Origin of the sequence: Amycolatopsis halotolerans (assembly GCF_042647905.1) — a bacterium.
In the GTDB taxonomy this organism is placed as follows: Bacteria; Actinomycetota; Actinomycetes; order Mycobacteriales; family Pseudonocardiaceae; genus Amycolatopsis; species Amycolatopsis halotolerans.
The window spans coordinates 1-42,823 of the sequence record NZ_JBHRWI010000075.1 but is presented as its reverse complement, the minus strand read 5'-3'; the positions used below and the strand labels follow the sequence as shown (position 1 = coordinate 42,823).

Sequence of the window (42,823 nt, the reverse complement as noted above, 5' to 3'; positions counted from 1 at the left end):
ACGACCCGAACGCCTCGTCGATCGCCGCCGCCAGCTCCCCGGTCGGCTTGTCCCCGCCTTCGGGCGACAGGATCTTCCACCACACCACGTGGTTGGCGTGCCCGGCCAGGTTGAACGCCAGCGTCGTTTCCAGGCCCACGATGCCGCCGAAATCGCCCGCCTCGCGCGCGGCGGCGAGCTTGTCCAGCGTGTCGTTCGCGCCCTTGACGTAGGTCGCGTGGTGCTTGCTGTGGTGCAGCTCGTTGATCTCGCCCGAAATGTAGGGCGCGAGAGCGCCGTAGTCGTAATCGAGTTCGGGCAGCTCGTACCGGGCCATGGGCCCTCCTTCTGGTCGACGCGCGGTTTTGCTTGGCGGCTTCCCTTGCGGGAGCCTTCTGAAACCGAGCCTCGTACTTCAAGCTAGGTGGAGGTCAACCGGCTGTGACCCGGGTCATGCCGAGGGGTCGCGGTACTGCGCGAGGTCGGCGGCCAGTTCGTCGAACACCGCCACGTTGTGCTCGAACGCGACCACGGATTCGTCGATCACCCGGGCGCGGTCGTCTTCGCTCCACGGTGCCTCGTCGAGCTTCGCGCGGTAGCGGTCGCGGAACGCGGGGGCGCTGCCGATCTCGTCGAAGCGGTAGAAGAGCGTGCCCGCCTCGGCGAGGTCGAACTTCTTCTCCAGCAGCCGCCGGATGATCTGGCCGCCCGCGATGTCGCCGAGGTAGCGCGTGTAGTGGTGCGCTACGAAGCCACCGGACCAGCGCGACGCCTCGGCGATCCGCGCGGTGTAGGCCTCGGTGGCGGCGAGCGGGGCGATCTCGGCGCGCCAGCCGGGGCCGATCAGACGGGCGAGGTCGCGTTCCAGCGCGGGGAGCCGGCGCAGCTCCTCGAACACGAACTCGCCGCCGATCGGGTCGTCGGCCATCGCGTCGCCAGCGCGTTCGATGGCCTGGTAGATGAAGTAGTACTGGGTGGCGAGTGCCGCGTAGCCCGCCAGCGTCAGCTCGCCGCCGAGCAGCGCGTTCATGTACGTGGAGTGGTTGGCCTTGTCGTGCACTGTCCTCGTGGACGCGCGCAGCTGTCCGGAGAACGGGCTGGCTTCGAGGTCCGCGGTCACCGTCATCAAAGGCCTCCGACGTTCTTTATGACAAGCTGTCAGAAAGAACTGTAGGCCACGATCCGCACTTAGGCTACCCTAAAATCAACCGTTTTCCCTCGAACCGACCGCCCGCCGGACGAAGCGCACGGCGGCCTCAATGGCGTCTTCCAGCTGGTCAGCGGGCACATCGATGACCTGGCGGCTGCCGAGCGCGGCGGTGATCATCGGGACCACCACCGCGAGGTCCTGCGCGGGCCAGCTGCCCGCGTCGACTCCCGCGAGCAGCACCGAGCGCAGCTGTTCGATGATCGGATCGGCGTGCGCGCTGATCCGCTGATACGCCGCGGGTGCGAGCGCGGACTCCAGCGCGGTGCCCGGCGGGAGATGGTGTTCGGCCAGCACGCGCAGCTGCAGCCGGACGAACGTGGCCAGCTGGGCGACCGGGTCGGCTTCGGCGTCCACCGCCGCGCGCAGCCGTTCGACGTACCGCGCGGCCTCGTCCTCCACGAAAGCGACGAGCAGGCTTTCCTTGTCCGGGAAGTGGTTGTACATCGCGGTGCGGCCGAGCCCGGCCTCCGCGGCGACACCGGCGAGCGTGATCGCGTCGAAGCCGCGCTCGTACAGCTGCGCGCGGACGACGTCGAACACCCGTGACCGCACTTCGCGGCGGTGCGCTTCGAGCGAACCGCCCAGCACCTTCGGCACTCGCGCCACCCCTTCCCGTGCGAAACACTTTAAGGGACGGCGCAAAACGGCTTAGTCGTCGAGCGTCCAGGTGTGCACCGGCTCGCCTTCCGCGGAGAGTTCGAGGTACCGCCGCAGCATCCAGTTGAGCGCGGTTTCGCGGTCGGCCCCGCGTTCGTGCGCGCGCAGCACGTAGTCCCGCTGCCAGGTCGCGCCGCTGCGGCGGGCGAGGCATCGGCGTTCGATGATGCCGAGGTAGCGCACCCGGGCCTCGTCGGACACGTCCGAACGGCGCAGTCCTTCGTGCGCCAGCGGCAGGAGCACGCGCAACGCCAGTTCGTCCGGCGGGATCCAGCCGATGCCGGGCCAGTACAGCTGCGCGTCGAAGCCCTTGCGCGCGCCTTCGTACAGGTTTTCTTCCGCTGCCTGGAACGACATCTGTGACCAGACCGGCCGTTCTTGCTCGGCCAATGCGCGTTGCGCGCCGTAGAAAAACGCCGCGTTGGCCACGATGTCGGCGATCGTCGGACCGGCGGGCAGCACGCGGTTTTCGATGCGCAGGTGGGGCGAGCCGTCGACGACGTCGTACACCGGCCGGTTCCACCGCCAAATTGTTCCGTTGTGCAGCCGGAGTTCGGAAAGTTTCGGCGCCTGCCCGGATTCCAGTGCCTCGATCGGGTCCTCGAGATCAGTCTCCGGCAGTAGACCTGGAAAATAGCGGACGTTTTCCTCGAACAGGTCGAAGATCGACGTGATCCACCGTTCGCCGAACCACACGCGCGGCCGGACGCCCTGGTTTTTCAGCTCTTCCGGCCGGGTGTCGGTGGCCTGCTGGAACAACGGGATCCGGGTTTCGTGCCACAGCGCCTTGCCCAGCAGGAAGGGCGAGTTCGCGGCGAGCGCGATCTGCACGCCGGCGAGGCATTGCGCGGCATTCCAGTGCGCCGCGAATTCCTCCGGGGCCACCTGCAGATGTAATTGGACCGAAGTACAAGCGGCCTCCGGGAGAATGGACTCCGCGAAGTGCCGCAGCCGTTCCGGCTGGGCTCCGGGCAGCGCCGGGCCGTCCATCGCGAGCGCGATCCGCTCGCCGCGCGCGGCGAAGATCTCGTCATTCAGCGACGAATAGCGCGTTTTGTGGGAAAGCCACTTTTGGTCGAAGTGTTCCGGACGCAGTGTCGGAAGAACGCCGATCATGGCCACCGTCGAGCCGGTGTGCGCCGCGCTTTCCCCGGCTTTCGCGAGGTAGGCGTGCAGGTCTTCTTCCAGTCGCAGCGCGGAATCCCCGGCGAGCGGGCGCGGCGGCACGTTGAGTTCCAGGTTGTGCTGGCCGAGTTCGGTGGTGAACGCGTCGTCTCCGAGCGCCTCCAACACGACCGAGTTGGTCATCGACGGACGCAGCTGCCCGTCCACCAGGTTCAGCTCGACTTCGAGGCCGATGTTCTTGCGGGGAAAGGAAAAGCTGCCGTCGGTGAGCATCCGCGCCAGGGTGTCCAGGCAGCGCTGGACCTTCCGGCGGTACCGTCCGCGGTCGAGCCGGCCGGGGTGTGCCGAGAGATCCGTACCCATTGTTCGACGCGCTCCTTGGCTGCTGTCCGCAGTGGTCTGGGCGGCTAGTACGCCAGGCAGACCACCGTCGCACAGCGGGTGGCGATGGGCTAGCGGCCAAACTGGTGCTCTCCGTCACCGGAAGTTGACCCTGCGCGTAACTACGCCGTTTGCCCTAAAGCGCCTCGCGCGTTCGGACCAATGGGCATGGGTTCGGGCGGGTGCGAGACTGTCCGCTGTGGCTCAACTGATCTTCACCGAGGACCGCGCGCATCCGGGCCTCGACGACTTCCGCGACCTGTCCACAGCGGACCGTCGCCCGGACCGCCCCGGCGGGCGCGGGCTGGTGATCGCCGAAGGAACCGTCGTGGTCGGACGGCTGCTTGCTTCGCGCTATCCGGTGCGAGCGCTGCTCGGCGTGGAGAGACGGCTGCGGGAACTGGAAAACGAACTCGCGGCCGTCGACGTGCCCGCGTATGTGACGTCGGCGGAGACGATGGCCGACGTGGTCGGGTTCCATCTCAATCGCGGCGTGCTCGCGGTCGCGGACCGCCCGGAACCGCCGACGGTCTCCCAAATCGTGGACAGCGCACAGGTTTTGGCGGTGCTCGAAGGCGTCGGCGACCACGAAAACCTCGGCGCGCTGTTCCGCAACGCGGCCGCGCTCGGCGTCGGCGGGATATTGCTGGGTCCAGGTTGTTCGGATCCCCTTTACCGGCGCAGTGTGCGCGTTTCGATGGGCCACGTGCTGCGCGTCCCGTTCGCGACTTTCGACAGTTGGCCCGGCGGGCTGGATGTGCTGCGGGCACGGGGTTTCACGGTGGCCGCGCTCACGCCGCGCGCGGATTCCGTGCCGTTGCGCGGATTGCGGGAGAAGGTGCCGGGCCCGGTCGCGCTGCTGCTCGGCGCGGAGGGGCCGGGGCTGACCGCCGAGGCGATCGAGGCCGCGGACGTCGCGGTTCGCGTGGAGATGGTGTCCGGCGTCGACTCGCTGAATGTCGCCACGGCCGCGGCGATCGCGTTCCACGAAGTCTCGGCGGGGGCCGCCCCACTAGAGTGACCCCCGGCACGTTTCTTGCGGGGAGGGGCACATGGAGCTGCGGATCCGCGGCGAGCAGGCGGTGCTGGCCGGGCCGGGCGGCGAACACGCGCGCGAGGTCGACCCGCGCCGGCTCGCGATCGGCGCCGACCTGGCGCAGGACCTGCACGAGTGGGCGCGCGTCGCGTCGGCGGTGACGCGTTCCGAGGCGGACGCCGATGTCGCCGGTGCGGTCGTGTCACAGCGCGGCCGTCAGCTTGCCGCGCGCTTGGCCGCGGTGATGGGCACCGAGGTGCGTTTTGTCGACCCGGTGACCGGGGCGGAGACGGTGGTCGAGCCGCCGCCGCGCCCGGATCAGCCCGCGCGGGCCGCGACGCCGGAAGAGCCGACGCCTTGGTTCACCGGGCTTACGGTGTCGGCGTTCGCGGCTGCTGTGGTGATCGTGGCGATGCTCGCGTTGGCTGGGACGCTCGCGCGGGAGACGAGCACGTGGCTCGCGTTGATCGCGTCGCTGGTGGTTACCGGCGGGGTCGCGCCGTCGTTGTGGCTGGGTCGGAAGGTGCCGATCCTGCGCTGGGCGGTGTACGGCGCGGGCGGCGGGCTGGTGCTGGCGTGGATCGGCGTGCTGGCCACGGTGTTCTGACTCGCGGATACTGAGCCGATGGCTCCGCTCGACAAGCTGCGCGCCCTCTGCCTCGCCCTGCCCGAAGCTACCGAACGGCTCAGCCACGGCGAACCGACGTGGTTCGTTCGCGGGCGCAAGACGTTCGTGATGTTCGCCGACCAGCACCACGACGACCGGCTCGCGTTCTGGTGCCCGGCGCCGCCCGGGGTGCAGGAGGAATTGGTGCGGACCGAGCCCGAGCGGTTTTTCCGGCCGCCCTACGTCGGAGTGCACGGGTGGCTCGGCGTGCGGCTCGACGTGGACGTCGACTGGGTCGAGGTGGATCAGATCGTGCGCGAGGCTTATCGGCACGTGGCCCCGAAGAAACTGGCCGCCCTGCTGGACGGCTGACCGGACCGAGCGCTTCTGAGCAGCGCCGCATCCGCCGGGACCGCACCTTCGCTGCTGAGAAAACCCCAATGTGGCATTGGGTGCGTCAGATGCAACCAATGCCACATTGGGTGCGTGGGACGCACCCAATGCCACATTGGGGCGCTTGAAGCGGTCCAGTCGGTCAGCCGCGCTGGGTGCGGACTCCGAGCAGCACGTCCTCCCAGGACGGCACGATCGGATGGTTCTTCTTCGCCTTCGTGCGCGGCTGCTCGGCTTCGTCGCCGTCGGACTCGCCCGGGACGCGCGGGATCTCGCGGGTCTCGTCGTCGCCCTCTTCCGGACCCTCGATGGCGCGCGGCTCCTCGACGGCGTCGAGCGTCGGCTGCACCACCGAATCGCGAGCGGGAGCCAGCGCGCGCACGGTGCGCGGGGCCACGTACGAGTTCGGGTTCAGCAGGACTTCGGCGTTCTCGTCGAGCGCGTGCACCGTTCCGCCGTGCGCGCCGGGCGAGAACGACCAGTGCGCGCGGTTGTCGGAGCGGCCGGCTTTCCAGCGCAGCACGACGACCCACTTGCCGTCGTCGCCGCGCCAGGCGTCCCAGGTTGCCTGGTTGTAGTCGTGACCGCGGACGCCGAAGGCGTAGGCGATGACCTCGCCGAGTGTCTGGACGTCGGGCCCGTCCTCGCGGACCGGGTGCGCCGACTGCGCGAGCTCCGCCGTGCGGGACCGCTCGAGCAGCACCGGGTAGGCGAATCGCTCCACCCGCTGCGTCGAGACGCCCGCGCTGCTCGCGACCTGCTCGACGGACTCGCCCGCGCGGATTCGCGCCTGGATCTCGCGTGGCCGCATCTGGCTCTCCAACTCGATCTCGATCTGGCCCAGCCGGGCTATGTCCCCCCTCGCCGCCGCACGCAGTCTCTCGTCGGCCGGGAGCAGGAAGCGGGTACGGCTCGCCGGGTCCTCCAGCACGAGGGACTTCCCGTCCTCGTGCAGCCCGACCACCCGCAACGCCCGCATTTCTCGCCTCCCCGGTGTTCACCTTTGTGGGTGCCCACGTTAGAACGGCGCGTCGGCTTGACGTGCGAGGCGCGCCGACGCCTCACCCATCCGAACTCAATCCGACGACACTTTCCCGGCCATTTTCGCGGCCGCGGTTATCCGGCAGAGCCGTGACACGCCGACCACGGTGTGTCACGAACGAGTGGTCGTCAACGCGAACCGCCCCGCGAGCCGGACGGCAGGCGGGGCGGTTTGGGCGTTTTTCGTTCAGCCCAGGCGTTCCACGACGTATTCGATGCTCTGGGTGAGCTTCGTGACATCGTCCGGGTCGATCGCCGGGAACAGGCCGACGCGCAGCTGGTTGCGGCCCAGCTTCCGGTACGGCTCGGTGTCGACGATCCCGTTGGCGCGCAACGCCTTCGCGACCGCGGCGGCGTCCACCTCGTCGGCGAAGTCGACCGTGCCGACGACCTGCGAGCGCAGGTCCGGGTTCGTCACGAACGGCGTGGTGTACGAGGTTTTCTCGGCCCATTCGTACAGCCGGGTCGAGGATTCCTTGGTGCGCGAGGTGGTCCAGTCGAGGCCGCCCTGGCCGTTCATCCACTCGATCTGCTCGGCGAGCAGGAAAAGGGTGGAGACGGCGGGGGTGTTGTAGGTCTGGTCCTTGCGCGAGTTGTCGAGCGCCGTGGTGAGCGACAGGAATTCGGGGATCCAGCGGTCGCCGCCGCCGATCTCGCCGATCCGCTCGATCGCGGCGGGCGAGGCGAGCGCGATCCACAGCCCGCCGTCGGACGCGAACGACTTCTGCGGCGCGAAGTAGTAGACGTCGAAGTCCTCGGCCTTGACCGGAAGGCCGCCGGCGCCGGACGTCGCGTCGATCGCGACCAGGGCGCCGTCGCTGCCCTCGGGACGCCGCACCGGCACCGCGACACCGGTGGAGGTTTCGTTGTGCGCCCAGCCGACGAGGTCCGCGCCCTGCTGATAAGCGATTTCCGGCGCGCTTCCCGGGTCGGCCTTCACCACGATCGACTCGCCGAGGAACGGGGCCTTGTTCGTGACGGTCGCGAACTTCGAGGAGAACTCGCCGTAGGTGAAGTGCTGGGCGCGCTCGCGCACGAGGCCGAACGCGGCGGCGTCCCAGAACGCGGTCGTCCCGCCGTTGCCGAGGATGACCTCGTAGCCGTCCGGGAGCGAGAACAGCTCGGACAGCCCGGCGCGCACCCGGCCGACGAGCGACTTGACCGGCTTCTGCCGGTGCGAGGTGCCGAGGTAGGTGGAACCGGACCGGGCGAGGGCGGCGAGCTGCTCTTCGCGGACCTTCGAGGGTCCGCAGCCGAAGCGGCCGTCGGCCGGCTTGAGGTCTGCTGGGATCGTCAACTCAGCGTCGGTCATGAGCTTAGTCTCTCAGGTCGGGACAACGCAGGTAACGGCGGTTGGCGGGTGTCCGACATGTGGAATCGTGACGGAAACGCACGGTTGCCGGCCGCGCTGGGGGTGGGTTGCGCTCTTCGCCTTGACGGCGTTGGTGCACCCGTGGGACTCGACTGCGCTGATCGGCCTCCCCGGCCGGGCTGGCCGCTGGTTTTCGTGCCGTGGCGACGGGAGCGGTTCGCCCGGCGGGTGGCCGCTGTTCGCTCTTTCCGCGACCTTCGCAGGGTTCGTCGTCGCCGGGTTTTTCATCGAACCGCCGGACGCGAGCGAGTTCGGCTCAGCCGTTTTCGCGGTCGTGCCCGCCGCCGCGCTTCTCGCCGCGCCGTTGTGGTGGTGGCCGCGGGGCAGGGTGCGGCCGAAGGGACCAATGCGCGGGGTCCGCGCGAAACTGGACGGGGATACCGCTCAGTGGGACTTCGGCCTGGACGCCGAGGAGACCGGCGTCCAGGCCGAAGCGGGGTGACTCAGCGCCAGCCGCCCTCGTCCAGACCGCCCGGGATCGGCGCGGCTGGGTCGTACGGTGTGCGGCTGAAGATGAACGTCGCGAGGTTCAGGTGGTTCGCCGTCCCGTCCGCGGTGCGGCCGACGGTGAGCGTTTCGCCCGCGTAGTAGCCGTCCAGGCCGATCCAGGTGTCCGGGCCCTCGGGGCGGAAGCGCGACGCTCGTCCGGCTCCGACGGCCGGGTTCAGCGAGATCAGGCCGTCGCCCTGCACGCGCAGGAAGTACGGCGACGGGCCCCAGTGCCACAGGCCGGTCAGCGCGAGCAGCTCCGGGTCCACAGTGGACGGAAGCCACTCGTCGGGCAGTGCGGGTTCGAGGTCGTCGGCGGTGGTGAGCAGGTCCAGGCAGAGTTGCGTGATGCCGACGCCGCCGGTGGAGTTCGCGAGGCACAGCGCGCCGGTGCCGCTGCGCGGGTCGACCAGGGTCGCGGCGAGGAAGCCGGGCATCGAGCCGGTGTGCCCGGCCAGGTGCCTGCCCTGGTAGCGCACGACCATCAGGCCGAGGCCGAACCCGGTCGACCACACCTCGGTGTCGTCGACGGTGTTCATCGTCCGCATTTCGTCGACCGTGTCGGCGGACAGCACGTCGCCGGTGTGGCCGCCGAGGAACGACGTCCAGCGGCCGAGGTCGGTGATCGTGGACCAGAGCTGGCCCGCCGGGGCCATCGCGCCCGCGTCCGGCCACTTCTCGGGCATCAGCACGTCGGCGAACGGGTGCACGGCGAATCCCTCGGCGTGCGCGCCGTCGGGGTGCGGGGTCGTGCGGTTCATGCCCAGCGGGGCAAGGATTTCGTCGCGCACGACGTCGTACCAGGGCCGCTCGCGGTGCCGGGCGACCAGCTCGCCGAGGACGCCGTAGCCGACGTTCGAGTAGTGGAACTTGGCGCCGGGACGCAGCTTCGTCGCGCCCTTTTCCAGGCTCGCGACGAGCGCCGCCCAGTCCGCGCCGGGCGCGCGCTCCCACCACTGGCCGGGCGATTCCGAGGTAAGGCCGGAGGTGTGCGACAGCAGCTGCGCGATGGTGACCGAGCCGAACGCGGTGCCCGGCAGGTGCCGTTCCAGCGGGTCGGTGAGGTCGAGCTTGCCTTCGTCGCGCAGCCGCATGACCGCGGTCGCGATCATCGTCTTGGTGATCGACCCCAGCCGGTACTGCGTGTCGTCGTCCGGGCGTTGGTCGCCGACGCGGCCGCGGGCTCCGGACCAGACGACCTCGCCGCCCCGCACGACAGCGGCGAGCAGGGACGGGGCGCGGCTGACGGACTGCTCCTGCGCGAGCCGTCGGTACAGGGCGAGTTCGGTGGAGTCGAGCATGGGCGTCATTCTGCCCGGACGGCTCAGCCGAGCAGTTGCCGGTCCAGCGCCGTCGTCACCGCCGCCGTGCGGTCGGAAACGCCGAGCTTCGAGAACACCCGCAGCAGGTGCGTTTTCACCGTCGCCTCGCCGATGTGCAGCTCACGGCCGATTTCGGCGTTGGTGCGGCCCTTCGCGACCAGTCGCAGCACCTCCACCTCGCGCGCGGACAGCGGCGAGGCCGGCGTCGGGTTCCGCATCCGGTGCACGAGCTTGCCCGCGACCGACGGCGCCAGCACGGTCTCACCGCGATGCGCGGCCCGGATCGCGCCGGCCAATTCGGTGCGCGACGCGTCCTTCAGCAAATATCCCGACGCGCCGGCCTCGACCGCGCGCAGGATGTCCGCGTCGGTCTCGTAAGTGGTGAGAACGACGATCCGGCGGGCAGGTGTCTCTTTGAGGATCGCGTGGATCGCGCCGACGCCGTCGAGGCCCGGCATGCGCAGGTCCATCAGGACGACGTCGGGCTGTTTCACGCGGTCGAGCGCCACCGCTTCGTCGCCGGAACCGGCTTCGCCGACCACCGTCAGGTCGTCCTCGGCTTCGAGCATGCCGCGCAGTCCTTCGCGCACCACGGGATGGTCGTCGACGAGCATGATCGTGATCACGCGGGCACCTCCAGTTCCAGTTCGGTGCCGCCGTTCGCGCCGGTCCGCACTTCCAGCGTGCCGCCCACCTGCTCGGCCCGCGAACGCATGCCGCGCAACCCGAATCCGGTTCCGTCGGCGTCCGGGGCGAAGCCGCACCCGTTGTCGGCTACCCGCAACCGTATCGCTCCGTCCACAGCGGACAGCCGCACGCGGACGAGCGTCGCGCCTGAGTGCTTGCGCACGTTCGACAGCGCCTCTTGCGCCGCGCGCAGCAGCACCACTTCGACCGCGGTCGGCAGCGTCGGCAGATCGTCCACTTCGTACTCAACGGGGACGCCGATCTCCTCGGCGAGCCGATCTGCCTGCCGCTGCACTGCTTCCGACAATGAGCCAGTGGCCAAATCGGACGGTGCGAGCGCGGCGACCATCGCACGGGCTTCGGCGAGATTTTCGCGGGCGGTACGGCCCGCGAGCGCGAGATGTTTGCGCACTGTGGACAGATCAGTGTCCAGTTCGGACTCGATCGCCTGGGTCAGCGTGATGATGCTGGTGAACCCCTGGGCGAGGGTGTCGTGGATTTCGCGCGCCAGCCGTTCGCGTTCGGCGGCGGTGCCCGCTTCCCGCGACAGCCGGGCGACCTCGGCCTGGCTCGATTCCAGTTCGCGGATCAGTTCGGCGCGGGCGCGGCTCTGCCGCAGGACGTCGCTGGTGAACTTCCCGGCCAGCACGCTGAAGACGATGAGGATCGCGGTCATTGGCAGCAGGACCGACAGCAGCTGGTTGTCCCAGCCGCCGTTCACCACCGCGGAGACGGGTTCGAGCAGGATCAGCAGCGTCGTCGCGACGATCCCGGGGCGCAGCTCCAGCAGCATGAACACCAGCGGGCAGGCGAGGAACAGCACGAAGCTCGCCGCGGTGGTCGCGAGAATGGCGGTGGCGCTCAACGCGATCAGCGCCACCGCCGCGACGACCCGGGTGGTCTCGTTGTCCTCGCCGTGCACGACGCGCCGTCCCGCGGCCAGATACCCGACGGCGATCGCGCCCAGCGCGGCTTCGGCCACGATCTTCGCGGCGGCCGAACCGTCGTTGACGAGCACGAGGACCGCGGTCGCCGCGTAGGCGACCGCGAACATCACCTCCCAGGACCAGAACGACCGCTGCCACGCGTCGTCCTGGGTCACTTCGCTTCGTTCGTCCACCGGAACGTCACCCTCGCGAGCACCAGGCCCACCACGCACCACACCGCCAGCACCAGCGCCACCTTCGGAAGCTCCCATGTCCCCGCCATCTCCTGGGTCGCGGCCTCCGGCGGCAGGAACACCGAGCGGAAGCCCTGGCAGATCCATTTCAGCGGGAAGAACGACGCGACGTCGACCATGATCCTCGGCAGGTGCGTGATCGGCGTGACGAACACCCCGGAGATGAACTGCAGCACCAAGTACACCAGCTGCACCAGCGCGACGGTTCCGGTCGCCGAGCGGGCGACCGAGCTGATCGAGATGCCGAGCAGCGTCGAGGAGACGATCCCGAGCAGCAGCACCCAGACCAGGGTCAGCCACTTCGCCGGGTCGGACGGCAGTTCGAGATGGAACATCAGCATCGCCACCGCGCCCATCAGGACGGTCTGCGCCACGCTGGTCACCGCGACCATGACCATCTTGCCGACGAAATAGGCCGCCGCCGGCATCGGCGTGCCGCGCAATCGTTTCAGCGCACCGATTTCCCGGTCCGCGGCGATGCCGATGCCGACGCTGTTGAACGACGTCGACACGATGCCCGCGCCGATCATCCCGGCGGCGAGCAGCTGCCCGGACGACACCCCGGTCTGCGCGGTCGGTCCGTCGAGGATGGAGCCGAGCAGGATCATCAGCACCGCGGGCAGCGAGAAGGTGAACACCACCTGTTCGCGGTTGCGGAAGAACTGCCGCAGTTCGAGCGCGCCGCGGGCGAGGCCGAGGCTGAACGTGCCCGGTACGGCCATGGTCGTGGTCACGGTTTTTCCCCGATCAGGTCGAGATAGACGTCTTCCAAGCTGGGGCGCGTCACGGTGAGTCCGGCGAGTTCCCCTTGCGCGCCAGCGAGTTGCGAGACGAGCTTCGTCGGGAACTGCGTGCGTTCCTCGTGACTGCCGCGTTCGTCTTGCCACCGCACGACGGCTTCGGCGCGTTCGCGGCCGCCGAGGGTCGCCGGCGTCCCCTCCGCGACGACCGAACCTCGGGCAAGCACTGCGAGCCGGTCAGCCAGCGCTTCGACCTCGTCCAAGTAATGCGTCGTCAGCAGGATCGTGGTGCCCTCGTGGGCGAGTCCGTCGATCAGCGCCCAGAACTGCCGCCGTGCCTCGGGGTCGAATCCGGTGGTGGGCTCGTCGAGGAACAGCAACTCCGGACGGCCGACGATGCCGAGCGCGACGTCCACGCGGCGGCGTTGCCCGCCGGACAGTGACTTCACCCGCGCGCCCGCCTTCGCGGTGAGGCCGACCTTGTCGATCACCTCTTCCGGGTCCCGCGGGTTCGGGTAGTACTTCGCGAAGTGCCGCACGGTCTCCGCGACGGTCAGTTCCGCCGCGTCGGTGGCCGTCTGCAACACGATGCCGAGGCGGGCGCGCCACGCGCGTCCCGCGGTACCCGGGTCCTCGCCGAGGACAGTGGCTTCCCCCGCCGTCCGCTGCCGGTGCCCCTCCAGGATCTCGACGGTGGTCGTTTTGCCCGCGCCGTTGGGCCCGAGCAGGGCGAACACCTCGCCGTCGTGGATGTCGAGATCGATCCCGGCCACGGCGAGGTGGCCCGGGTACTCCTTGCGCAGTCCGCGCACTCGCACTGCTGTGCTCATGCCGTCAAGAGTGCGCCGCGGAGGCCGGTGAGCGGGACGTCCGGGCAGTGGAATCCGGCTGTCCACCGAACGGTGGACACGCTGGTTTCCCGTGGAACCACGCGATCCGCTGTTGACAAGTTGTCTAACATGACAAGATGTCTCACAAGCAGGTGACTGCCAGCGACGGAGTCCGCCTTTCGGTCCGGGTGAGCGGCAACCCGGACGGGCCCACGGTCGTGCTCGTGCACGGATACCCGGACAACAGCTCGATGTGGGACGGCGTCGCCGAGGAGCTGCGCCGCGAGCACCGCGTGGTCGTCTACGACGTGCGCGGCGCGGGCGAATCCGACAAACCGCGAGCGCGCCGGGCGTACCGGCTGGACCAGCTCGCCGACGACCTCGCCGCGGTGGTCGACGAGGTGCAGCCGGCTGGCAAGGTCCACCTCGTCGCGCACGACTGGGGTTCGATCCAGGCCTGGCACGCGGTCACCGGCGACCAGTTGCGCGGCCGGATCGCCTCGTACACCTCGCTTTCCGGGCCCAGTCTCGATCACGCGGGGGCGTGGTTCCGCGACCAGCTGACCCGGCCGACCCCGCGTCGCCTCGGGCACGCGCTGCGGCAGTTCCTGCACTCGTATTACATCGTCGCGTTCCAGGTTCCGTTGATCCCGGAACTGTTGTGGCGCACCGGAATCATGCGCACGATGATCCGGAAGCTGGAGCCTGCCGAGACGTCGCCGAAGACGGCAGACGGGGTGCACGGCCTCAAGCTGTACCGGGCGAACATGGGGCCGCGGCTGTCCCGGCCGCAGCCGCGTCCGGCGGAGATCCCGGTGCAGGTGCTCGCGCCGACCGGCGATTCGTACGTCACCGCGCCGCTGCAGACCGAGGTCGAACGCTGGGTGCCGGATCTGCACGTCCGGCGTGTGATCGGGTCGCACTGGATCACCCGGACCAAGCCCGCGGTGGTCGCTTCCGCGGCCGCGGAACTGATCGCGTCGGTGGAAACCGGCGAGGAAACTCGGGCGCTGCGGCGGGCTCGGGTCGGCGGCTCCAGCGGTCGCTTCGCGCATCGTCTCGTGGTCGTGACCGGTGCGGGCAGCGGGATCGGCCGGGAGACCGCGCTGGCGTTCGCGGCCGAAGGCGCCGACGTGGTCGTCAGCGACATCAACGGCGATTCGGCCGCGGAAACCGCGAAACTGGTGCGGGAGCGCGGAGTCGACGCCGGTGAGTACACAGTGGACTCTTCGGACGGCGAGGCGGTCGCCCGGTTCGCCGCGCAGGTGCGCGACGAGTTCGGCGTGCCGGACATCGTGGTCAACAACGCCGGGATCGGCATGTCCGGTCCGTTCCTCGACACGACGATCGAGGACTGGGAGAAGGTCGTGGACGTCAACCTGTGGGGCGTGATCCACGGCTGCCGCGCGTTCGCGCCAATGATGAAGGAGCGCGCCGAGGGCGGGCAGATCGTGAACCTCGCGTCGGCCGCGGCTTATCTGCCGTCAAAGATTCTCACCGCTTACGGCACCACGAAGGCCGCTGTGCTCGCGCTGAGCAATGGTTTGCGCGCGGAGCTGGCGGCCGAGGGAATCGGGGTCACGGCGGTGTGTCCGGGGCTGGTGAATACCAACATCACCAGCACCACCAAGTTCGTCGGCGTGGACGAGGTCGAGGAGAAACGGCGGCAGAAAGAATCGTCGAAGCTCTACGCTCGGCGCAATTTCGGTCCGGAGCGAGTGGCGCGCGACATTCTGCGGGCGGTGGAGAAGAACGTCGCGATCCAACCGTCCACTCCGGAGGCGAAGGTCGCGCTGGTCCTTTCGCGACTGACGCCGGGTTTGCTGCGTGCGGCGGCGAAACTGGACGTCACGCCGTGAGCCGTCCGCGCCGGATGACCGCGCAGGCCCGGCGGGACGACCTCATCGCGGCGGCGCTGGATCTATTCGGCACCCGAGCACCGGAATTGGTCACGGTGGACGACATCGTGGCCCGCGCCGAGGTGTCGCGGCCGTTGTTTTACCGGTATTTCCCAAGCCTGCGAGAATTGCAAATGCAGGCGTTGCGCACGGTCACCGACGGCCTCGTCGACCGGCTCGCGACGCTTGAGGAAGGCCCACCGGAAGAACGGCTGCGCGCGGCCGTACGCGGCCTCGTCGATGTCGCGGCGCATTACCGGGAGGGCTACGTTGCGTTGCTGCGCAGCGGTTCAGTCATCGCTACTTCGGAGACGGACGCGGCGATCGACGAGGTCCGCAACCGTGCCGTCGAGCTGATTCTGGAAGCGCTGCCGATTCCCGAACCGTCGCCGTTGGTGCTGCTGACCCTGCGCTGCTGGACCGCCGTGGTCGAGGGCGCTTTGCTGTCATGGCTGCAAGAAGGCACTGTCCCGCGCGAAACGCTGGACGGCTGGCTCGTCGATCAGCTCACCGCGATGCTCGCCGCCACCGACGCGCACCTGGCTTGAAGCGCCCCAATGCCACATTGGGTGCATGGGACGCACCCAATGTGGCGTTCGGTGCGTCTGACGCACCCAATGCCACATTGGGGCGCTTTGGACCAGACTCAGGCCTTCGAGATGAGGTTCCAGCCCTCGACCTCGGAAGGCGTGCGCGGGCCGGGGCCGACGTACTTCGCCGACGGGCGGACCAGGCGGCCGGTCTGCTTCTGCTCCAGGATGTGCGCCGCCCAGCCGGCAGTGCGCGCGGAGGAGAACATCGCCGGCATCATGTGCGGCGGCACCTTCGCGAAGTCCAGGATCACCGCGGCCCAGAACTCGACGTTCGTTTCGATCGGGTGGTCCGGACGGCGTTCGCGCAGCTCGGCCAGTGCGGCCTGCTCCAGCGCGGCGGCGACCTCGTAGCGTTCGGCGCCCAATTCCTTGCAAGTGCGGCGCAGCACGCGGGCCCGCGGGTCCTCCGCGCGGTACACGCGGTGGCCGAAGCCCATCAGCCGCTCCTTGCGGTCGAGGATGCCCTTGACCAGCGCGCGGGCGTCACCCGAGCGCTCGACCTCCTCGATCATCGGCAGCACGCGCGCCGGGGCCCCGCCGTGCAGCGGGCCGGACATCGCGCCGATCGCGCCGGACATGGCCGCCGCGACGTCCGCCCCGGTGGAGGCGATGACGCGCGCGGTGAAGGTGGAGGCGTTGAGACCGTGCTCGGCGGCGGAAACCCAGTACGCGTCGACCGCCTTGACGTGCGCCGGGTCCGGCTCGCCGCGCCAGCGGATCATGAACCGCTCGGTGATCGACTTCGCCTCGTCGACCCGCGACTGCGGCACCGCGGGCTGGCCGATGCCGCGCGCGGACTGCGCGACGTAGGACAGCGCCATCACCGAAGCGCGGGCGAGCTGGTCGCGCGCGTCGGCGTCGGTGATGTCGAGCAGCGGACGGTAGCCCCAGATCGGGGCGAGCATGGCGAGCGCGGCCTGGACGTCGACCCGCACGTCGCCGGTGTGCACCGGAAGCGGGAACGGCTCGGCGGGCGGGAGCCCGTGCCCGAACCGGCCGTCGACCAGGAGGCCCCATACGTCGCCGAAGGTCACCTTCCCGGCGAGGTCCTCGATGTCGACGCCGCGGTAGCGCAGTGCACCGCCGTCCCGGTCGGGTTCGGCGATTTCGGTCCGAAACGCGACGATGCCCTCGAGCCCGGGCCGGAACCCGTCGTCGGCTTCGTTGGTTGTGCTGATCGTGGAGGTAGTCACTCTTCGCGAACCCTTTCGATGCGCATTCCCCGGCTGTGTTGTGCACGCGCGGACGGGATACACGCTGGCTCCTTGCGCGCCTCATCGCACGGTGGGACAAACCATGCTCCCTTTGCCCGGCCGGGGCAACGGAAGAAGTCGTGGTTTCGGTCACGATTACGAGAACGATTCAGTCCAGGTGAGCCCGGGACGAGACTTTCTCCCGTCCAGTGAGGTGACCGCAGACTGGTACCCCGGTGGACGGGAGGTGAATCCCGGCTTGCGGAGGGTCGCGTCCCCGGCTGCCGGTGGTGTCGCGGGCAACCCGGCGGGGTGAATCTCTGAAGTTGCAAGATCTCGAAGATGGCTCCCGCTAAGTTACTTACTGACCACTTGTGCTCAGTAATCGAGGGGAAACATGAAGAAGCGATTCTTGTTCGCCGCCGCGTCCGCGGCGCTGGCTGTGGCGACGTGTGCGCCTGCGGCCGAGGCGTCACCGGCGTCACCGTGCGGGTTTTCCAGGTCGGGCAGCAACTCCTTCTACAACCACTGCGGCAACGACTGGGCCTGGATCTTCATCGACTACTCGGCGCCCAACCTTCGCGGCGAGTACTGCTTCAAGCCGCATTCCGAGCGCGGGGTCGGGCAGTTCGCCGGCGATCCGCGCGGGGCTTGGTACACCCGGACCGCGACGACCGACGGTACTCGTTGCACTAACAAGTAGCGCTTCATAGTCCGCGGGGCAGCCTGGCCGTTCCAGGCTGCCCCGCTCGCGCATATGCCCTATGCGCCGCGCCTCCGCGCCGGGCGCAGGGGGTGCGGCGTGCTGTCCGCTGCCTTGTGCGCGCGGGCTGGCTTCCCTCGACGCGAGTTCCTGGACGACGGAATTGCGCTTCTGTTGTTGTGTAAACACCGTGTATCCGAATCGGGCGGAGCGCCTTCTCCGGTGGTAAGAACTTTGCCATGCACCTGAGCCCGCAGGAACGCGACAAACTGCTGGTCCACGTCGCGGCGGACGTTGCGCGCAAACGGCTCGAACGCGGTGTCCGGCTCAATTACCCCGAAGCCGTCGCGCTCATCACCGATTACGTCCTGGAAGGCGCCCGCGACGGTCGCACGGTCAGTGAATTGGCCGCGGGCGGGCGCACCGTGCTCACGCGGGCGCAAGTGCTCGACGGGGTGCCGGAAATGGTGGATTCCGTCCAGGTGGAAGCGACTTTTCCGGACGGCACGAAGCTCGTCACGGTGCACGAACCGATCGGTTGAGGAGGAATTCTTGCGGCCAGGCGAGATCATTCCCGGCGACGAGCCGGTGCCGCTGAATCCGGGCCGCGCCCGGGTCCGGCTGCGCGTGCGCAACCTTGGCGACCGGCCGGTGCAGGTCGGTTCGCATTATCACTTCGCCGCCGTCAATCCCGGCCTGGAGTTCGACCGCGAAGCGGCTCGCGGGCACCGGCTCGACGTGCCGGCCGGGACGTCGGTGCGCTTCGAGCCGGGGATCGACCGCGAGGTCGACCTGGTGCCGCTCAGCGGAAACCGGCGGGTGCCGGGGCTGCGCGCCGAATACGCCGGGGAGTTCTGATGCCGGAGATCGACCGTGCCCGTTATGCCGAGTTGTTCGGCCCGACCGCGGGCGACCGGATCCGGCTCGCGGACACCGACCTGCTGATCGAGGTCACCGAGGACCGGTCGATGGGGCCCGGCGGCAGCGGCGACGAGGTGCTTTTCGGCGGTGGCAAGGTGATCCGCGAGTCGATGGGCCAGGGGATGGCCACCCGCGCCGAGGGGGCGCCGGATCTGGTGATCACCGGCGCGGTGATTCTCGACCACTGGGGTGTCGTCAAGGCTGACGTCGGCGTTCGCGACGGCCGGATCGTCGGCATCGGGAAGGCGGGCAACCCGGACACCATGGACGGTGTCGATCCGGCGCTGGTGATCGGCCCGTCCACGGAAGTGCTGGCAGGCAACGGCAAGATCCTCACCGCGGGCGGCATCGACTGTCACGTGCATTTCGTCTGTCCGCAGCTGGTAGACACCGCGCTCGCCGCCGGATTGACCACTTTGGTCGGTGGCGGCACCGGACCGAACGAGGGCACCAAGGCGACCACGGTGACGCCCGGTGCCTGGAATCTTGGCCGGATGCTGTCCGCAATGGACGGTCTGCCCGTGAATGTGTTGCTTCTGGGCAAGGGAAACACGGTCCGGCACGAGGCGTTGCGGGAGCAATTGGCTGCCGGAGCGGGTGGGTTCAAGCTGCACGAGGACTGGGGATCGACGCCCGCCGCGATCGACGCTTGTCTCACTGTCGCGGACGAATCCGGCGTGCAGGTCGCGATCCACACCGACACTCTCAACGAGGCTGGGTTTCTGGAGTCCACTGTGGAGGCGATCGGCGGCCGGTCGATCAACGCCTACCACACCGAGGGTGCGGGCGGCGGACACGCGCCGGACATCATCGAGGTGTCCGGGATGGCGAACTTCCTTCCGTCCTCGACGAATCCGACCCGGCCGCACACCGTCAACACCCTCGACGAACACCTCGACATGCTGATGGTCTGCCACCATTTGAACCCGTCGGTGCCCGAGGACCTCGCGTTCGCGGAAAGCCGGATCCGGCCGAGCACGATCGCCGCCGAGGACGTCCTGCACGACCTGGGCGCGATCTCGATGATGAGTTCCGATTCGCAGGCGATGGGACGGATCGGCGAGGTGATCATCCGGACCTGGCAGACCGCGCACGTGATGAAAGGCCGCCGTGGTGCGCTTCCCGGCGACGGTGCCGCGGACAATCCGCGGGCCCGTCGTTACGTCGCGAAGTACACGATCAACCCGGCGATCGCACACGGAATGGACGCGGAGATCGGCTCGGTGGAGGTCGGCAAACTCGCCGATCTCGTGCTGTGGGAACCGAAATTCTTCGGCGTGCGCCCGCATGCAGTGCTGAAAGGCGGGTTCCCGGCGTGGGCGGCGATGGGGGACGCGAACGCTTCGATCCCCACGCCGCAGCCGGTGCTCGCGCGGCCGATGTTCGGTGCCGCGCCCGCCGTCGCGGCCGCGTCCAGTCTGCATTTCGTTGCCCCAGAAGCGCTGGAATCCGGTTTGTCGGAACGATTCCGCATCGCTCGGCCATTGGTGCCGGTCGCGAATACTCGCCGCCGGACGAAAGCGGACATGGTGCTGAACGACGCGACCCCAGCGGTGCGAGTGGATCCGGACAGCTTCGCGGTGCGCGTGGACGGCGAGCTGATCGAACCGCATCCGGTGGCTGAATTGCCCATGGCGCAACGGTATTTTCTGTTCTGATGGACCCAGTCGCACTCATTCTCGCCGACTCCCGGTTCCCGGGCGGCGGGCACGTGCATTCCGGCGGGCTCGAGGAGGTCGCGGCGCGAGGCCTTGTCCGGTCCGAACGCGACCTGCCGGGATTCCTTTTCGGACGGTTGCGTACCGCGGGACTGCTCGCCGCCGCATTCGCCGCTGCCTCAGCGCATGCCGCCGCACGAACCGTCGAGAGTGGCCATTGGCGACGGCTCGATCAGGAACTCGACGCCCGCACGCCCTCGCTCGCGCAACGGGAAGCGTCGCGAGCCCAAGGCCGGGGCACCGCGCGATCCGGACGTGTCGCGTGGCCGTCGCCAGTGCTGTCACAGCTGCTTGCCGAAACCGCGCGTCCGCATCATCCGATCGTCAGCGGCGCGCTCGTCGGCATCGGCGGCGGCAGTCCGTTCGACGCCGCTATGGCGGTCGCCTACCTCGCGGTGAGCGGCCCGGCGAGCGCGGCCGTACGCCTGCTCGGGCTGGACCCGTTCGCCGTGAACGCGGTGGTCGCGCGGCTTGCCGGACCGTTGCGCGAAGCAAGCGAGCAGGCCGCCGAGACCGCCGGTGCGGATCCGGCCGATTTGCCAGCGCCAGCGTCGCCGGCGCTGGATTTGTTCGCCGAGGAACACGCTCGGCATCACCAGGAAGAGGTGCGTCTCTTTGCCAGCTGAACACGGTCACGGGCACTTCCACGCCGTCAATTTCGACCCGACCGCCGCCGAACCGGACCACTACGACGCGGCGCCGACCGCCGGGCGGGCGTACCGGATCGGCATCGGCGGCCCGGTCGGCAGCGGCAAGACCGCGCTCACCGCCGCGTTGTGCCGCGCGCTGGGCGGCGAATACAACCTGGCCGTGGTCACCAACGACATCTACACGACCGAGGACGCGGACTTCCTGCGCCGAGCAGGCGTCCTGGACCCGGAGCGGATCGAAGCCGTGCAGACCGGAGCCTGCCCGCACACCGCCATCCGCGACGACATCACCGCGAATCTCGACGCGGTGGAAAAGCTGGAGGAGAAGTTCCCCGGCCTGGAATTGGTCATCGTGGAAAGCGGCGGCGACAACCTGACCGCGGTCTTCAGCCGGGGGCTCGCCGACAGCCAGGTCTTCGTGGTCGACGTCGCGGGCGGGGACAAAGTGCCGCGCAAGGGCGGCCCCGGCGTCACGACGGCCGATTTGCTGGTGATCAACAAAACAGACCTGGCTCCGTTGGTCGGCGCCGATCTGACCGTGATGACCTCGGACGCCCACCACATGCGCGGCGAGCTGCCGGTGTTCACCCAGTCCCTAGTGGACACTCCGGACGCTCCCGCCGTCGCGGACTGGGTGCGCTCGCTGGTGCCGGTCCGGCAGGGGTGAAGGCGCACGCACGCCTGGTCGCCGCCCTCGACGACGGGCGGACGGTGCTGCGAGAACTGAAGTCGATGGCGCCGCTGACGCTCGTCCCGCGTCGGCGGCGCGGCTCTGGTGCCGTGGTGCACCTGGTCAACTCGGCCACCGCACCCCTCGGCGGTGATGAGCTGCGGCTCGAGATCCAGGTCGGACCTGGTGCGGAGCTGACGCTTTCCGGCGTCGCGGCGACCCTCGCGCTGCCCGGTCTGCGCGAGGTACCGAGTTTGTCCACTGTGGAGATCGTCGTCGAGGACGGCGGTTCGTTCGAGTACCTGCCGGAGCCGACCGTCGTCACCGCCCGCGCCGACCACGTCGCTGTGCTGCGCGCCGACCTGGCTGCTGATGCGTGGTTCCACACCCGCGAGGTGCTCGTGCTCGGCCGAGAAGGCGAACGTCCGGGCCAGTTGTCCTCGACAGTGCACGTGACCTGCGGCGACGTCCCGGCACTCCGGCAGACGCAGACCGTCGGCGACCCTGCCTTGGCTGCGAGCCTCGCGGTGCTGGCCGGTCACCGGGTGCTGGTCACGGAGATCGAGTTCGGCGGGCCTTCTGGTCCGGCCGAGTCCGGCCCGTGGTGGTCGCGGACGCCGCTGGCCGCGGGCGGGACGCTGACCACCGCACTGGCCCCGGACGTCGTGACCGCGCTGTCTCTGGATCGATCCCGGGCCGTCAGGTGAACAGCGGAATGGCAGCTGGTTTCCGCCGGATTGCGGGCCGGTGGCGGGCCGGGCGTGGCAGGAGTCACCGTTCGGTGGGTTTCGCCGGGACCGGCGACCCAATACCGTCGCTGGATAGCCGTGATTCGACACCCTCACCAGGGGTAACGGAGGTTGGGCCGGATGACACCGGAGATCGACGAGGCGGTCGTGCGGCTGCCTGGCATGCGGGTGGCTTACGACAGCGCGCCGTTTGACGAGTCGGCGCTCGCGGCCACGTGGCATGACCAGCTGGAGAGCTGGCTGAGCCAAGCCGTTTCCGAGGCGCTCGCGGAACCCAACGCGATGGTGCTCGCGACCGCCGACGCCGAAGGCAGGCCCTCTTCGCGCACGGTGCTGTGCAAGGGCTTCGACGAGCGCGGAGTGGTTTTCTACACGAACTACACGTCGTCGAAGAGCCACGACCTCACGGCCACGCGCTACGCGTCGGCCACCTTCCCCTGGTACCCGCTGCATCGCCAGGTGACGGTCCGCGGCGAGGTGGAGAAGGTCAGCGCGGACGAGACGGCCGCCTACTGGGCCCAGCGCCCGCGCGGTTCGCAGCTCGGGGCGTGGGCGTCGCCGCAGTCGCGAGTGGTCGAGGGACGGCGCGCGCTGGACAACGCGCTGCGCAACATCGAACGCCGCTTCGCCGACGTCGAGCACATCCCGGCTCCGCCGCACTGGGGAGGCTGGCGCATCCGCCCGGACTTCGTCGAGTTCTGGCAGGGCCGCGAGGACCGCCTCCACGACCGTCTCCGCTTCCACCGCACCCACGACGGGTGGCACGTGGAGCGGCTGGCTCCCTGATCTTCGGATGGTTTCGGACGCCGCCCCTGGGCTTTGGCCCGGGGGCGGCGTTTCGTTTCGCCGGGCTTTCGGGCCCGGCGCGCGATGCCCGCGATGCGGAGGTCCGTGAGGGGAACCCTGAGGGAATCAGAGTCCCTCAGGGTTCCCCTCACGGACCTTTCAACGAACCCGCCGCACTGCGGAGAAAGCTTCGGCCCAGTCGCCCGCTCGTCCTGCGGTGAGGTCCCAGCGGGTCGGCAAACCCGTCCTGACCAGCCTGCGGGGAAAATCACCTGCGCCCGCTTCGTTAGCGCAACTAAGCTGATAGCTCGTGACTGCAGAACCGGGGATACGCCCGCCCCGTAACGGGGCCCGCAAGCTCCTCGGCCGGATCATCGTCGACACTCGTCCACTCAGGATTCCGGCTTTCCGGCGGCTGTGGATGTCCACCGCGGTCACCGCGGTCGGTTCGCAGCTCACCGCGGTCGCGGTGCCGAAACAGGTTTTCGATATCACCGGATCGTCCGGTTACGTCGGGCTCACCGGCGCGGTCGCGCTCGTGCCGTTGCTCGTGTTCGGGCTGTGGGGCGGGGCGATCGCCGACGCCGTCGACCGGCGGAAGTTGCTGCTCGTCACCAACGTCGGCGTCGCGGTCACCTCCGCGCTTCTCTGGCTCCAGGCGTTCACCGGGATGCATTCGGTGTGGCTCGTGCTCGGGCTGCTCGCCGCGAACCAGGCGTTCTTCGCGATCAACATGCCCACTCGCGGCGCGGTCGTCGCGCGGCTGGTGCCTGCCTCGCTGCTGCCGTCGGCGAACGCGCTCAACACCACGATGGCCACGTTCGGCGCGGTGTTCGGGCCGCTGTTCGGCGGGGCGCTGATCCCGGTGATCGGACTGTCCACTTTGTACTTGGTGGACGTCTGCGCACTGGCGATCACGTTGATCGCGGTGTGGCGGCTGCCCTCGATCCCGCCGCTCGGGGAGGGGGCGCGCAAGGCGGGAATCGGTTCGGTCATCGACGGATTCCGTTATCTGGCCAACCAAAAAGTGCTGCTGGCGTCGTTCGTCGTCGACATTATCGCGATGGTCGCCGGCATGCCGAGGGCGTTGATCCCGGAGATGGCCGAGCGGACGTTCGGCGACCCGCCCGGCGGCGGTCCGGCGCTCGGCATGCTCTACGCCGCGCTGCCCGCGGGCGCGATGCTGATCGGGTTGTTCTCCGGCTGGCTGCACCGGGTGCAGCGGCAGGGGGCCGCGGTCGTGATCGCGATCTGCTGCTGGGGTGCGGCGATGGCGGCGTTCGGGCTCGCGCATTCGCTGTGGCTGGCGCTGGTGTTCATGGCGCTCGGCGGCGCGGCGGACATGGTCAGCTCGGTGTACCGGCAGGCGATCCTGCAGACCGCCACCACCGACGAGATGCGGGGGCGGCTCCAGGGCGTGTTCACCGTGGTCGTCGCGGGCGGGCCGCGGATCGCCGACCTCACGCACGGCTGGTCCGCCGCGGCGTGGGGGACCAAGGTCGCGGCGACCGGCGGCGGGCTCCTGGTGATCGTGCTGACGGTGGCCTCGCTGGCCGTTCTGCCTGGGTTCTGGAGGTACCGGGCACCGGTCGAAGAGGACCACTGACAGTGGCATTACTCCATCAAAACAACTCTGCGTAGCGCAGCTACTCCGATGAGGGCGGTGGTGGGGAGGAAGGTGGAGATAGCATGCCCGATATGCGTGCATACCCGATCGCTTTGTTGATCTCCGCCGCCGCTGTCCTCACCGCCTGCTCTTCTGGCGAGCAGAAAGCTGCCGCGCCGCCGCCCGCAACCAAGGCCCCGTCCTCGCAGCCCTCCTCGTCCGCGCCTGCCAGCAAGGCGTCGGACACCTGCGCTCTGCTGCCGGCCGACGACGTCAGCAAGGCGATCAAGATCCCCGGCATCTCGTCGAAGGCCGGCCCCGCCCACGACAATCCGAGCAACGGCGGCAAGGCCACGAGCTGCGAATACGTCGTCGAGGGCAAGACCGCCGGCGCGCTCGCGGTGACCCGCTACGAGGGTCGCAAGGCCAAGGCCGCGGACATGATCGCCGCGATCAAGAAGGCCAAGCCGGGCGCGGTCGACGTGCCGGGATTCCCGGACGGCGCCGTCTTCTACACCGACGAGCAGAAGACGGCCACGCTCGCCGCGGCCAAGGTGTCCAACGGGGTTCCGGTGCTGGTCAACTACACCGGACCGGTCAAGATGACCAAGGAAATGATGACCCCGCTCGTGCACACGGCGGTCGCCAAAGCCTGATCGGCCGACTTTCCGCACCTGTCCGGACAAGGCACATTAACCGCCCATGACGGACGTGAGCGAGGGCACAGCCAAGGTCGCCGAGCCGGCGCTGCTGCGGGTCATGGGCCCGAAACTGCTGCTGTTCTTCGTGGTCGGCGACATCATCGGCACCGGCGTGTACGCGCTGACCGGGCAGGTCGCCGGACGCGTCGGCGGCGCGTTGTGGCTGCCGTTCCTGCTGGCGTTCGTGGTCGCGTTCATGACCGCGTTCAGCTACCTCGAACTGGTCGGCAAATACCCGCGCGCGGCCGGCGCGGCGCTGTACACGAACAAGGCGTTCGGGGTGCCGTTCCTGACCTTCATGGTCGCGTTCGCGGTGATGTGCTCCGGGATCACGTCGGCGTCGTCGGCGGCTGTCGCGTTCGGCGCGACCTATCTCGCGGCATTCGTGAAGCTGCCGACGGTGCTGGTCGGCATCGCCTTCGTGGTGCTGCTGGCGCTGATCAATTTCCGCGGCATCGGCGAATCGGTGAAGGCCAACGTCGTCCTCACCTGCATCGAGCTGTCCGGCTTGCTGATCATCATCGGCGTCGGCGTGTGGGCGGTGCTGAACGGCGACGGCGAGCCGTCCCGGCTGGTCGAGATCGACACCGCGGACAAGACGTGGCTGGTCGCCATCTCCTCGGCGACGTCGCTGGCGTTCTTCGCGATGGCGGGCTTCGAGGACTCGGTGAACATGGCCGAGGAATGCCATGACCCAGTGCGGATTTTCCCGCGCGCGATGCTGTGGGGCATGGTCATCGCCGGGACGATCTACGTGCTGGTCTCGGTGACGTCGTCGCTGCTGGTCCCGGCCGCCGAACTCGCTGGCGCGAAGAGCGACGCGCTGCTGAAGGTGCTCGACGTTGGCGCGCCGGGATTCCCGCGAGAAGTCTTCTCCGCCATCGGCCTGTTCGCGGTGATCAATTCCGCCTTGATCAACATGCTGATGGCGAGCCGGTTGTTGTACGGCCTCGCGAACGAACGCGTCCTGCCGCCGGTTTTCGGCCGCGTGCACCCGACTCGCCGGACGCCGTGGGTGTCGATCATTTTCACCAGCGTCATCGCCGTCGGCCTGGTGTCCTTTGTGGACATCAGCGCGCTCGGCGGCACGACCGCGTTGCTGCTGCTCGTGGTGTTCGCCATCGTCAACATCGCGCTTCTGGTGCTGCGCAAGGACAAAGTGGCGCACAAGCACTTCCGCGCGCCGACGGTGCTGCCGGTGCTGGCCGCGGTGTTCTGCCTGTACCTGGTCAGCCCGCTGTCCGGCCGCCCGGCGCAGGATTACCAGGTGGCTGGCATCCTGCTGGCCGTGGGCGTCCTGTTGTGGGTGGTGAACGTCCTGGTGAAGCGGGCGCTCAGTGGTGCGTCATCGCGGCCTGGAGCCACCAAGCGCTGAACCCGGCGATTTTCGCGTCGACCACCAGCGGGCGGTCGAGCCCGGCGGCGACCCGGGTCGCTACCTCGTCGAGGTCTTCCTCGGCGCGGACAGTGACCGCGTCGCAGCCGTAGCCGCGGGCGATGGCGGCGATATCGGTGTCGGGGAAGGTGACTGTGTCGGCGGGATGTCCGCCGGGTTCGAAGAAGTACACCTCGGCACCGTAGGCGTGGTCGTTGTAAACGACGATCAGCATCGGGAGCTTCAGACGTACGACGGTTTCCAGTTCGGCGATGCTCATCAGGAACCCGCCGTCGCCGCACGCCGCGACGGGGAAGCGGTCCGGCTGGGCGAGCGCCGCGCCGATCGCGGTGGCCAGTCCGAGTCCGATCGACTGGAAGGCCTGGGTGAAGCAGAAACCGTTCTCGTCGGGGACGTCGAGGTACATCGTGGGGTAGCCCATGAAGTTCCCGGAATCGACGCCGACGACGCGGTTGGCTGGAATGAGGTCGTCCAGCGCGGCGGATAACGTTCGCGGGTCGATGACGTCGGCGGTCCCGGCGTCGTCGTGTTGGTTGTCGCGCCAGCGGATCTCCCGGCCGATTCGGGTTTTTAACTCTTCGCTGCGGTATCCATTATGGACTTCGATCAGCGAGGTTGCCGCTGCGGCGGTACCGGCGACATCGCCGACGATTCCGAGGTCGACCGGCCGGTTCCGGCCCAGTGCGGCGGACTCGAGATCTACTTGCACAAGTGTCGTTTCCGGTGAGAGCAACCGGCCATGCGCGGTGGTCCAGTCGTTGAGCGCGGAACCCCAGCCGACGACGACGTCCGCGCCCTGGACCAACTCGGTCGTCAGCGGAGACGAGAACCCGCCGGACACCCCGATCGCCCACGGCTCGCCAGTGAACAGTCCTTTCGCGACCGCGCCCTCAGCGAGCAGCGCGCCGCAGCGGTCAGCCAACGCGACGAGTTCTGTCCGAGCCGCACGGGAACCGCGTCCGCAAAGGAATACCGGACGCTCGGCCTTCTGCAGAATTGAAGCGAGAGCCTCCACTTCCGCCTCAGCGGCGCGCGGCTGAGGCAACGGCGAGATGGGGGCCAGATCATCGAGAAGGCTTTCCTCGAAAGGCTCAGCCTGCACGTCCAGTGGGAGTCGCAAAAGGACAGTCCGCCGATCCCGTCGCGCTTGAGTGAACGCGCGCCGCACATCGGCCAACGCAGTTTGCGCGGACCGAACCAGGATGCTGCCCGCTCCCACCGACCGGGCAAGCACGTCCTGGTCGATGTGAAAGTTCGACAGCGGATCCGTCGCCTCGCCGGTGACGATGACCAGCGGCGTCCGGCTCTTCGCCGCCTCGCCGATCCCGGTGGTCGCGTTGCCGAGCCCGCAGCCCTGATGCACCGACACCGCCGCGACCTCGCCGCTGCACCGGGCGTAGGCGTCGGCCATCGTGGTCGCGCCGCCCTCGTGCCGGGCCGCGACGAACTCAGCCCCGCCCTGGATCAGGCCGTTGGTGAAGTGGAAATTCCCGCTCCCGACAACGCCGAACGCTTTGCGGACGCCGAATCGGGCCAGCGCGATCCCGACGGCTTGTGCGACGTTCACGCCTGTACCACCGCGAGCACCCGCGCCGGGCTGCCGGTCCCGCCGACGATCGGCAGCGGGCAGACCACGACGAGCGCACCGGTCGGCGGCAGCGAGCCGAGATTCTGCAACGAGGTGATGCCGTACTTGTCCGCGCCGAGCAGGTGGTGGTGCGCGGGCATCGGCGGGTCCAGCACGAAGCCGTTCCCGGCGTCGATGCCGACGGTTTCCACGCCGTAGCCGGCGATCGGCGTTTCCTCGGCGAGCCACTTCGCCGCTGCCGCCGAGATGCCGGGGGTGTGGCTGGCACCGTCGGAGAAGTTGAGGAACGCGTCGCGGTCTCGCGCGTACTGGTCCCAGCCGGAGTGCACGAGCAGCCAGCCGCCCGGGCGCAACGGACCGTGTTCGGCTTCCCAGGCCTGGATGTCGGCTATCTCCAGCAGAAAGTCTGGATTGTCGGCGACGCGCGCGGAGATGTCGAGGACGTGCGCGGGCCCGATCAGCCTGCCGACCGGCAGCTCCGAAACGTCGGCGCCGTCGCGGTTGGAGATCCAGTGCCGCGGCGCGTCGAGGTGGGTGCCGATGTGCTCGCCGGTGTGGATGTTGTTGTGCCGCCACAACGGTCCGGAGTCGTCGAACTCGCTGACCGATTCGAGGCTGAAGTCGATCAGGTTCGCGAACGGCTCGGGCAGCTGCAGCGTCGGGGTGGCGGCGCTGAGCTTGTTGGTGAGGTCGACGACCCGCAGCCGGCCCTCGGCCAGCTGGGTCAGGAGCTGGTCGACCGCGGTCTCGGCGGGGATGCTCATCGGTGCGTCCTCTCGGTCGCGGGGCGCGCTATTGCGGATCCTTGACGGTCGTTGACAGTGCGGAAGGCCATATCTACAGTACCGGTTTCAACAGCACTGACGGAATAGCTGCCGAAGATCAGTCAGAGTGAACACGGAGCCTCGACCAGGGCTTCCGGAGCCGCGAGGCCGCCGGGACGGAGCATCGACGCACGGTGCTCGCGTCGTTACGGTGGCGAACGGACCGGTCTCGCCCGCCAGTTACGGAACGGAGTGTCGTGACCGACCAGCCCAGCCCAGCCGCTTTCCGGGCGCGTTTCCCTGCCCTCGCCGACTCGGTGCACCTCGCGAGCTGCAGCCAGGGCGCGCTCTCGGACGCGCTGACCGCGGAGCTTTTCGAGTTCCAGCACACGATCCGCGAATACGGGGCGCCGTGGGACAAATGGATGGTGAAGGTCGCCGAAGCACGGGAACTGTTCGCTCAGCTGATCGGTGCGGACGCCGACGACATCGCCGTCGTGCCGTCCGCGTCCGAAGGGGCGTATCAGGTCGCGTCCACCCAGGCATGGTCGCCGCGCGCGGGAATCGTCACGACTGACCTGGAATTCCCTTCGCTGGGCCATGTTTGGCTGGCGCAGCAGGGACGCGGCGCGGACGTTCAGTTCGTCGCTCAGCACGACGGCCTGGTCGACACCGAGGATTACGCCGCGCTCATCACCGAGCAGACGCAACTGGTGTCCGTCCCGTTGGTCAGCTACGCCAACGGTTTGCGGTTCCCGGTGCGCGAAGTTGCCGCGCTGGCCCGGGAAAAGGGCGCGCGAAGCTTTGTCGACGCCTATCAGGGCCTCGGCGTCGAGCCGGTCGACGTCGCCGAACTCGGCTGCGACTATCTCGTCAGCGGAAGCCTGAAGTACCTGCTCGGCATCTCCGGGATCGCCTTCCTCTACGTGCGGCCAGGCGTGCGCGACGAGGTTTCCCCGCCGCTGACCGGCTGGTTCGGCCGCACGAACCCGTTCGAATTCGACCCGCGGCACCTCGACTATCCCGAGCACGCCCGCCGGTTCGAGACCGGGACACCGTCGATCCCGTCCGCGTACGGCGCGGTCGCCGGCCTGAAGTTGTTGCACCAGTTGGACGCGCACCGCGTGCGTGACCACATTGGAGGGTTGACCGGGCAGCTGCAGCAGCGGTTGCTCGACGCTGGGGAGCGGCTCCGGTCCCCGCTGGACGACGCGCGGCGCGGTCCGCTCGTCGCGCTGGCCGACCGGGATCCCGACGCGCTGGCGGCGTTCCTCGCCGGGCGGCGGATCGTGTGCAGTGCCCGCGGCGACGTGCTGCGGATGTCCTTGCACTACTACAACGTCGAGTCCGATCTCGACGCCGTCGTTGCGGCGATCGCCGAGTACCGGGCGAGCCAGTAGGGAGCAGACATGGCCGAGTCCCCGTCCCCGAACCGGTTGCAGCGGAGGCTGCGCGGCAGGCAGTTGACGATGATCGGAATCGGCGGGGCCATCGGCACCGGCCTTTTCCTCGGCTCGAGCCTGGCGATCTCGCACGCGGGACCGGGCGTCGTGCTCGCCTACGTCCTTTGTGGACTCGTCGCGCTGGCGATCTCCTGGGCGCTGGCCGAAATGGTGGTGGTGCACCCGGCCGCGGGCGCGTTCGGCAGCATCGCGCAGAAGTACCTCGGCGCGGGCAGCGGGTTCGTGGTGCGCTGGGCGTATTGGGCGATGCAAGTGATCGCGATCGGCGGCGAGACGATCGCGGCCGGCGTGTACGTCCAGTTCTGGTGGCCGCAGATACCGTTGTGGGTGCCGGTCGCGGTGTTCTCGCTGCTGGTGATTGTCGTCAACGGCGCGGCGGTGCACATTTTCGGCGAGTTCGAGTACTGGTTCGCGATGATCAAGGTCTGCGCGATCCTGGTGTTCGTCGCGCTCGGTGTGATTCTCGTGTTCTTCGGCCTGCCGAAGGCGCCCGCGCCCGGCTTGACGAATCTCAGCGCGGGCGGCGGATTCCTGCCGAACGGCGTGTCCGGGCTGTTGCTGGCCATGGTGTTCGTGCTGTTCAGCTATATCGGCACCGAGGTGGTTTCGGTGACTGCGGCCGAATCCGAGAACCCGACTCGCGACATCCCGCGCGCGGCCCGGGCGATGGTGGTGCGGCTGGCGATTTTCTATGTCGCGGCAATGCTCATCGTTGTCTTGGTAGTGCCGTGGACGGTCACCGGTGAGGGCGGTTCGATCACCGCCAGTCCGTTCGTCCGCGTCTTCCAAGCCGCGGGCGTTCCGGCGGCGGCGACGATCATGAACTTCGTGGTCCTGACCGCCGCGTTGTCGAGCGCGAACACCAACCTCTATCTCACCACGCGCATGCTGCATTCCCTTGCCGAGCACCGATTCGCCCCGTCCTGGGCAGGACGGCTGACCAGGTCCGGAGTGCCGCGCAACGCGCTCGTCCTGTCCACCGCGGGTCTGGTGATCGCGACCATTCTGTCCAAGAATTCCGACTCCAACGCGTATCTCGTGCTGTTCGGCATTTCGATCTTCGCCGCGCTCGTGGTGTGGATGATCATTCTGGTGACGCACTTGGCGTTCCGGATCCGCCGTCGCCGGGCCGGGCTGCCGCCGTCGCCAGTGCGGCTGTGGGGTGCACCGGTGGTGAACGTCGTGGTGATCGCTTTCCTAGCCACCGTACTGATTTCGACGTTCTGGATCGAAGGCCTCGACCCGGCGTGGAAGTTCGGGATTCCGTTCTTCGTCGTGCTGGTGGTGGCTTATCTGGTGCTGAAGGCAACCGGGCGCACGAAGCAGGCCGCGGAAGTGGAATTGGAAGACTCTACGTTGGTCGAGGTGCGCGAAAAGGCGTAGTCACGGGGTCAGGTGGGCGGCGAGTTCGGCTGCCGCCTCCTGTACCTGCGTAGCGAAATCCGTGTCCGCAGGCTGATCGGACCATCGCTCGAACGCGGTTTGGAACACCGCGGTGCCGACCTGCGCGAGCATCTTCGCACTCGATTCGGTCGCGCCTCGTTCCCGCAGCGCTTCGACGACTGCTTCGGTGACCGCCGCCAGCTTCGTCCGCTCGCGTTCCTGCAGTTCCGGGCTGGACGCGATGACCGCGCGCCGTTGAGCGGCCTGCGAAACCAGGCCAGCGAACAAATCGCCAGCGGCGACCAATGCGGCCAGCAGTGCTTGAAACGGTGGCAGCGCGGGGTCGGCGTGCCGGACAGCGTCGGCCATCGCGTCCGGGAGCTGCTCTGACCCGGCGAACAACACGTCGCGCTTGTCCGCGAAGTAGCGCGAGAAGGTGCGACGGGTGAGCCCGGCGCGCGCGGTGATCTGCGTGACCGTGGCGTTCTCGTAGCCGTGCTCGGTGAACAGCTCCAGCGCGGCCGCGCGGAGCCGCTCCTTGGCTTCCGGATCCCAACGCGGCATGCGGTGATCTTAGCAGTGATGACACAGTGGGTCATCACTGCTACTGTTGATGTCTCACTGAGTCATCAACCTCGAGAGGGTCGATCATGTCTTTGCTTGACCAGCGGGTTGTCGTCATCGGCGGCAGCTCGGGCATGGGATTGGCGACCGCGCGGGCTGCGGCGGAGGCGGGCGCGTCCGTCACGATCGCGTCGAGTGGCAAGGAACGGCTGGACGCGGCGCTCGCCGAATTGCCGGACAGCTGCGAAGGATTCGTCGCCGACGTACGCGACGAAGCGAACGTCGCGGCCCTGTTCGAGCACGTCGGCCAGTTAGACCACCTCGTGTACACCGCAGGTGACGCGCCGCATCAGCAGCCGCTCGTCGACCTGTCGCTCGATGACGCGCAGAGCGGGTTCTATGTCCGTTACTGGGGCGTCGTGAGCGCGGTGAAGCACGCCGCGCCGCGGATTCGGCCGGGCGGTTCGATCGTGCTGACGTCCGGGATCGTCGGCGTCCGCCCGATGCCCGGCGCGGCGCTCGCGGCCGGTTCCGTCGGCGCGGTCGAGGGATTGGCGCGCGGACTGGCCGTCGACCTGGCCCCGGTGCGGGTCAACACAGTCCGCCCGGGGCCGGTTCATACGCCGATGTGGGACGGGCTGCCGCAACCACAGCTGGACGCGATGGTCGCCGCGTTCACCGAACGGACGCTGACGAAATCGGTCGGTGAGGCGGACCAGGTCGCGGCGACCAATGTGTACTTGATGGAGAACAGTTTCGTCACCGGCGAGGTGATCACCGTCGACGGAGGTTTTGTGCTTACTGGAAGCTGACCTGCTCGCCGGGCTTGAGCAAATGCAGCCGGTCCTCGAGGCCAGCCTGGGCGAAAGCCGGACGGAGAGTACCCGGGCCCTGGGTGAAATGCGCCCAGTGCTCGAAGTGCAGCGGGACGACCTGGCGCGCGTTCAGGATCCGGGCCGCCTCGGCCGCGCCGTCGCTGGGCAGGGTGAGGTACGCGTCGCCGACCAGCGGTGTCTGAGCCCCGCCCGCGAAGAGGACAGCGATGTCGATCCGCTCGAAACGCTCGGCGATCTGCCGCACGACGTCGAGCGAAGCGTTGTCACCGCTGACGTAAACGGTCGGCTGGCCTTCGCTTTCGAGCACGAAACCGGTGACTTCGCCGACGAGATGCTCGCTGCCGTCGGGCCCGTGCTGCGCGGGAACTCCGGTGACGCGGACGCCGCCGAGGTCGTAGGACTCCCAGTTGGCCAGCGCCCGGACGGGCTCGCCGATCCGTTCCCTCGCCGAGGCGGTGGACAGGACGAGCGGGGCGTCGAGGGCGTACTTTCGCCCCGCCGCGTCCAGGTTGTCGGGGTGCTGGTCGTGGGAGAGCAGCACCGCGTCCACCTCGCCGACCTCCGCCGCGGCGACCGCGGGACCAGCGGTTTTCGCCAGCTTGCGGGTGCCGATCGGGTAGTCGCCGGGGGCGTCGAACGTCGGGTCGGTGAGCAGGCGGATCTCGCCGTGCTCGATGAGGGCGGTCGGGCCGCCGACGTACCGGATACGCGTCATGCGGGTACTCAACTCGCGGAGGGTTGCGCGGTATTCCGGCGCAGCGCCTGGAATTCGACCGGGCTGTGCGCGCTGAACACCGAGACCTCGTCCTGCTTCTCCCGGGCGAGGGTCCGCAACCGGGCGAGGTTGGCGCGGCGGGTGGCCCCGTCCATCTGGTTGATCGCCTCGAACACGCGCATGCCCGGCGGGCAGTGCGGGCTCACCGGGGCGACTTCGCCGTGGAAGAAGTACGCGTCGCCGGCGTGCAGGAGCCAGCCGTCGCCGGTGTCGACCGCGACGCCGGAGTGGCCGTGCGTGTGGCCGGGCAACGGGACGAGCAGTATTTCCGGCGGCAGGCCACGCAACGGTTGCACGGCGTCGAAGCCGAACCACTTCTCGCCGGCCTCGTCGTAGGTGCTCCACAGTGGACTGTGCGCGAATTGTTCGGCGCGGTACCGCGTTTTCTCCGGGAAGCTCTTCGGGTTGTCCGCGGCGCGGCGTTCGGTGGTGCGGACATGCACTGTGGCGTCGGGGAAATCGGCTAGACCGCCGGCGTGGTCGACGTCGAGGTGAGTCATCACGATGTGCCGGACGTCGGCGGGGTCGTGGCCCAGCGCGCGGATTTGCGCCACGGCGGTCTCTTCCATGGTCGGCTTCGCACCGACCATCGCCATGAACGGACCGCCGAGCCAGCGTCGCGATTCGGTGACGCCGCGGGTGCCGAAACCGGTGTCGACCAGCACGAGCGAGTCGGCGGTCTCGACCAGCAGGCAGTGCGCCACGATCGTGCTGCGCCGCAGCATCCCGGGGCGGCCGTCGAGCGCCTTGCCGCCGAGCGGGCGCATCGTGCCGCAGTTGAGGTGGTGCACCTTCATACCGTGCTCCTCTCGCTGAGCCGGACGAAATCGGTCAGGTCGTGCGAGGCGAACACGGTCACCTCGTCGGCGTGGTCCCGGCGCAGTTCGCGCAACCGGCGCTGGTTCTCGCGCCGCGGCCCGGGCAGCGTCTGGACCCGCCGTTCGAACATAGCCAATCCGGGCGGGCAATAGGAATCGGTGTCGATCTCCTGGTGGAAGAAATACGCGTCGCCCGCGTTGAGCACCCAGCCGGACCCGGTGTCGACAGCCACCCCGGCGTGGCCGACAGTGTGCCCGGAGAGCGGCACGAGCGCGACGCCCTCGACCCCGTCCAGTTCGCGGACCGCGTCGAGGCCGAACCAGCTGTCCCCAGCGTCCGAATAGGACTTCCACTGTGGACCGTGGCGGAACTGGACGTCGCGGTACCGCGGGTTTCCGGTGCGGTAGGCGTCGAGTTCCTTGCCGTAGACGTGCACGCGGGCCTGCGGGAAGTCGACGAGCCCGCCGGCGTGGTCGAGATCGAGGTGGGTGAGGACGATGTCGCGGACGTCAGCCGGGTCGAACCCCAGCGCGCGGATGCGGCTCAGCGCGGTTTCGCTTTCGTCCGTCAGCGGGTTCGACGTGCGCAGGAAGCGCGGGCCGAGCCAGCGCGCGGCGTCGGTGACGGTGGGCGAACCCATTCCGGTCTCGATGAGGGTCAATCCGGTGCCGGTTTCGACCAGCATGCAGTGGCAGACAAGGGTGGCTCGGCGCAGCAGCCCGGGCTTTCCGTCGACGAGCTTGCCGCCGATCGGGCGCATGGTGCCGCAGTTGAAGTGGTGTACCCGCATTAGGCGAACTCCCGTTCGACAGTGGTGTGCAGATGGGCGGCGACGGCTTGCAGCGGCGAGGTGTCCCGCCGGGTGCGTGCGAGCAGCAACGCGCCTTCGATCGCGGAAAGCACGATGGTCGCCAGCGAAGCAGCGCGTTTTTCGGGAAGACCGCGCTCGGTGAAGTAAGCGGAAATGCCGCGCAGCCAGCCTTCGTAACCCTGGTCGCAGGCGGCGCGGATCGGCTCGCTGTCGGCGGCTTCCAATGCGACTGTCGCGATTGGACAGCCGCAGCGGAAGTCCGATTCGGACAGTGAGGCGGCCAATGCGGCAACGATGAGGTCGATGGCGGTGGCCGGATCCGGTGCGGCAGCGGTGATTTCGCGGAACTGCCCGGCCAGCCGCTCCCCGGAAAGCTGTACCGCCTCGGCGGCGAGTTGTTCCTTGCCGCCGGGGAAATGGAAGTACAGCGAACCCTTCGGGGCCCGGCTTTCGGACACGAGCTGCGTCATCCCGGTGGCGTGATAGCCCTGGGTGCGAAACAGCTCAGCCGCCGATTCGAGCATCCGGCGGCGCGTGTCGGTGCGGTTGACCATGGGCCCACCGTAGCTCAAACTATGACGACCGGTCTAGTTAGTTTCGAGCTCTGTCAGTTTCGAGCGCTGCCCGCGCGGCGCGGCCGATCGGTAACCTCAGCGCCATGGCGAACCCCACCGGAGAGCAGTTCGAGATCACCCGCGGCAACGCGCGCGCCGTCATCACCGAGATCGGTGCCGGGCTGCGCGCGTTCGAGATCAGCGGAGTGCCGTACGTCGAGACGTTCGCCGAGGACGAGAAGCCGCCGAAGGGGCTCGGCCAGGTGCTGCTGCCGTGGCCGAACCGGACCAAGGGCGGCAAGTGGGAGTTCGAGGGCGAAGAGCAGCAGCTGGAGATCACCGAGGAGGCGCGCGGCAACGCCATCCACGGCCTGACCCGGCACCTGGAGTGGGAGCTGCTGGAGCACGCCGAAACGTCGATCACGCTCGCCATCGACGTCGAGGCGCAGCCCGGCTGGCCGGTCCCGCTGCGCGCGACGATCACCTACGACCTGCAGCCGCGCGAGCTCGTCATCACGCACGAGATCCGCAATGAGGGGGAGAAGCCGATCGGCGTCGGCGTCGGGACCCACCCGTACTTCCGGATCGGCGACGCGCCCACCGACGAACTGACCCTCACGCTGCCCGCCACGCGGGTCCGGCCGTACGAGGGCGACCAGCAGATGCCGTACGCGGACGAGCAGGACGTCGAGGACACCGAGTACGACTTCCGCCAGGGGCGTGTGCTGGAAGGCGTTGACCTGGACACCGCGTTCGGCGGGCTGGAGCTGGCTGCCGACGGCACCCACCACCACGTGCTGTCCCACGGCGATCGGCAGCTGGTGGTCTGGACCGGTCCGGACTTCCGCTGGGTGCAGGTGTTCACGCCGGACGACCTGACCGGCCGCGGCCGCGCGGTGGCGATCGAGCCGATGACCTGCCCGGCGGACGCGCTCAACACCCGCACCGACCTGATCGAACTGGAACCGGCCACGTCGTGGACGGGCAGCTGGGGAATCCGGGTCCCGTGAAACTCGAACTGCTGACCGACGCCGACGCGGGTGAGTTGCTGACCCTGCAGCAGGCCGCGTACATCACCGAGGCGCGGGCACACCAGAACTTCGACCTGCCGCCGTTGCTGGACACCCTCGACCACGTGCGCGCGGCCATCGCCGACCCGTCGATCACGGTCTGGGGTTTCCGCGACGGCGGCCGGCTGGTGGCGAGCGTGCGGATGCGAGTGGACGGTCGCGTCTGCGAGATCGGCAGGCTCGTGGTGGCACCGGATCGGCAAGGCGAGGGACTCGGTACCGCGCTGCTGGCGGCCGCGGAGGAGGCGACCCCGGCGGAGGTGACGGTGTTCCGGCTGTTCACCGGCGAGCGTTCGGCCGGGCCGCTCTATTTGTACCGAAAGCTCGGTTACCGCGAGACGCATCGCTCGCCGGAAGCGGGCTATCAGTTGGTGCACCTCGAAAAACCCCGGATGCGCGAACCCGGGTGAGTTCGTTAGCGTGTCAAACTATGGCTTACAAGGCGATTGTCGGGGGCTATGTGGTCCCCGTCGGCGCCGCTCCGATCGAGGGCGGCACTGTGCTCATCGAAGACGGCCGGATCACCCAAGTCGGGGCTGAGGCCGACGTCGAGGTGCCGGAGGACGCGGAGCTGGTGGACGCGTCCGGCAGCTGGGTCCTGCCGGGATTCATCGACGCGCACGCGCACCTCGGCGTCCATGAGGACGGCGAAGGCTGGGCGGGCAACGACACCAACGAAATGACCGACCCGAACGGCGCGCGCTTCCGCGCGGTCGACGGGATCGACCCGTACGAACCGGGTTTCGACGACGCGCTGTCCGGCGGCGTCACGAGCGTGGTGATCAAGCCGGGGTCGGGCAACCCGATCGGCGGGCAGACCATCGGCGTGAAGACGTGGGGCCGGTCCATTCTGGACATGATCTTCGCCGAGCACGTGAGCGTGAAAAGCGCGCTGGGCGAGAACCCGAAACGGGTTTACGGCGAGAAAAAGGTCACGCCGTCCACGAGGCTCGGCGTGGCCGCGATCCTGCGCGAGGCGTTCACGAAGGCCCGCAATTACCAGGCGAAGCGCGACCACGCGCTGGCCGAGGGCAAGCCGTTCGAAACGGACCTGACCAACGAAACGCTGGCGAAGGTCCTGGACGGCGAGCTGTACTGGGACCAGCACGTGCACCGCGCCGACGACATGGTGACCGCGATCCGGCTCGCCGACGAATTCGGCTACAAACTGGTGATCAACCACGGCACCGAAGGCCACCTGATCGCGGACCTCCTGGCCGAACGCGACGTCCCGGTGATCCTCGGCCCGCTGTTCACCACGAAGTCCAAGGTGGAACTGCGCAACCGAAGCCTGCGCTCGGCGGGGATCCTGGCGCGGGCAGGGGTTCGTATTTCCATCACCACTGACCACCCGGTCGTTCCCATCAACTTCCTGGTGTACCAAGCCGCTTTGGCGGTGAAGGACGGCCTGGACCCGGAGACCGCGCTGAAGGCACTGACGCTGCACCCGGCGCAGATGCTCGGCCTGGACGACCGGATCGGCACCCTGGCACCCGGTTTGGACGCGGACGTGGTCCTGTGGTCGGGCGACCCGCTGGACGTGATGAACCGCGCGATGCGGGTGTTCGTGCGGGGCCAGGAGGTCTACCACTTCGACGAGACGACCGGCGAGGGCGTGTCGGCGGATCGGCGGTACCGGGAAACTCGCTGATGCCTTGGTTGAGGCGGCCCGCCAAGAGCTGGCGGGGTGCCTCAATCGAACAGCGTCGTGAGGTCGAGTTCAGCCGTGAACGGCTCTGTGGTGCGGAATTTCCCCGTGACAGCTGGGGCGTCCTGGTAACCGAGTTCCCCGGCTTGGTGACAAGCGACGAGGGAGACCGGATTGCTGAGATCGACAATCCAGTAGAACGGGATTCCGGCGTCGGCATACTCGTCGTGCTTGGTGACGTAGTCGGTGCGCTTCGAGCCGGGTGAGACGATCTCGATCACCACGACAACCTCGTCGGCGCGGAACATCGCCTGCTCTCGATCCACCCGTTCGTTGGCTTCGCGGTAGGTGATGGTGGCATCGGGACGACGGGCCGAACCGGCTTCGCCGGGCGGTGCGAATCCTAGGTCGATGTCGACGTCAAGGTTGAAATCGAGGTTGGCCGGAAGCTGCGGCTCCAGCGCTTGGACGATCCGATAAGCCGCCTTGTTGTGGCGTCTTGACGGACTGGGTGACATCACGAGGCGGCCCTCCACGAGCTCGGTGAAGCCGGAGTCGGTTTCACCGAGGGCCGCGTATTCCTCGATCGACAGCAGGTGATCCGGGATCTCCCAAGGGAATTCACCACGCGTCGGCTCGGGAAGTGCTGTCACAGCGTCTCCTCACGTCACCGGCATTGTCTCACGCCTGCCGTGAGACTGTCAGTAACCATATCGACACGGAGAGCCATGTTTCGCCGCCGGGTTGATCATGCTCGGCTCTCTAGGAGCAGTAGTCCGCCAGGAACGCCCGCAACCCCCGCGGCGCACCACCGGTGACCGCGGCGAAATCCCCTGAGAGCCAAGCCCCGTCCCCCTGCGCGAGCAGTTCGAAAACCTGCGCGTTCGACCCCGCCTCCGGCACCCCGTTCGACTCCATCACCGCGCGATGCTCTTCGGCCGAGATCCGCCGATACTCCACCGGGCGGCCGGTCGCCGAAGCCCATTCCCGCGCCACCTCGGCGAACGTGACCAACTCCGGTCCGGTCAGCAGATACGTCCGCCCGGCATGCGCCGCCGGATCAGTCGCGATCGCCGCGGCCACCGCCGCGACGTCGCGGGCGTCGATCATCCCGATCCGGCCGTCGCCCGCGGAGCTCGAAAAGCCGCCGGTTCCGGCGATCTCCGGGGCGAGGGCCAGCAGATTCTGCATGAAGAAGTTCGGCGCGAGCAGCGTGTACTCCATTCCCGACGCCTTGAGGTGCGCGTCGATCCGCGCGTGCTCCCGACGCCGGGCGACTGGCGAATCGTCGACAGCCTTGTGGTTGGTGACTCGCACGACGTGCCGCACCCCGTGCGCGACCGCGCGATCGAGGACCGCGATCTGCGCTGCCACAGCGGGGCCGATCAGCAGGAGCGTGTCGACGTCGCGCAGGGCCGCGTCCAGGGTGTCCGGCCGGTCGAAGTCACCGATCACTTCGTCGGTGCCGCCCGACGGGGTGCGGACGAGCGTGCGGACCGGTCCGAGCAGTCGGACAGCTTCGCGGCCGATTTTGCCGGTGGCTCCGGTAACCAAGATCATGCGAGAAATACTGCTCGCCACCGGTATCGTTTGTGAAGAAGGCACCTCGACGATCTATAGGTACCCAATGGATACCAAGTATGCGAAAGCGTGCCCGTCGCGCACCGCGATGGACGTGCTGGCCAACAAATGGACGCTCTACGTCCTCGGCCTGCTCCGTCAGTACGAGCGCCCGTTGCGGTTCACCGAACTGCGCCGCGGCGTCGAGGGAGTGACACAGAAATCGCTCACCCAGGTGCTGCGCAACCTCGAACGCGACGGGCTGGTCAGCCGCACGGTCTACCCGACGATTCCGCCGCGCGTGGAGTACGCGCTGACCGATCTCGGCAGGGACGTCGGCGCGTTGACCGGCGCGATCGCCGACTGGTCGAAAGCCAACGCGGGCCGCGTCCATGCCGCCCGCGCGGCTTATGACGACAGAAAAGACTAGGCGTTCTTCAGCGAACGCGCGATCACCATCCGCTGAATCTGGTTCGTCCCCTCGAAGATCTGCGGCACCTTCGCCTCCCGCATGTACCTCTCCACCGGGAAGTCCTTCGTGTACCCCGCACCGCCGAGCACCTGGACCGCGTCCGTCGTCACCTTCATCGCGCCGTCCGTCGCCACCAGCTTCGCGATCGACGACTGACGCTGGAAGTCCAGGCCGCAGTCGCGACGGCGAGCGGCGTCCAGGTAGGTCGCACGGGCCGATTCGACCGTCGCCGCCATGTCGGCCAGCAGGAACTCCATGCCCTGGAAATCCGCGATCGGACGCCCGAACTGGGTGCGCCCCTTCGCGTACTCCACGGCCTCGTCCAGCGCGGCCTGCGCCAGGCCCACCGCGCAGGCGGCGATCCCGAGCCGACCGGAACTGAGCGACGACAAAGCGATCTTCAGGCCAGCGCCCTCGCCGCCGATAAGACGGTCGGCCGGAACGCGGGCGTCCTCGAACAGCATCTGCGCGGTGGGGGAGCCGGTGAGGCCCATCTTCCGTTCGCGCGGGGCCGCCGAGAGGCCGGGGGTCGACGAGTCGACCAGGAGACACGAGATGCCGTGGCCGCCGTCCTCGCTCGTGCGGACCATCGTCGTGTAGAAGTCCGCGACGCCGGCGTGGGTGATCCACGCTTTCGTGCCATTGACGACGTACTCGTCCTCGGAAAGCCGCGCGCGGGTGGACAGCGCGGCCGCGTCCGAGCCGGCCTGCGTTTCAGACAGGGCATACGCGCCGAGCAACGAGCCGCCCAGCATGTCCGGCAGCCAGCGGTCCTGCTGTTCTTCCGTGCCGTAGTGCGCGAGCGCGAAACAGGACATCGTGTGCACCGACAGCCCGACACCGACGCTCATCCACGCGCCCGCGATCTCCTCCAGCGCCTGCAGGTAGACCTCGTACGGCTGCTCGGCCCCGCCCCAGCGCTCCGAGTACGGCAGCCCCAGCAGGCCGGACTTGCCCATCAGGGCGAACAGGCCGCGCGGGAACTTCTCGGCCTCCTCGTCGGCCGAAGCACGCGGTTTCAGCTCGTCACGGGCGATTTCCGTGACGAGCGAGAGCAGGTCTTCGGACTCCGGCGTCGGCAGCAGACGGTCGACCGGCATGGTTCCTCCCAGAACGCGGTGGTACTGAAAACAGTACTAACGGCTGATTAAGAGTACCGTATGCGGAGCGGGGCTGTCCCTGATCGGTAGGAGATAGTGACGTGATGTCCACCCCTGAAGCCCGTCGCCGTCCCACCGCGCGGCAGCAAGCCCTGCTGCGCGAGCTTGAGGCGTTGTTCCTGGCGGAGGGCTTCGCCGGCTTCACGCTCGACGACCTGGCCGCCCGGCTTCGCTGCTCGAAGTCGACGCTGTACGCGCTAGCGCCGAGCAAGGAGCAGCTCGCTGTCAAGGTCGTCGCGCACTTCTTCCGCGACGCCGCCGAACGCCTGGAGAAGCGGATCGCGGGAATCGCCGACGCGCGCGAGCTGATCGGCGAGTACCTCTCCGGAGTCTCTGAGCACCTGAACCGGGCGTCGCCGGAGTTCATGGCCGATATCGCCGCGTTCGCGCCCGCCCGCGACACCTATCAGCTCAACAGCCGCGCCGCCGCGCGCCGGATCCGCGCGTTCATCGACAAGGGCGTCGCCGACGGAGTGTTCCGCGACGTGCACGCGCGGCTCGTGGCCGAAATGACCGGACTGATCATCGAGGGCATTCAGACCGGCGTGCTCGGCCGCCGCACCGACGTGTCCGACGCGGAAGCGTTCACCGCGCTCGGCGAACTTCTGCTCGGCGGTCTCGACAAGAACTGACCGTCCGTGAGGGGAACCCTGAGGGAATCAGAGTCTGAACTGGCCCCCGAAAGTTGGACTGGCTGAGTAGAGGTTAGGCCGTGAGGGCCTG

Annotated in this window: 47 protein-coding genes; 25 read left to right on the top strand and 22 right to left on the bottom strand. The window is 68.6% G+C overall.

Annotated elements, in window-relative coordinates; genetic code table 11:
- The 4 genes from ACFORO_RS43815 to ACFORO_RS43800 all read right to left on the bottom strand — a co-directional run.
- Positions 1-316 (bottom strand): superoxide dismutase (locus ACFORO_RS43815; RefSeq protein WP_377896766.1); only part of this gene is annotated, 316 nt, incomplete at its 3' end.
- Between the two features lie 114 nt (positions 317-430).
- A complete protein-coding gene (locus ACFORO_RS43810) occupies positions 431-1,105 on the bottom strand; it encodes a biliverdin-producing heme oxygenase (RefSeq protein WP_377876192.1) in 675 nt (224 codons plus the stop codon).
- A gap of 78 nt (positions 1,106-1,183) precedes the next feature.
- Positions 1,184-1,786, bottom strand: coding sequence for a TetR/AcrR family transcriptional regulator (locus tag ACFORO_RS43805; RefSeq protein ID WP_377876190.1), 603 nt, complete (start codon positions 1,784-1,786; stop codon positions 1,184-1,186).
- Between the two features lie 51 nt (positions 1,787-1,837).
- Positions 1,838-3,334, bottom strand: coding sequence for a glutamate-cysteine ligase family protein (locus ACFORO_RS43800; protein ID WP_377876188.1), 1,497 nt, complete (start codon positions 3,332-3,334; stop codon positions 1,838-1,840).
- A gap of 217 nt (positions 3,335-3,551) precedes the next feature.
- On the opposite strand from ACFORO_RS43800, the gene ACFORO_RS43795 reads away from it, so the two are divergent.
- From ACFORO_RS43795 to ACFORO_RS43785, 3 genes are read left to right on the top strand one after another with little or no spacing between them, the layout of a single operon-like run.
- A complete protein-coding gene (locus ACFORO_RS43795) occupies positions 3,552-4,373 on the top strand; it encodes a TrmH family RNA methyltransferase (protein ID WP_377876186.1) in 822 nt (273 codons plus the stop codon).
- Positions 4,374-4,404: 31 nt separating this feature from the next.
- Positions 4,405-4,995, top strand: a complete 591-nt coding sequence (locus ACFORO_RS43790; protein ID WP_377876184.1) for a DUF2537 domain-containing protein — start codon at positions 4,405-4,407, stop codon at positions 4,993-4,995.
- A gap of 18 nt (positions 4,996-5,013) precedes the next feature.
- Positions 5,014-5,367: an MmcQ/YjbR family DNA-binding protein gene (locus ACFORO_RS43785; protein ID WP_377876182.1), complete on the top strand. Its 354-nt coding sequence runs from the start codon at positions 5,014-5,016 to the stop codon at positions 5,365-5,367.
- Positions 5,368-5,530: 163 nt separating this feature from the next.
- On the opposite strand, the gene sepH is transcribed toward ACFORO_RS43785, so the two are convergent.
- Together sepH and serC are read right to left on the bottom strand one after the other, a co-directional pair.
- Positions 5,531-6,367: a septation protein SepH gene (gene sepH, locus ACFORO_RS43780; RefSeq protein ID WP_377876180.1), complete on the bottom strand. Its 837-nt coding sequence runs from the start codon at positions 6,365-6,367 to the stop codon at positions 5,531-5,533.
- Between the two features lie 249 nt (positions 6,368-6,616).
- On the bottom strand, positions 6,617-7,741 hold the full coding sequence (gene serC, locus ACFORO_RS43775) for a phosphoserine transaminase (RefSeq protein ID WP_377876178.1): 1,125 nt from the start codon (positions 7,739-7,741) through the stop codon (positions 6,617-6,619).
- Between the two features lie 121 nt (positions 7,742-7,862).
- Between serC and ACFORO_RS43770 the strand changes: the two genes are divergently transcribed.
- Complete coding sequence (locus ACFORO_RS43770; protein ID WP_377896765.1) at positions 7,863-8,243, top strand: hypothetical protein; 381 nt, start codon at positions 7,863-7,865, stop codon at positions 8,241-8,243.
- Position 8,244: 1 nt separating this feature from the next.
- Here ACFORO_RS43770 and ACFORO_RS43765 read toward each other — a convergent pair whose 3' ends face one another.
- The 5 genes from ACFORO_RS43765 to ACFORO_RS43745 are packed head-to-tail and all read right to left on the bottom strand — an operon-like array spanning position 8,245 to position 13,049.
- Positions 8,245-9,591 (bottom strand): serine hydrolase domain-containing protein, encoded by a 1,347-nt coding sequence (locus tag ACFORO_RS43765; protein ID WP_377876174.1) that lies wholly within the window; start codon positions 9,589-9,591, stop codon positions 8,245-8,247.
- A 23-nt stretch (positions 9,592-9,614) separates the two neighbouring features.
- Positions 9,615-10,238, bottom strand: a complete 624-nt coding sequence (locus ACFORO_RS43760; protein ID WP_377876172.1) for a response regulator — start codon at positions 10,236-10,238, stop codon at positions 9,615-9,617.
- Complete coding sequence (locus ACFORO_RS43755) at positions 10,235-11,353, bottom strand: sensor histidine kinase (protein ID WP_377876198.1); 1,119 nt, start codon at positions 11,351-11,353, stop codon at positions 10,235-10,237. Before ACFORO_RS43755 ends, ACFORO_RS43760 begins: the two co-directional genes overlap by 4 nt.
- A gap of 44 nt (positions 11,354-11,397) precedes the next feature.
- Positions 11,398-12,213, bottom strand: a complete 816-nt coding sequence (locus tag ACFORO_RS43750; protein WP_354743033.1) for an ABC transporter permease — start codon at positions 12,211-12,213, stop codon at positions 11,398-11,400.
- Positions 12,210-13,049: an ABC transporter ATP-binding protein gene (locus tag ACFORO_RS43745; protein WP_377876170.1), complete on the bottom strand. Its 840-nt coding sequence runs from the start codon at positions 13,047-13,049 to the stop codon at positions 12,210-12,212. The genes ACFORO_RS43750 and ACFORO_RS43745 overlap by 4 nt, the downstream gene beginning before the upstream one ends.
- 152 nt (positions 13,050-13,201) lie before the next feature.
- Here ACFORO_RS43745 and ACFORO_RS43740 point away from each other — a divergent pair, with 152 nt between their 5' ends.
- A complete protein-coding gene (locus tag ACFORO_RS43740) occupies positions 13,202-14,908 on the top strand; it encodes an SDR family oxidoreductase (RefSeq protein ID WP_377876196.1) in 1,707 nt (568 codons plus the stop codon).
- A gap of 14 nt (positions 14,909-14,922) precedes the next feature.
- Positions 14,923-15,495: a TetR/AcrR family transcriptional regulator gene (locus ACFORO_RS43735; protein WP_377876194.1), complete on the top strand. Its 573-nt coding sequence runs from the start codon at positions 14,923-14,925 to the stop codon at positions 15,493-15,495.
- Between the two features lie 98 nt (positions 15,496-15,593).
- Here ACFORO_RS43735 and ACFORO_RS43730 read toward each other — a convergent pair whose 3' ends face one another.
- Positions 15,594-16,733 carry a citrate synthase 2 gene (locus ACFORO_RS43730; protein ID WP_377876168.1) on the bottom strand — a complete coding sequence of 380 codons (1,140 nt, stop codon included), beginning with the start codon at positions 16,731-16,733 and terminating at the stop codon, positions 15,594-15,596.
- A gap of 397 nt (positions 16,734-17,130) precedes the next feature.
- On the opposite strand from ACFORO_RS43730, the gene ACFORO_RS43725 reads away from it, so the two are divergent.
- The 11 genes from ACFORO_RS43725 to ACFORO_RS43675 all read left to right on the top strand — a co-directional run bounded on the left by ACFORO_RS43725 (position 17,131) and on the right by ACFORO_RS43675 (position 26,612).
- A complete protein-coding gene (locus ACFORO_RS43725; protein WP_377876166.1) occupies positions 17,131-17,436 on the top strand; it encodes a DUF6355 family natural product biosynthesis protein in 306 nt (101 codons plus the stop codon).
- Positions 17,437-17,675: 239 nt separating this feature from the next.
- On the top strand, positions 17,676-17,978 hold the full coding sequence (locus ACFORO_RS43720) for an urease subunit gamma (protein ID WP_354743041.1): 303 nt from the start codon (positions 17,676-17,678) through the stop codon (positions 17,976-17,978).
- 10 nt (positions 17,979-17,988) lie between these two features.
- Entirely contained in the window at positions 17,989-18,294 is a 306-nt protein-coding gene (locus ACFORO_RS43715; protein WP_116203367.1) for an urease subunit beta, read from the top strand.
- On the top strand, positions 18,294-20,015 hold the full coding sequence (locus ACFORO_RS43710) for an urease subunit alpha (RefSeq protein WP_377876163.1): 1,722 nt from the start codon (positions 18,294-18,296) through the stop codon (positions 20,013-20,015). Before ACFORO_RS43715 ends, ACFORO_RS43710 begins: the two co-directional genes overlap by 1 nt.
- The gene (locus ACFORO_RS43705) at positions 20,015-20,701 is read left to right on the top strand and encodes an urease accessory protein UreF (RefSeq protein WP_377876161.1); all 687 of its coding nucleotides are present in this window, start codon (positions 20,015-20,017) and stop codon (positions 20,699-20,701) included. The genes ACFORO_RS43710 and ACFORO_RS43705 overlap by 1 nt, the downstream gene beginning before the upstream one ends.
- Positions 20,691-21,392, top strand: a complete 702-nt coding sequence (ureG, locus tag ACFORO_RS43700) for an urease accessory protein UreG (RefSeq protein WP_354743046.1) — start codon at positions 20,691-20,693, stop codon at positions 21,390-21,392. Before ACFORO_RS43705 ends, ureG begins: the two co-directional genes overlap by 11 nt.
- A complete protein-coding gene (locus tag ACFORO_RS43695; RefSeq protein WP_377876158.1) occupies positions 21,389-22,102 on the top strand; it encodes an urease accessory protein UreD in 714 nt (237 codons plus the stop codon). The genes ureG and ACFORO_RS43695 overlap by 4 nt, the downstream gene beginning before the upstream one ends.
- A gap of 162 nt (positions 22,103-22,264) precedes the next feature.
- Complete coding sequence (gene pdxH / locus ACFORO_RS43690; RefSeq protein WP_354743052.1) at positions 22,265-22,930, top strand: pyridoxamine 5'-phosphate oxidase; 666 nt, start codon at positions 22,265-22,267, stop codon at positions 22,928-22,930.
- A gap of 310 nt (positions 22,931-23,240) precedes the next feature.
- Positions 23,241-24,536 (top strand): MFS transporter, encoded by a 1,296-nt coding sequence (locus ACFORO_RS43685; RefSeq protein ID WP_377876156.1) that lies wholly within the window; start codon positions 23,241-23,243, stop codon positions 24,534-24,536.
- A gap of 92 nt (positions 24,537-24,628) precedes the next feature.
- On the top strand, positions 24,629-25,192 hold the full coding sequence (locus ACFORO_RS43680; RefSeq protein ID WP_377876154.1) for a DUF3558 family protein: 564 nt from the start codon (positions 24,629-24,631) through the stop codon (positions 25,190-25,192).
- A 46-nt stretch (positions 25,193-25,238) separates the two neighbouring features.
- A complete protein-coding gene (locus tag ACFORO_RS43675) occupies positions 25,239-26,612 on the top strand; it encodes an APC family permease (protein ID WP_377876152.1) in 1,374 nt (457 codons plus the stop codon).
- Here the strand turns inward: ACFORO_RS43675 and ACFORO_RS43670 are convergent.
- Together ACFORO_RS43670 and ACFORO_RS43665 are read right to left on the bottom strand one after the other, a co-directional pair.
- Positions 26,572-28,200, bottom strand: a complete 1,629-nt coding sequence (locus ACFORO_RS43670; RefSeq protein WP_377876149.1) for a thiamine pyrophosphate-binding protein — start codon at positions 28,198-28,200, stop codon at positions 26,572-26,574. The genes ACFORO_RS43675 and ACFORO_RS43670 overlap by 41 nt on opposite strands.
- Entirely contained in the window at positions 28,197-28,985 is a 789-nt protein-coding gene (locus ACFORO_RS43665) for a cyclase family protein (RefSeq protein ID WP_377876147.1), read from the bottom strand. The genes ACFORO_RS43670 and ACFORO_RS43665 overlap by 4 nt, the downstream gene beginning before the upstream one ends.
- Positions 28,986-29,242: 257 nt before the next feature.
- On the opposite strand from ACFORO_RS43665, the gene ACFORO_RS43660 reads away from it, so the two are divergent.
- Positions 29,243-30,385 carry an aminotransferase class V-fold PLP-dependent enzyme gene (locus tag ACFORO_RS43660; protein WP_377876145.1) on the top strand — a complete coding sequence of 381 codons (1,143 nt, stop codon included), beginning with the start codon at positions 29,243-29,245 and terminating at the stop codon, positions 30,383-30,385.
- 9 nt (positions 30,386-30,394) lie between these two features.
- A complete protein-coding gene (locus ACFORO_RS43655; protein WP_377876143.1) occupies positions 30,395-31,831 on the top strand; it encodes an amino acid permease in 1,437 nt (478 codons plus the stop codon).
- Here ACFORO_RS43655 and ACFORO_RS43650 read toward each other — a convergent pair whose 3' ends face one another.
- Positions 31,832-32,395, bottom strand: a complete 564-nt coding sequence (locus tag ACFORO_RS43650) for a TetR family transcriptional regulator (RefSeq protein ID WP_377876141.1) — start codon at positions 32,393-32,395, stop codon at positions 31,832-31,834.
- Positions 32,396-32,481: 86 nt separating this feature from the next.
- Between ACFORO_RS43650 and ACFORO_RS43645 the strand changes: the two genes are divergently transcribed.
- Positions 32,482-33,207, top strand: coding sequence for an SDR family oxidoreductase (locus ACFORO_RS43645; protein ID WP_377876139.1), 726 nt, complete (start codon positions 32,482-32,484; stop codon positions 33,205-33,207).
- On the opposite strand, the gene ACFORO_RS43640 is transcribed toward ACFORO_RS43645, so the two are convergent.
- The 4 genes from ACFORO_RS43640 to ACFORO_RS43625 are packed head-to-tail and all read right to left on the bottom strand — an operon-like array spanning position 33,194 to position 36,190.
- Positions 33,194-33,946, bottom strand: coding sequence for an MBL fold metallo-hydrolase (locus tag ACFORO_RS43640; RefSeq protein ID WP_377876136.1), 753 nt, complete (start codon positions 33,944-33,946; stop codon positions 33,194-33,196). The genes ACFORO_RS43645 and ACFORO_RS43640 overlap by 14 nt on opposite strands.
- An 8-nt stretch (positions 33,947-33,954) precedes the next feature.
- On the bottom strand, positions 33,955-34,803 hold the full coding sequence (locus ACFORO_RS43635; protein WP_377876133.1) for an MBL fold metallo-hydrolase: 849 nt from the start codon (positions 34,801-34,803) through the stop codon (positions 33,955-33,957).
- Complete coding sequence (locus tag ACFORO_RS43630) at positions 34,800-35,615, bottom strand: MBL fold metallo-hydrolase (protein ID WP_377876131.1); 816 nt, start codon at positions 35,613-35,615, stop codon at positions 34,800-34,802. Before ACFORO_RS43630 ends, ACFORO_RS43635 begins: the two co-directional genes overlap by 4 nt.
- Entirely contained in the window at positions 35,615-36,190 is a 576-nt protein-coding gene (locus tag ACFORO_RS43625; RefSeq protein ID WP_377876129.1) for a TetR/AcrR family transcriptional regulator, read from the bottom strand. The genes ACFORO_RS43630 and ACFORO_RS43625 overlap by 1 nt, the downstream gene beginning before the upstream one ends.
- A gap of 104 nt (positions 36,191-36,294) precedes the next feature.
- Here ACFORO_RS43625 and ACFORO_RS43620 point away from each other — a divergent pair, with 104 nt between their 5' ends.
- Genes ACFORO_RS43620 through ACFORO_RS43610 form a run of 3 tightly spaced genes read left to right on the top strand, consistent with a single transcriptional unit; the run spans position 36,295 to position 38,911 of the window.
- A complete protein-coding gene (locus ACFORO_RS43620; protein WP_377876127.1) occupies positions 36,295-37,200 on the top strand; it encodes an aldose 1-epimerase family protein in 906 nt (301 codons plus the stop codon).
- On the top strand, positions 37,167-37,670 hold the full coding sequence (locus ACFORO_RS43615; RefSeq protein WP_377876125.1) for a GNAT family N-acetyltransferase: 504 nt from the start codon (positions 37,167-37,169) through the stop codon (positions 37,668-37,670). The genes ACFORO_RS43620 and ACFORO_RS43615 overlap by 34 nt, the downstream gene beginning before the upstream one ends.
- A 20-nt stretch (positions 37,671-37,690) precedes the next feature.
- A complete protein-coding gene (locus ACFORO_RS43610; protein ID WP_377876123.1) occupies positions 37,691-38,911 on the top strand; it encodes an amidohydrolase in 1,221 nt (406 codons plus the stop codon).
- Positions 38,912-38,952: 41 nt separating this feature from the next.
- On the opposite strand, the gene ACFORO_RS43605 is transcribed toward ACFORO_RS43610, so the two are convergent.
- On the bottom strand, positions 38,953-39,561 hold the full coding sequence (locus ACFORO_RS43605) for a Uma2 family endonuclease (RefSeq protein WP_377876121.1): 609 nt from the start codon (positions 39,559-39,561) through the stop codon (positions 38,953-38,955).
- A gap of 109 nt (positions 39,562-39,670) precedes the next feature.
- Positions 39,671-40,468 carry an NmrA family NAD(P)-binding protein gene (locus ACFORO_RS43600; RefSeq protein WP_377876119.1) on the bottom strand — a complete coding sequence of 266 codons (798 nt, stop codon included), beginning with the start codon at positions 40,466-40,468 and terminating at the stop codon, positions 39,671-39,673.
- 67 nt (positions 40,469-40,535) lie between these two features.
- On the opposite strand from ACFORO_RS43600, the gene ACFORO_RS43595 reads away from it, so the two are divergent.
- Positions 40,536-40,898, top strand: a complete 363-nt coding sequence (locus tag ACFORO_RS43595) for a winged helix-turn-helix transcriptional regulator (protein WP_377876117.1) — start codon at positions 40,536-40,538, stop codon at positions 40,896-40,898.
- On the opposite strand, the gene ACFORO_RS43590 is transcribed toward ACFORO_RS43595, so the two are convergent.
- Entirely contained in the window at positions 40,895-42,040 is a 1,146-nt protein-coding gene (locus ACFORO_RS43590) for an acyl-CoA dehydrogenase family protein (RefSeq protein ID WP_377876115.1), read from the bottom strand. The two genes, ACFORO_RS43595 and ACFORO_RS43590, sit on opposite strands and share 4 nt — an antisense overlap.
- Before the next feature lie 104 nt (positions 42,041-42,144).
- Here ACFORO_RS43590 and ACFORO_RS43585 point away from each other — a divergent pair, with 104 nt between their 5' ends.
- A complete protein-coding gene (locus ACFORO_RS43585; RefSeq protein WP_377876113.1) occupies positions 42,145-42,732 on the top strand; it encodes a TetR/AcrR family transcriptional regulator in 588 nt (195 codons plus the stop codon).
- Positions 42,733-42,823: the final 91 nt, after the last annotated feature.

Bases quoted from the DNA above. Each gene is read 5' to 3' on its own strand.
- ACFORO_RS43645 (WP_377876139.1), top strand. From the start codon at position 32,482: ATGTCTTTGCTTGACCAGCGGGTTGTCGTCATCGGCGGCAGCTCGGGC.
- ACFORO_RS43610 (WP_377876123.1), top strand. From the start codon at position 37,691: ATGGCTTACAAGGCGATTGTCGGGGGCTATGTGGTCCCCGTCGGCGCC.
- ACFORO_RS43665 (WP_377876147.1), bottom strand. From the start codon at position 28,985: ATGAGCATCCCCGCCGAGACCGCGGTCGACCAGCTCCTGACCCAGCTG.
- ACFORO_RS43600 (WP_377876119.1), bottom strand. From the start codon at position 40,468: ATGATCTTGGTTACCGGAGCCACCGGCAAAATCGGCCGCGAAGCTGTC.
- ACFORO_RS43650 (WP_377876141.1), bottom strand. From the start codon at position 32,395: ATGCCGCGTTGGGATCCGGAAGCCAAGGAGCGGCTCCGCGCGGCCGCG.
- ACFORO_RS43720 (WP_354743041.1), top strand. From the start codon at position 17,676: ATGCACCTGAGCCCGCAGGAACGCGACAAACTGCTGGTCCACGTCGCG.
- ACFORO_RS43675 (WP_377876152.1), top strand. From the start codon at position 25,239: ATGACGGACGTGAGCGAGGGCACAGCCAAGGTCGCCGAGCCGGCGCTG.
- sepH (WP_377876180.1), bottom strand. From the start codon at position 6,367: ATGCGGGCGTTGCGGGTGGTCGGGCTGCACGAGGACGGGAAGTCCCTC.
- ACFORO_RS43800 (WP_377876188.1), bottom strand. From the start codon at position 3,334: ATGGGTACGGATCTCTCGGCACACCCCGGCCGGCTCGACCGCGGACGG.
- ACFORO_RS43735 (WP_377876194.1), top strand. From the start codon at position 14,923: ATGACCGCGCAGGCCCGGCGGGACGACCTCATCGCGGCGGCGCTGGAT.
- ACFORO_RS43630 (WP_377876131.1), bottom strand. From the start codon at position 35,615: ATGCGGGTACACCACTTCAACTGCGGCACCATGCGCCCGATCGGCGGC.
- pdxH (WP_354743052.1), top strand. From the start codon at position 22,265: ATGACACCGGAGATCGACGAGGCGGTCGTGCGGCTGCCTGGCATGCGG.
- ACFORO_RS43655 (WP_377876143.1), top strand. From the start codon at position 30,395: ATGGCCGAGTCCCCGTCCCCGAACCGGTTGCAGCGGAGGCTGCGCGGC.
- ACFORO_RS43590 (WP_377876115.1), bottom strand. From the start codon at position 42,040: ATGCCGGTCGACCGTCTGCTGCCGACGCCGGAGTCCGAAGACCTGCTC.
- ACFORO_RS43625 (WP_377876129.1), bottom strand. From the start codon at position 36,190: ATGGTCAACCGCACCGACACGCGCCGCCGGATGCTCGAATCGGCGGCT.
- ACFORO_RS43765 (WP_377876174.1), bottom strand. From the start codon at position 9,591: ATGCTCGACTCCACCGAACTCGCCCTGTACCGACGGCTCGCGCAGGAG.
- ACFORO_RS43810 (WP_377876192.1), bottom strand. From the start codon at position 1,105: ATGACGGTGACCGCGGACCTCGAAGCCAGCCCGTTCTCCGGACAGCTG.
- serC (WP_377876178.1), bottom strand. From the start codon at position 7,741: ATGACCGACGCTGAGTTGACGATCCCAGCAGACCTCAAGCCGGCCGAC.
- ACFORO_RS43635 (WP_377876133.1), bottom strand. From the start codon at position 34,803: ATGAAGGTGCACCACCTCAACTGCGGCACGATGCGCCCGCTCGGCGGC.
- ACFORO_RS43585 (WP_377876113.1), top strand. From the start codon at position 42,145: ATGTCCACCCCTGAAGCCCGTCGCCGTCCCACCGCGCGGCAGCAAGCC.
- ACFORO_RS43785 (WP_377876182.1), top strand. From the start codon at position 5,014: ATGGCTCCGCTCGACAAGCTGCGCGCCCTCTGCCTCGCCCTGCCCGAA.
- ACFORO_RS43680 (WP_377876154.1), top strand. From the start codon at position 24,629: ATGCGTGCATACCCGATCGCTTTGTTGATCTCCGCCGCCGCTGTCCTC.
- ACFORO_RS43790 (WP_377876184.1), top strand. From the start codon at position 4,405: ATGGAGCTGCGGATCCGCGGCGAGCAGGCGGTGCTGGCCGGGCCGGGC.
- ACFORO_RS43705 (WP_377876161.1), top strand. From the start codon at position 20,015: ATGGACCCAGTCGCACTCATTCTCGCCGACTCCCGGTTCCCGGGCGGC.
- ACFORO_RS43745 (WP_377876170.1), bottom strand. From the start codon at position 13,049: ATGAGCACAGCAGTGCGAGTGCGCGGACTGCGCAAGGAGTACCCGGGC.
- ACFORO_RS43725 (WP_377876166.1), top strand. From the start codon at position 17,131: ATGAAGAAGCGATTCTTGTTCGCCGCCGCGTCCGCGGCGCTGGCTGTG.
- ACFORO_RS43595 (WP_377876117.1), top strand. From the start codon at position 40,536: ATGGATACCAAGTATGCGAAAGCGTGCCCGTCGCGCACCGCGATGGAC.
- ACFORO_RS43755 (WP_377876198.1), bottom strand. From the start codon at position 11,353: ATGTTCGCGGTCGCCTACGCGGCGACCGCGGTCCTCGTGCTCGTCAAC.
- ACFORO_RS43640 (WP_377876136.1), bottom strand. From the start codon at position 33,946: ATGACGCGTATCCGGTACGTCGGCGGCCCGACCGCCCTCATCGAGCAC.
- ACFORO_RS43620 (WP_377876127.1), top strand. From the start codon at position 36,295: ATGGCGAACCCCACCGGAGAGCAGTTCGAGATCACCCGCGGCAACGCG.
- ACFORO_RS43710 (WP_377876163.1), top strand. From the start codon at position 18,294: ATGCCGGAGATCGACCGTGCCCGTTATGCCGAGTTGTTCGGCCCGACC.